The sequence below is a fragment of the Psychrobacter sp. P11G3 genome, assembly GCF_001435845.1.
In the GTDB taxonomy this organism is placed as follows: domain Bacteria; phylum Pseudomonadota; class Gammaproteobacteria; order Pseudomonadales; family Moraxellaceae; genus Psychrobacter.
In genome coordinates this window covers 57,672-115,342 of the sequence record NZ_CM003596.1, presented here as the reverse complement: position 1 = coordinate 115,342, position 57,671 = coordinate 57,672, and the positions used below count along the sequence as shown (strand labels likewise).

At 42.7% G+C, this 57,671-nt stretch carries 53 protein-coding genes, 2 tRNA genes and 1 riboswitch (2 of these 56 cut by a window edge); of the genes, 24 read left to right on the top strand and 31 right to left on the bottom strand.

Going from position 1 to position 57,671, the window contains the following annotated elements; translation table 11 throughout:
* From pstB to pstS, 4 genes are all read right to left on the bottom strand, one after another.
* Positions 1–42, bottom strand: the 5' end (the start) of a protein-coding gene (pstB, locus tag AK824_RS00495; RefSeq protein WP_082624662.1) for a phosphate ABC transporter ATP-binding protein PstB. 795 nt of this gene lie to the left of the window's left edge; the window shows 42 of its 837 coding nt (coding positions 1–42); the start codon lies at positions 40–42; the stop codon falls past the left edge of the window.
* A 160-nt stretch (positions 43–202) separates the two neighbouring features.
* On the bottom strand, positions 203–1,108 hold the full coding sequence (pstA, locus tag AK824_RS00490) for a phosphate ABC transporter permease PstA (protein ID WP_057757811.1): 906 nt from the start codon (positions 1,106–1,108) through the stop codon (positions 203–205).
* 64 nt (positions 1,109–1,172) lie between these two features.
* Positions 1,173–2,123, bottom strand: coding sequence for a phosphate ABC transporter permease subunit PstC (gene pstC, locus AK824_RS00485; protein ID WP_057757808.1), 951 nt, complete (start codon positions 2,121–2,123; stop codon positions 1,173–1,175).
* A 209-nt stretch (positions 2,124–2,332) separates the two neighbouring features.
* Complete coding sequence (pstS, locus tag AK824_RS00480; protein WP_057757805.1) at positions 2,333–3,499, bottom strand: phosphate ABC transporter substrate-binding protein PstS; 1,167 nt, start codon at positions 3,497–3,499, stop codon at positions 2,333–2,335.
* A gap of 293 nt (positions 3,500–3,792) precedes the next feature.
* Positions 3,793–3,937: riboswitch (TPP riboswitch) on the top strand.
* A gap of 314 nt (positions 3,938–4,251) precedes the next feature.
* On the opposite strand from pstS, the gene thiC reads away from it, so the two are divergent.
* Positions 4,252–6,300: a phosphomethylpyrimidine synthase ThiC gene (gene thiC / locus AK824_RS00475; RefSeq protein WP_057762257.1), complete on the top strand. Its 2,049-nt coding sequence runs from the start codon at positions 4,252–4,254 to the stop codon at positions 6,298–6,300.
* A gap of 124 nt (positions 6,301–6,424) precedes the next feature.
* On the opposite strand, the gene AK824_RS00470 is transcribed toward thiC, so the two are convergent.
* Together AK824_RS00470 and AK824_RS00465 are read right to left on the bottom strand one after the other, a co-directional pair.
* Positions 6,425–7,315, bottom strand: coding sequence for a fructose bisphosphate aldolase (locus tag AK824_RS00470; protein ID WP_057757802.1), 891 nt, complete (start codon positions 7,313–7,315; stop codon positions 6,425–6,427).
* Between the two features lie 175 nt (positions 7,316–7,490).
* Positions 7,491–8,339 (bottom strand): hypothetical protein, encoded by an 849-nt coding sequence (locus AK824_RS00465; protein ID WP_057757799.1) that lies wholly within the window; start codon positions 8,337–8,339, stop codon positions 7,491–7,493.
* Between the two features lie 369 nt (positions 8,340–8,708).
* Between AK824_RS00465 and AK824_RS00460 the strand changes: the two genes are divergently transcribed.
* The 3 genes from AK824_RS00460 to AK824_RS00450 all read left to right on the top strand — a co-directional run bounded on the left by AK824_RS00460 (position 8,709) and on the right by AK824_RS00450 (position 12,234).
* Positions 8,709–10,625: an ABC transporter ATP-binding protein gene (locus AK824_RS00460; RefSeq protein WP_057757797.1), complete on the top strand. Its 1,917-nt coding sequence runs from the start codon at positions 8,709–8,711 to the stop codon at positions 10,623–10,625.
* Between the two features lie 80 nt (positions 10,626–10,705).
* Positions 10,706–11,596 (top strand): alpha/beta fold hydrolase, encoded by an 891-nt coding sequence (locus AK824_RS00455; RefSeq protein ID WP_057757793.1) that lies wholly within the window; start codon positions 10,706–10,708, stop codon positions 11,594–11,596.
* Between the two features lie 20 nt (positions 11,597–11,616).
* Entirely contained in the window at positions 11,617–12,234 is a 618-nt protein-coding gene (locus tag AK824_RS00450; RefSeq protein WP_057757790.1) for an alpha-ketoglutarate-dependent dioxygenase AlkB family protein, read from the top strand.
* A gap of 32 nt (positions 12,235–12,266) precedes the next feature.
* Here the strand turns inward: AK824_RS00450 and AK824_RS00445 are convergent, their stop codons facing one another.
* The 4 genes from AK824_RS00445 to AK824_RS00430 all read right to left on the bottom strand — a co-directional run bounded on the left by AK824_RS00445 (position 12,267) and on the right by AK824_RS00430 (position 16,614).
* Positions 12,267–13,124 (bottom strand): EcsC family protein, encoded by an 858-nt coding sequence (locus tag AK824_RS00445; protein WP_057757787.1) that lies wholly within the window; start codon positions 13,122–13,124, stop codon positions 12,267–12,269.
* Positions 13,125–13,319: 195 nt separating this feature from the next.
* Positions 13,320–14,351 carry an NADP-dependent oxidoreductase gene (locus tag AK824_RS00440; RefSeq protein WP_057757785.1) on the bottom strand — a complete coding sequence of 344 codons (1,032 nt, stop codon included), beginning with the start codon at positions 14,349–14,351 and terminating at the stop codon, positions 13,320–13,322.
* A gap of 186 nt (positions 14,352–14,537) precedes the next feature.
* The gene (locus AK824_RS00435; RefSeq protein ID WP_057757782.1) at positions 14,538–15,293 is read right to left on the bottom strand and encodes an endonuclease/exonuclease/phosphatase family protein; all 756 of its coding nucleotides are present in this window, start codon (positions 15,291–15,293) and stop codon (positions 14,538–14,540) included.
* 208 nt (positions 15,294–15,501) lie between these two features.
* The gene (locus tag AK824_RS00430; RefSeq protein ID WP_057757779.1) at positions 15,502–16,614 is read right to left on the bottom strand and encodes an AOC03_06830 family ribosome hibernation factor; all 1,113 of its coding nucleotides are present in this window, start codon (positions 16,612–16,614) and stop codon (positions 15,502–15,504) included.
* Positions 16,615–17,104: 490 nt separating this feature from the next.
* Between AK824_RS00430 and AK824_RS00425 the strand changes: the two genes are divergently transcribed.
* From AK824_RS00425 to AK824_RS00410, 4 genes are all read left to right on the top strand, one after another.
* Positions 17,105–19,315, top strand: coding sequence for a M3 family metallopeptidase (locus AK824_RS00425; RefSeq protein WP_057757776.1), 2,211 nt, complete (start codon positions 17,105–17,107; stop codon positions 19,313–19,315).
* The gene (locus AK824_RS00420; RefSeq protein WP_057757773.1) at positions 19,316–19,573 is read left to right on the top strand and encodes a YheV family putative zinc ribbon protein; all 258 of its coding nucleotides are present in this window, start codon (positions 19,316–19,318) and stop codon (positions 19,571–19,573) included.
* 142 nt (positions 19,574–19,715) lie between these two features.
* Complete coding sequence (locus AK824_RS00415; protein WP_057757770.1) at positions 19,716–20,267, top strand: hypothetical protein; 552 nt, start codon at positions 19,716–19,718, stop codon at positions 20,265–20,267.
* 29 nt (positions 20,268–20,296) lie between these two features.
* Positions 20,297–20,860, top strand: a complete 564-nt coding sequence (locus AK824_RS00410; protein WP_057757768.1) for a hypothetical protein — start codon at positions 20,297–20,299, stop codon at positions 20,858–20,860.
* Between the two features lie 133 nt (positions 20,861–20,993).
* Here AK824_RS00410 and pnp read toward each other — a convergent pair whose 3' ends face one another.
* From pnp to tpiA, 14 genes are all read right to left on the bottom strand, one after another.
* Positions 20,994–23,096: a polyribonucleotide nucleotidyltransferase gene (pnp, locus tag AK824_RS00405; RefSeq protein WP_057757765.1), complete on the bottom strand. Its 2,103-nt coding sequence runs from the start codon at positions 23,094–23,096 to the stop codon at positions 20,994–20,996.
* A 668-nt stretch (positions 23,097–23,764) separates the two neighbouring features.
* Positions 23,765–24,031 (bottom strand): 30S ribosomal protein S15, encoded by a 267-nt coding sequence (gene rpsO / locus AK824_RS00400; RefSeq protein ID WP_045443035.1) that lies wholly within the window; start codon positions 24,029–24,031, stop codon positions 23,765–23,767.
* A 377-nt stretch (positions 24,032–24,408) separates the two neighbouring features.
* Complete coding sequence (locus AK824_RS13615; RefSeq protein ID WP_197411805.1) at positions 24,409–24,585, bottom strand: hypothetical protein; 177 nt, start codon at positions 24,583–24,585, stop codon at positions 24,409–24,411.
* Between the two features lie 113 nt (positions 24,586–24,698).
* Complete coding sequence (locus tag AK824_RS13480; protein WP_156410669.1) at positions 24,699–24,860, bottom strand: hypothetical protein; 162 nt, start codon at positions 24,858–24,860, stop codon at positions 24,699–24,701.
* A 91-nt stretch (positions 24,861–24,951) separates the two neighbouring features.
* Entirely contained in the window at positions 24,952–25,476 is a 525-nt protein-coding gene (locus tag AK824_RS00395) for a type 1 glutamine amidotransferase domain-containing protein (RefSeq protein WP_057757762.1), read from the bottom strand.
* A 384-nt stretch (positions 25,477–25,860) separates the two neighbouring features.
* Positions 25,861–26,952 (bottom strand): tRNA pseudouridine(55) synthase TruB, encoded by a 1,092-nt coding sequence (gene truB / locus AK824_RS00390; protein ID WP_057757759.1) that lies wholly within the window; start codon positions 26,950–26,952, stop codon positions 25,861–25,863.
* Between the two features lie 9 nt (positions 26,953–26,961).
* Positions 26,962–27,351 (bottom strand): ribosome-binding factor A, encoded by a 390-nt coding sequence (locus tag AK824_RS00385; RefSeq protein WP_057757756.1) that lies wholly within the window; start codon positions 27,349–27,351, stop codon positions 26,962–26,964.
* A 201-nt stretch (positions 27,352–27,552) separates the two neighbouring features.
* Positions 27,553–30,279 carry a translation initiation factor IF-2 gene (infB, locus tag AK824_RS00380; protein WP_057757754.1) on the bottom strand — a complete coding sequence of 909 codons (2,727 nt, stop codon included), beginning with the start codon at positions 30,277–30,279 and terminating at the stop codon, positions 27,553–27,555.
* 147 nt (positions 30,280–30,426) lie between these two features.
* Positions 30,427–31,911 (bottom strand): transcription termination factor NusA, encoded by a 1,485-nt coding sequence (gene nusA, locus AK824_RS00375; RefSeq protein ID WP_057757751.1) that lies wholly within the window; start codon positions 31,909–31,911, stop codon positions 30,427–30,429.
* Positions 31,912–32,046: 135 nt separating this feature from the next.
* Positions 32,047–32,547, bottom strand: a complete 501-nt coding sequence (gene rimP, locus AK824_RS00370) for a ribosome maturation factor RimP (RefSeq protein ID WP_057757748.1) — start codon at positions 32,545–32,547, stop codon at positions 32,047–32,049.
* Positions 32,548–33,000: 453 nt separating this feature from the next.
* A tRNA-Met gene (locus tag AK824_RS00365) sits at positions 33,001–33,077 on the bottom strand.
* Between the two features lie 123 nt (positions 33,078–33,200).
* Positions 33,201–33,284, bottom strand: a tRNA-Leu gene (locus AK824_RS00360).
* Between the two features lie 141 nt (positions 33,285–33,425).
* Positions 33,426–33,734, bottom strand: a complete 309-nt coding sequence (secG, locus tag AK824_RS00355) for a preprotein translocase subunit SecG (RefSeq protein WP_021814138.1) — start codon at positions 33,732–33,734, stop codon at positions 33,426–33,428.
* A 214-nt stretch (positions 33,735–33,948) separates the two neighbouring features.
* Complete coding sequence (tpiA, locus tag AK824_RS00350; protein WP_057757747.1) at positions 33,949–34,761, bottom strand: triose-phosphate isomerase; 813 nt, start codon at positions 34,759–34,761, stop codon at positions 33,949–33,951.
* Positions 34,762–35,145: 384 nt separating this feature from the next.
* Between tpiA and pilB the strand changes: the two genes are divergently transcribed.
* The 4 genes from pilB to coaE all read left to right on the top strand — a co-directional run bounded on the left by pilB (position 35,146) and on the right by coaE (position 40,019).
* Positions 35,146–36,855: a type IV-A pilus assembly ATPase PilB gene (pilB, locus tag AK824_RS00345; RefSeq protein ID WP_057757744.1), complete on the top strand. Its 1,710-nt coding sequence runs from the start codon at positions 35,146–35,148 to the stop codon at positions 36,853–36,855.
* 220 nt (positions 36,856–37,075) lie between these two features.
* Positions 37,076–38,299: a type II secretion system F family protein gene (locus AK824_RS00340; RefSeq protein ID WP_057757741.1), complete on the top strand. Its 1,224-nt coding sequence runs from the start codon at positions 37,076–37,078 to the stop codon at positions 38,297–38,299.
* Positions 38,300–38,306: 7 nt separating this feature from the next.
* Positions 38,307–39,206 carry a prepilin peptidase gene (locus AK824_RS00335; RefSeq protein ID WP_057757738.1) on the top strand — a complete coding sequence of 300 codons (900 nt, stop codon included), beginning with the start codon at positions 38,307–38,309 and terminating at the stop codon, positions 39,204–39,206.
* A gap of 126 nt (positions 39,207–39,332) precedes the next feature.
* The gene (gene coaE / locus AK824_RS00330) at positions 39,333–40,019 is read left to right on the top strand and encodes a dephospho-CoA kinase (RefSeq protein ID WP_057757735.1); all 687 of its coding nucleotides are present in this window, start codon (positions 39,333–39,335) and stop codon (positions 40,017–40,019) included.
* Here the strand turns inward: coaE and rlmB are convergent.
* Together rlmB and AK824_RS00320 are read right to left on the bottom strand one after the other, a co-directional pair.
* Positions 39,982–40,752 (bottom strand): 23S rRNA (guanosine(2251)-2'-O)-methyltransferase RlmB, encoded by a 771-nt coding sequence (rlmB, locus tag AK824_RS00325; protein ID WP_057757732.1) that lies wholly within the window; start codon positions 40,750–40,752, stop codon positions 39,982–39,984. The two genes, coaE and rlmB, sit on opposite strands and share 38 nt — an antisense overlap.
* A 221-nt stretch (positions 40,753–40,973) precedes the next feature.
* A complete protein-coding gene (locus AK824_RS00320; RefSeq protein ID WP_057757729.1) occupies positions 40,974–41,309 on the bottom strand; it encodes a pyrimidine/purine nucleoside phosphorylase in 336 nt (111 codons plus the stop codon).
* A gap of 763 nt (positions 41,310–42,072) precedes the next feature.
* Here AK824_RS00320 and recN point away from each other — a divergent pair.
* The 7 genes from recN (at position 42,073) to AK824_RS00285 (ending at position 47,511) form a co-directional block, all read left to right on the top strand.
* The gene (gene recN, locus AK824_RS00315) at positions 42,073–43,752 is read left to right on the top strand and encodes a DNA repair protein RecN (RefSeq protein ID WP_057757726.1); all 1,680 of its coding nucleotides are present in this window, start codon (positions 42,073–42,075) and stop codon (positions 43,750–43,752) included.
* Positions 43,753–43,919: 167 nt separating this feature from the next.
* Complete coding sequence (locus tag AK824_RS00310; RefSeq protein WP_057757724.1) at positions 43,920–44,483, top strand: YqgE/AlgH family protein; 564 nt, start codon at positions 43,920–43,922, stop codon at positions 44,481–44,483.
* Between the two features lie 50 nt (positions 44,484–44,533).
* On the top strand, positions 44,534–45,109 hold the full coding sequence (ruvX, locus tag AK824_RS00305) for a Holliday junction resolvase RuvX (protein ID WP_082624523.1): 576 nt from the start codon (positions 44,534–44,536) through the stop codon (positions 45,107–45,109).
* Positions 45,110–45,195: 86 nt separating this feature from the next.
* A complete protein-coding gene (locus AK824_RS00300) occupies positions 45,196–45,690 on the top strand; it encodes a hypothetical protein (RefSeq protein WP_057757721.1) in 495 nt (164 codons plus the stop codon).
* An 83-nt stretch (positions 45,691–45,773) separates the two neighbouring features.
* Positions 45,774–46,100: a sulfurtransferase TusA gene (gene tusA / locus AK824_RS00295; protein WP_057757718.1), complete on the top strand. Its 327-nt coding sequence runs from the start codon at positions 45,774–45,776 to the stop codon at positions 46,098–46,100.
* Between the two features lie 66 nt (positions 46,101–46,166).
* Positions 46,167–47,105, top strand: coding sequence for a site-specific tyrosine recombinase XerD (gene xerD / locus AK824_RS00290; protein ID WP_057757715.1), 939 nt, complete (start codon positions 46,167–46,169; stop codon positions 47,103–47,105).
* A 76-nt stretch (positions 47,106–47,181) separates the two neighbouring features.
* Entirely contained in the window at positions 47,182–47,511 is a 330-nt protein-coding gene (locus tag AK824_RS00285) for a DUF3817 domain-containing protein (protein ID WP_057757712.1), read from the top strand.
* Positions 47,512–47,574: 63 nt separating this feature from the next.
* Here the strand turns inward: AK824_RS00285 and AK824_RS00280 are convergent, their stop codons facing one another.
* On the bottom strand, positions 47,575–48,018 hold the full coding sequence (locus AK824_RS00280; RefSeq protein ID WP_057757709.1) for a PH domain-containing protein: 444 nt from the start codon (positions 48,016–48,018) through the stop codon (positions 47,575–47,577).
* 241 nt (positions 48,019–48,259) lie between these two features.
* Between AK824_RS00280 and AK824_RS00275 the strand changes: the two genes are divergently transcribed.
* Positions 48,260–48,868 carry a class I SAM-dependent methyltransferase gene (locus AK824_RS00275; protein ID WP_057757706.1) on the top strand — a complete coding sequence of 203 codons (609 nt, stop codon included), beginning with the start codon at positions 48,260–48,262 and terminating at the stop codon, positions 48,866–48,868.
* 111 nt (positions 48,869–48,979) lie between these two features.
* Here the strand turns inward: AK824_RS00275 and lptG are convergent, their stop codons facing one another.
* Both lptG and AK824_RS00265 read right to left on the bottom strand, forming a co-directional pair.
* The gene (gene lptG / locus AK824_RS00270; protein WP_057757703.1) at positions 48,980–50,188 is read right to left on the bottom strand and encodes an LPS export ABC transporter permease LptG; all 1,209 of its coding nucleotides are present in this window, start codon (positions 50,186–50,188) and stop codon (positions 48,980–48,982) included.
* Positions 50,188–51,504: an LPS export ABC transporter permease LptF gene (locus AK824_RS00265; protein ID WP_057757700.1), complete on the bottom strand. Its 1,317-nt coding sequence runs from the start codon at positions 51,502–51,504 to the stop codon at positions 50,188–50,190. The genes lptG and AK824_RS00265 overlap by 1 nt, the downstream gene beginning before the upstream one ends.
* Positions 51,505–51,997: 493 nt before the next feature.
* Between AK824_RS00265 and AK824_RS00260 the strand changes: the two genes are divergently transcribed.
* From AK824_RS00260 to sstT, 4 genes are all read left to right on the top strand, one after another.
* Complete coding sequence (locus tag AK824_RS00260; RefSeq protein WP_057757696.1) at positions 51,998–52,615, top strand: cysteine hydrolase family protein; 618 nt, start codon at positions 51,998–52,000, stop codon at positions 52,613–52,615.
* Positions 52,616–52,840: 225 nt separating this feature from the next.
* A complete protein-coding gene (locus AK824_RS00255) occupies positions 52,841–54,496 on the top strand; it encodes a leucyl aminopeptidase (protein ID WP_057757693.1) in 1,656 nt (551 codons plus the stop codon).
* 7 nt (positions 54,497–54,503) lie between these two features.
* A complete protein-coding gene (locus tag AK824_RS00250) occupies positions 54,504–55,001 on the top strand; it encodes a DNA polymerase III subunit chi (protein ID WP_057757690.1) in 498 nt (165 codons plus the stop codon).
* A gap of 283 nt (positions 55,002–55,284) precedes the next feature.
* Positions 55,285–56,487 carry a serine/threonine transporter SstT gene (gene sstT / locus AK824_RS00245; protein WP_057757687.1) on the top strand — a complete coding sequence of 401 codons (1,203 nt, stop codon included), beginning with the start codon at positions 55,285–55,287 and terminating at the stop codon, positions 56,485–56,487.
* 81 nt (positions 56,488–56,568) lie between these two features.
* Here sstT and AK824_RS00240 read toward each other — a convergent pair whose 3' ends face one another.
* Positions 56,569–56,892, bottom strand: coding sequence for a chaperone modulator CbpM (locus AK824_RS00240; RefSeq protein ID WP_057757684.1), 324 nt, complete (start codon positions 56,890–56,892; stop codon positions 56,569–56,571).
* A 100-nt stretch (positions 56,893–56,992) separates the two neighbouring features.
* On the bottom strand, positions 56,993–57,671 hold the 3' portion of the coding sequence (locus tag AK824_RS00235; protein WP_057757681.1) for a DnaJ C-terminal domain-containing protein. It continues 347 nt past the right edge of the window; 679 of the gene's 1,026 nt are visible here — the last part of the coding sequence; its start codon lies off the right edge, out of view — the gene reads right to left on this strand; its stop codon occupies positions 56,993–56,995.

Sequence of the window (57,671 nt, the reverse complement as noted above, 5' to 3'; positions counted from 1 at the left end):
ATCAGCAGTGTTTGGTTGCTGAGCTTGGGCGCTAGTAGACATGGGTCTATTTAATAGGCTGCCTGTTGCCGTATTAAAGTTGTCAGCAGTCGTGTTTGTACGGACGTTGCTTAGGACATCATTCATAATATTTCAACCTAGCTCAATTAATTTCATATAAGTTTAAGTAAATGCTTAGCGTACTACGGTCTGCTCTCAGCCCTTATTTGGGCTGACCTCTACCACCGATAAATCTTGCCAAAATATTTAATACTAGGACAGATGCGGTGATAAGTAGTGCTGCCGCCCAAGCCAATGTATGCCAGTTGTCGTAAGGACTCATCGCAAACTGGTAAATGGTATTGGGTAAGTTAGCAATAGGCTGACCCATATCTGTACTGAAGTATTGATTGTTAAGTGCTGTAAATAGTAACGGTGCTGTCTCACCAGTGATTCGAGCAAAAGCCAATAACACACCTGTGGTCAGTCCCGCTCGCGCAGCTTTCACAGTGACCTGAGTGACCAGCTTCCATTTAGGAGTACCTAGCGCATAGGCTGCTTCGCGTAGACTATTAGGTACCAAGTTCAGCATGTTTTCTGTCGTACGCACGACCACTGGAATAACAATCAATGCCAATGCCAACGCACCTGCCCAACCAGAGAAACTTTGACCTTTTACCATCAGTGCATAGATAAATAGACCGATGACAATCGATGGCGCTGACAATAGAATATCATTTAAAAAGCGAGTGACCTTGCCCAGCATACTGCCTTTAGAAAACTCAGATAAATAAATACCTGTCATAAGACCAATAGGTGCACCGATAAACAAGCCTGAAAACGCTAACATGACCGAACCAACGATAGCATTGCGCAAACCGCCTGCACTCATTGGTGGCGGCGTATCAGCGGTAAAGATTGGCAACTGCACCATACCTTGGAAGCCTTCAACAAACAAAGTCACCAAAATCCATGACAACCAAAACAAGCCAAAAATCATCGCTGACATGGCAAAGCCTAGACCTAACTTGTTGGTCAAACGACGCTTGTTATAAAGGCTTTGATTGTAGCGAGTAACGCCGTTTGGCTTAGTAGGTAGTGGTGCATTGATCGTATTGTTAGCAGGCATAATATTTATTTCCCATATCTTTTATCGATGTCTATCAAGGTTCAATAAATCAGTAACAGACTTATCAGTTACCTGCTTTGTGATCCATGCGCATGAGCATCAGTTTTGCTAAAGACAGCACAATGAAGGTGATGACAAATAAGATTAAGCCTAGATGTAGTAGAGACGCAAGATGTAGCTCACTAGACGCTTCAGCAAACTCATTGGCCAAGGCCGAGGTAATCGTCACACCAGAAGTAAATAGGCTTGGACTGATATTAAACGCATTACCAATCAAGAAGGTAACTGCCATCGTCTCACCCAATGCACGACCAAGACCCAAAATTACGCCACCAACGACACCAGCTTTGGTATAAGGCAGGATAATCTTGAACATGACTTCCCAAGTCGTCGCGCCCATGCCATATGCTGACTCTTTCAGCAAATCGGGTACAACAGAGAAAACATCACGCATGGTGGCAGCGATGAACGGTATGATCATAATGGCAAGTACTAGGGAGGCGGTAAACATACCCAGTCCCATAGGTGCACCTGCAAACAGCTTACCGATAATAGGCAAAGGGCCGACGTGCTCAATAAACCATGGCTGAATATGATCACCAAAGAACGGCGCAAATACGAACAATCCCCACATGCCATAAATGATAGATGGGATACCAGCCAACAACTCAATGGCGATACCAAGTGGTTTTTTGAGGAACTTAGGGCACATCTCGGTTAAAAATATCGCAATACCGAAACTGACTGGAACCGCGATAATAATAGCGATAAATGACGTGACTAAGGTGCCGTAAATAGGCGCTAATGCACCGTATTCATTGGCAACTGTATCCCAGTTATTGCTGGTATAAAATCCCAAACCAAACTCTTGAATACTCGGCCATGCTCCAACAATTAGAGACACCAAAATGCCCCCTAAAGATAGGAGGACGAGTATGGCAAACGCTTTGGTAGAGTTAACAAATAAAGCGTCGTAACGTTTTTGTTTAGCCAGTTGGGACCTTAAGTCTGTCATAAGTGTCTCAGCATTGAATGGGATGAATCGAAATATTAAAAAAATGTATATCAGGTCTTAACACAGCAAACTTAAATGGTATGAGTAACTATATCTATCGAGATGTATTCATCAAATTTGCTGTGTTAAAACCCCTCAAACAACTACCGGAGAATAGCTATTCGAGAGGATGACTTGTCGGTTGCTAAATAGCATTTAGCAGAAACAAATTACTGAGCTGGCTTGTAGACAGGCTGACCATCGCTACCTTTCACTTCGTTCCACTTCTCTTTGAACAAGGCCACTGCCGTGTCAGAGAATGGTACGTAGTCTAGTTCCATGGCGCTGTCATCACCTTGGGTATAAGCCCAGTCAAAGAAATTCAACACGCCAGCGACTTGCTGAGGGTTTTCTGGTTGCTTATGTACCAAGATAAAGGTCGCAGCAGCGATAGGCCATGCTTGGTCAGTTTCAGAGTTGGTGATGACTTTATAAAAGCCTTCTTGTTGTGACCAATCGATATCACCTGCCGCAGCAAACGTCTCAGCAGATGGCTGTACGATGTTACCAGCTGCGTTTTTCAGCGCAGTATGTGACATCTTATTTTGCTTAGCGTAAGCATACTCAACATAACCGATCGAGTTTTTCATGCGGTTTACGTAGCTTGAGACGCCTTCGTTACCTTTACCGCCTGCACCAGTCGCAGAGGTCGGCCACTTGACAGTTTTATCAACGCCAACAGTGTCTTTCCAGTCTGGTGAAACCTTGGCAAGATAATCAGTAAAGTTAAACGTCGTACCTGAACCATCTGAGCGGAATACCGTTGTGATTGGGGCATCTGGCAAGGTCAAATCTGGGTTCATCGCCTTAATCGCAGGGTCATTCCAGTTACTGATTTTACCCAAATAGATATCAGCCAACGTTGTGCCGTCTAGCTTTAATGCACCAGGCTCAACGCCATCAATGTTGACGATTGGTACAACACCACCGATAACTGTTGGGAACTGAATCAAACCTGCTTCATCTAACTCTTCAGGCGTCATCGGTGCATCAGAAGCACCAAAATCTACTGTTTTTGACTGGATTTGTTTGATACCACCAGATGAGCCAATCGACTGATAGTTGACTTGGCCGCCGGTAGCAGCATTGTAGTCATATGACCATTTCGCATAGATAGGCTGCGGGAATGATGCACCTGCACCTGTAATATTCATAGCGATATTTTCAGCAGATTTAAAATCTGACGTAGCAGAAGATGCTGTCTGAGAGGTTGTTTCAGCTGTTGTCACAGCGCTACTGCTAGTATCAGCAGTTGGCTCCGCCGTATCTGTTGACTTATTACACGCCGTAAGCATTAATGTACAACTGACGGCCACTGCTAATAACGAATAACGCATGTAGGACTCCTGAAGTTTAACAACGGTATAAAAAAGCATTGCTTGTGATATGCGTGTTATCTTGCCAAATCTTTATGACAGTTTAATGACAACTTCTAGAATCCTTCATTCGCTTTACATAATATTTGAATAATTTGTCTACAACCTAGTAATACTAAGCATCCTCATCTATTAACACTCAGAAAAATTATTCACGAAAATATTGAACCGTGTGTTTGACGCAGAATATTTGTATCCAAATACTATTAGCCGTTGGTACAGAATTTTGTTAGTATGAAGGCTGATTTACAACACTGACAGACTCGGGGTGCGGTGTATTTTTGGCTCACTTTATTAAACTTGCTTTATTAAAGTAGTCGCCTTGATACATTCGCTGAGAGATCACCCGCCGAACCTGATGCGGTTAGTACCGACGCAGGGAAGTCTCAAGCACTTTGTTATTTATGGCAAAGGGCGCGTAGAAATACATTTTTATCGTCACTACTGTCTTAATATGCGTGATGCATAGCCAGATAAGAAGAGAGGATATCAAGCTGCGTCCAATATTTGATGACCACCATACGCGACGATACTTTTTGGTCGAAGTTGTGGGTTCAGGATATAAATTTGTCTAGATGATGGATGCCTACCCCCGCAGATACTGGCGGTGTTGATTTTATTCAAAAACCAACACGCTAGGACAGCATATGACTACTGCAGACACCACTTCAATTGCACCGAAAGCCCAAACGCATAACCCAGCCGACAACTCAATGCTTGCTTCAAATGCTGCTGACACGACCAACGTCAAAGCAGATAAGAAAGCAGATGCGCTAAAAACCCCTGCCCACAGGGCCGCAAGCGATGCTCGTTTCGAAGAAGATGCGCGCGACCTACACCGTATTTTACCTGCCTCACGAAAAGTCTATATCGAAGGCTCAAGACCTGACATCCAAGTACCGATGCGTGAAATCAGCTTGGCTGATACGCCTGTTGGTGGCACTGGAGATAAAGATGGTGAGCATAACCCACCGTTTTATGTGTATGACACCTCGGGTGTATATACCGACCCTAATGTCGATATCGACCTAACACGTGGATTGCCAAAATTGCGTGAGAACTGGATCGCAGAACGCAATGATACCGAGCAATTAAGCGGTCTATCCAGCTCATACGGACAAGCGCGTGCCCGCGACATCAGCACTGCTAACCTTAGATTTGCTCATATTGATAAACCGCGTCGCGCCAAAGCAGGACAGAACGTCACGCAAATGTACTATGCACGCCGTGGCATCATCACTCCTGAGATGGAATATATCGCCATACGCGAAACGCAAAAGCAGCATGAACTGACCGATATGCGTCAACACGATGGCGAGAGCTTCGGTGCCAATACGCCTCAAATCATTACCCCTGAATTTGTTCGTGATGAAGTAGCGGCTGGACGCGCTATTATCCCAAACAATATCAACCACCCTGAGTCTGAGCCGATGATCATCGGGCGCAATTTCTTGGTGAAAATTAATGCCAATATCGGTAACTCAGCGTTGGGTTCGTCTATCGATGAAGAAGTGTCTAAAATGACGTGGGCCACGCGTTGGGGTGCGGATACCATCATGGATTTATCAACGGGTAATCATATTCATGAAACCCGTGAATGGCTAATCCGTAACTCTCCTGTGCCGATTGGTACGGTACCGATTTATCAAGCATTAGAAAAGGTCGATGGCGTTGCTGAAGACCTAACATGGGAGATATTCCGTGATACGTTGATCGAGCAAGCAGAGCAAGGCGTCGATTACTTTACTATTCACGCTGGCGTGCTATTACGCTATGTGCCGCTCACCGCAAAACGTCTGACAGGTATCGTCTCACGCGGCGGCTCTATCATGGCGCAGTGGTGTCTTGCCCATCATAAAGAAAGCTTTTTATATACGCATTTTGAAGACATCTGCGAGATTATGAAACAGTACGATGTAGCATTTAGTCTAGGTGATGGCCTACGCCCTGGCTGCTTGCAAGATGCCAATGATGAAGCGCAGTTCGGTGAGCTACGTACGCTTGGTGAATTAACCAAAGTCGCATGGGAGCACGATGTACAGGTGATGATCGAAGGCCCTGGACACGTCGCGATGAACCGCATCAAAGAAAACATGGACTTGCAGCTTGAGCTATGTGCTGACGCGCCTTTCTATACTTTAGGGCCATTAACCACAGATATCGCCCCAGGTTATGACCATATCACTAGCGCCATCGGAGCTGCCATGATTGGTTGGTTTGGTACAGCGATGCTGTGCTATGTCACGCCAAAAGAACACTTGGGTCTACCAAACAAAAAAGACGTCAAAGACGGCATTATTACTTATAAAATCGCTGCACACGCTGCTGACCTTGCTAAAGGTCATCCAGGAGCACAGGCTCGTGATAACGCACTATCTAAAGCACGTTTTGAATTCCGCTGGGATGATCAGTTCAATCTAGCGCTCGATCCTGATACTGCACGCGAATATCATGATGAGACGTTGCCAAAAGACGCACACAAATCGGCACACTTTTGCTCCATGTGTGGCCCTAAGTTTTGTTCAATGAAAATCACTCAAAACGTGCGTGAATATGCAGCAGGGCTGGATAAAGATGCCGCTAACCAAAAAGTAACGCCGCAAACAGGCGACTTAACCGATGCTGGTCACTTAATCAAAGAGGTAGATACAGAGCTCGTTGGACAAGTTGGTGAAGCCACTGCTGAGGAAATTCGCCAAGGCATGGCCGAGATGACTAAGAAATATAACAACGAAGGACGTCAGTTATATAAAGAGGTGTAGGGTTAATAACCTATACTTTTGAAATAAGAAAAGCCCTACTGTTTAAGTATTTGCACACTTATCTAGTAGGGCTTTTTTTGGCTTATTTACTCATGATTTATGTACGAGTTTTTATTTACTACGTTTACATTTTTGATGCTTCATAAATCTCTTCAATTGAGGCGTTGATGGTTTCAGCAAACTCGCTATCGCTTTGTTGCTTACTCAAGCCTTCGGTAAAGGCACGCGAGAAGCTCGCAATCATACCTGGGTTTTGTTTGAGCTTGGCACAAGCATCGCTACGACTATAACCACCAGACAGCGCCACTACTTTGAGCACTTTAGGATGGTCAATCAGCTCCTGATAAAACCCTGCCTCTTCTGGTAACGTCAGCTTGAGCATTACTTGATGTTCGTCATTCAAGCGTTCCAGATTGCGCAAGATATCTGCCTTCAACAGTAGCTCGCACTCATGCTTTTGAGTGCTATCAATATTGACCTCTGGCTCGACGATAGGCATCAGGCCTTTTGAAATAATCTGCTTAGCCACATCAAACTGCTGCTGTACCACAAGCTCGATACCATCGACGTTTGGCTCATAGATGACTGAGCGCATTTTAGTACCGAATACGGGATAGTTTTTTGCTTTATCTAATAATAGATCTAGATTCGGAATCGGCTTCATGACTTGTACACCGCTCATTTGCTCAGCTAGACCTTTATCTACCTTTAAAAATGGTACGATATTTTTATCTTCCCATAGGTAATTAGCCGTCGACTTACCATTGACTTCACGCTCCATGGTGTCTTCAAATAAAATTGCACCAAGTACACGCTCACTATCAAAACAGTCACACGTCATGATACGAGCACGCATTTCATGAACCAGATCAAACATGGCCTCATTATTATCATAGTCGTCGCTGTTGACACCATAAGTCTCTAACGCTTTTGGTGTGCTGCCGCCACTTTGATCAAGAGCAGCAATAAAACCTGAACCATTTTTTATACGCTGTAATTGCTTATCGTATTCCATTGAGCCTGCATCCTATTTTTATTGGTTAAGTTAAATATCATAAACTAAGCTTTTTTATTCCATACAAGCCGTGTTATTTGTAGATAACCTTATCATAGGATGATTTGTATGCCTATATAGGATACGTGACAATATAGCTAAAAAATTATGAAACCAATACTTTGAACAGAGTCCATTACGCCAAAAACAGTACCCCTACACAGCAGACTGCCAATACTAATCCTATTATATTGATACGGTTCAGCTGCTCTTTAAACACACCGACGCCAATCAATGTCGCTACGGCAATAACGCCGACATTCATACCAGTGAAAACAATACTAGGAGAATCATGCAGCACTTGGTGTGCCCGTACATAGGCATAAATATTGCCCATGTTTAATGCGCCGAGCAGCAGACCTGTCATAAGCGCTTGTTTTTGCCAACGTACTCGCGTGACAAGCAAATAGATTAAAAGCAATACACCTGCTACCCCGAAGCTAACCAGTAGAGTTAACGGAAAGGCCGCCCCTTGTTTGGCCACTTGTTTGAACAAAATATCAATAATGCCGTAGCCTGCCCATACCCCGAATAACCACAGTGGCGTATGCTTTGCTTGCCGAGTAACATCGTTATGCTGTGGTCGATAGACAAGCGCACCTAATGCCAGAAAACCTAACGCCAGTCCAAGTATACGTGTACCAGTCAGCACCTCATCGAATAGCAAAAAAGCCGCTACGATGGGGATAATGAGTGATAAGCGCTGAGAGGCGTCGGTTGCTACCATTCCCACCGCTTCAATAGCTCGTCCCAGAATGATAAATACGGCAGGCAATAGTACCCCAAGCGCGATGATGATGCCCCAAGCGCTATCAAGTGCATGTATGGCCCCCACATCAGGTTTTAGTAACACCCAAGTCAGTAAAAAAGCCATAGGATAGCCTGCCACGATGGTCTGACGAATATCTATATTTTTCTGGCGCAATATTTTTAAAAGTACGGAGACGGCGACGCTACATAGCACCGCTATTATTAAATACACCATTCACTGCTACCTTTTGAACTTCAATGTTGAGTTATGACTGTTCGTATATTAATAAAAACCATTAAATAAAATGCCTGCTAATCAGCTGATATTTGCAATGAAATCATGCTTATAAAAGCAATATTTAAACTATAAATAAGTTTGGATATGGAATGTAACAAAATATTTTTTCTACAGCAATCTATTTATTATGGTTATAACTGAAGCTCTCAAAACCTAGCTATTCTTAAGTAAATTACAATTAGCATGCAGGTATGATTAGTAATTTTGCTAAAATAGCACCTAATCCCAATCACAAAAGTAAAGATTCTAGATAACGAGTCCTCTCGTTCATCTTGACGTACTGCTATTGATGTTTTATTACTGCTTATGAATGCTTTATTTCGCTTTTTCGAAAACCGCCTACCCGCCTTTCCAGACACCCCTATGCCATTGCCATCACCTCGCGATGGTATGCTGAAGTTTTTGTGGGCATGTACCAGTGGTCTACGCGGCTGGCTACTAATCTTTATGATTTTGTCCGCTGGTATCGGTATTTACGAGGCCATGCTGTTTGCTTGGATAGGTAACATCGTCGATTGGTTGGGCGTTTATACACCACAAAACTTATGGGTAGAAAAAGGCGATATGCTGCTCATCATGCTCACTGTCATGATAGTTAGCCCACTGTGGATTGCCTTGTCATCGTTTATCCACTTTCAGACCTTGCAAGGCGTGTTTCCTATGCAGATGCGCTGGCGGTTTCATCAGCGTATGCTTGGGCAATCCATGCAGTTTTATCAGGACGAGTTTTCGGGTCGCGTCTCAGCTAAGGTAATGCAGACAGCCCTAGCAGTACGCGATACCGTGATGACTGTCACCGATATGTTTATGTATGTCTCTGTCTACTTTATCACCTCAGGGGTGATTCTGTTTAATTTAGACAGCTTACTACTCATTCCTTTTGTTATTTGGCTGGTCTTGGTTGCCATTACCATTTGGTACTTTATCCCTAAGCTCAAAGAGACAGCGATTGTGCAAGCGGATGCCCGTGCCTTAATGACAGGACGAATTACGGACGCTTATGCCAATATCATGACCGTAAAGCTATTTAGCCATTCGCGTCGTGAGCTTGGCTATGCCAAAAACGCCATGGGGCAATTTCTAGGTACGGTTCATGCGCAGATGCGCTGGGTCAGCTATTTAGAAGTATCGACCCATCTTATCAGCGTGATCTTGGTCAGTAGTACCGCAGGTATTGGATTGTACTTGTGGCAACAAGGCGCAGTTGGTGTTGGTGCCATTGCTGCTGCGACTGCTATGGCGTTGCGTCTAAATGGTTTGACGCGTTGGATTATGTGGCAGACAGCCAGTTTGTTTGAGAGTATTGGTACAGTTCAAGACGGTATGCGTACGTTGTCAGCACCGCAGACAATCATTGATAAACCTGACGCGCCAGCCCTAGCCGTCACGGACGGGCGTATCGTGTTTGACCACGTTGACTTCAGTTATGAGAATGATGAAGAAGACAATGGACAAACTGGCGAGACTGTTGATAGTGCGAACATTGCTAAACGCGCTCCTAACTCATATATCAAACTGTTGGACAACTTCCACTTAGATATTAAGCCGGGTGAAAAGATTGGTTTGGTTGGGCGCTCAGGTGCTGGTAAATCAACACTAGTTAATTTATTGCTACGCTTCTTTGATGTGGATAGCGGTAAGATTCTAATTGATGGTCAAGCTATCGATGCGGTCACGCAAGAATCGTTGCGTCAACAGATTGGTATGGTGACTCAAGATACGTCATTGTTACATCGCACCGTGCGTGAAAACATCGCCTATGGTCGTCCTGATGCTACTGACGAAGAGATTATGATCGCTGCCAAACAAGCTCAGGCATGGGATTTCATCAAAGATCTGTACGATGATAAAGGCAATACAGGACTTGATACCCAAGTGGGTGAACGCGGAGTCAAACTATCTGGCGGTCAACGTCAACGTATCGCTATCTCACGTGTTATGCTAAAAAATGCGCCGATTTTACTTTTGGATGAAGCGACCAGTGCGCTAGATTCTGAGATCGAATATGCTATTACCGAAAGCTTAAATGACATCATGACCGGCAAGACCGTTATTGCTATCGCCCATCGACTGTCTACTATTGCTGCACTAGATAGACTGGTCGTTATGCATCAAGGCCGTATCATTGAGCAAGGTAGTCATGATGAACTGTTAGCATTAAACGGTGTCTACGCTCGACTGTGGCAACGTCAAAGCGGTGGCTTCTTAGGGGAAGACAACTAAAATTTGTTAAGTCAGCTCAATCATAAGAAGACAAACTGCAAGAAATCACTCAAAATAAGTCACAAGGAAGTGTTTATTTTATGGAAGCATTCACAAACCGCATTAATCTTGGCGGAAAACAGGCACGTTACTATGACCTTAGCCAGTTTAATCAGCCGCTAGACTCAAGCTCTACTCCCCGCGCGCCAGCACATTTTTATAGTGGCAATAGTTTTACCGTTGGCACTTATACACCACTATTGAGCAAGCTAACCACTGAGTTTGATATCAGCTCACTTGCTCTGCGTGGCTACTGGTATGATAAGCCGCAAAGTTGTCGTCTGACGCGCGAGCAAGATGCTGATATGCTGATTGAGTTTTTAGAAAAGACCCAAGACAAACCTGTCGTAGGTATTGGTCATTCACAAGGCGCAACGGCTACAGCAATGGCCGCTGCCAAACGTCCAGAGCTTTTTTCGCAGTTGTACCTGATCGAGCCTGTCACATTTACCAAAAACCAAGCTACCTTATATAACCTTTTGCCACGCTCTGTCCTACTGAGCCGCGAGCCTTTCAAAAGCACGTTAACTAAGCAGTCTACTTGGCCAAGCACCCATAGTTATTATGAGAGCCTACGTGCGCAGCGTGCTTATAAACGTATCAGCGATGAACACTTGCAAGTATTTGCTGAGCAAAGTCTGAGCAAAAATACAGATGGTAGCTATACGCTTATGTTTGCACCAGAACAAGAGCTGGCCAATTATTTTGGCGCACCTCATATCGATGCCGCACTCAAAAAACTACGCTGTCCCTACACCTTAATTACAGGCAAGCCTACCCTGTTCATCAATGACAGAGTACGAAAACAATGGCAAAAATTTGTCCCAGATAGCAGTCTTATTTCGCTGTCAGATTATGGGCATCTATTGCCAATGGAAGCGCCTGAACTATGCGCTCAAATTATTAACGAGCACTACCAAAGCAGCAAATAAGGATTTACAACGACTGAATTATGACTGACCTCTTTGCCCCTGCACCCACGGATAACTTACTACCCTATGGTGGTAAAGTGAACGATCTAGGTGTGATTATCGACGATGCCACTGCCCTTTATAACACTCTACGAAATGAGCTACCTTGGCAATCAGACATCGTGACGTTATTTGGTAAGACCCATATAACCACTCGGAAAATTGTCTGGATGGGAGATACAGATGCAGACTATCAGTACTCAGGACACGTGCGACAAACCGTTCCATGGTCAGATATAGTGTTTCACGTGAAACAGAAAATCGAGCAAGCTTTAGTAGAAATCGGTGTCATTGCTAATTTCAATACCTGCCTGCTTAATTACTATCCTTCTGGCGCTGATGGTATGGGCTATCACGCTGATGACGAAAAAGAGCTCGGTCATCAACCAGTTGTCGCCTCCTTATCACTTGGCGCCACACGCAAATTTGTTTTTAAGCATAAAAAAACTCAAGACAAAGTTGAACTTTATCTTGAGTCTGGTCAGCTCGTTGTGATGCATGGTGATACACAAACCTTTTGGAAGCATACGATTACTAAGACAAAGACGGTCGATGCTGGGCGAATCAGTCTAACGTTTCGGCATATGCTTACATCTTGATACTACCGCTGACTTAACGAGTCATCTACTTCTTACGCGAAACGGTCTAAAAAACGCTCACGATAACACTGGTAAGCAGCTTCACACACATTGGCAGTGTAGCTAGCATTAACACCACCTGCGACTACTGCGCCTACCGCTGGAATGATTTGCGCCGCTTTTGTCTTAACGATATTATTGGCTACTTTAGTCGCTGTCTGACGCAGTACACGAGACATGACTTCTTCATTGATCTGATTAAATGCCTGAGTTTCTGGATCTTTAATCATCGCATGAGTGTCATCTAACGCCGCCTTACGCTCTTCAACAGAGGTAGAAGTTGCCACAGCCAACAAAGACATAGCAAATAGCTGCTCGCCTTTATCATTGATATCAAAGCCATAGTACGTTGCATATTCTCCAATCGCACGTAGATTAGCTGTAATAAGTCCAACGACATCCGCAGGGATACCTGCCCAACCTATAACCCCTGTAGTCACCCCTTGCGCACTGGTTAGCGCAACATATTTGCTTTTGAAAAGCTTAACTTGTTTATCTACAACCGCAATGGGTAGACGTTTAATATCAGCTAGTGTTGCAATCGAGGAGCTATCAACATCCGCTATCTCTTGATAGCTATCAATAACGTCTTGAGTGTCCAATGTCCAATTGGCTGCATCACTCAAAGCAGTAATCGTTTCTTCAGTTACTTTTTTTAGAGAATCGCCAAATTGTGGAGCCTCCATTAACGCATCACCGGCTGCTACCACAGGGGTATTAAGCACTGTTAGCGTTTTATCCAAAATCCCTTTATCAGGGTTCTTCCATGCTTCTATTTCTTCACGGACTTTGGTTTCATAAGCAATGTGGTCATCTGTTTTTTCATTGCTGGTCTTATTGTTGGTAGTCATATTATTCCCTTTATTAGTATCGTTCGCTTTCTATCCTATGATAAATAAGCAAAGACTACAGGGACGTTCTGTTGTCCAACATAAAACTTTTGTATGATTTGTTAGGTCATCAGTTAAGTTTACTGGGTTTCAACAGACATCCCTTTACTAATAAATCCTACCAAACACTACCTAATACTTGGGCAATCTTGACATTCACTCAGCTGCTGCTAAGACAATCTTGCCAAAAGCATCGCCTTTTTGTAGCTCATGGTGCGCTGCAACAACTTCTGAGAGTGGATAGGTCTTTTGAATTTTTAAAGTTAGCTTACCATCGGCTACTTCCTGTAAAACGCGCGCCATATCTTGACCACTACGCTGCGCTTTATAGCCTGCTACTACTAAGTCTTTTTGCTGACCGGCTTCTTTGAGCTTATCAACCCAGATAGTTGGCAACACATTTACTCGGGCACCTGATTTGAGTACGCTAAGCGCACGGACACCTGCATCATTACCGACTAAATCAAGCAGCACGTCGGCTTGTAAGTTAGGGAACGCTTCATCTTTTGTATAATCTATCCAACCCGCCAGCTTAGATACGTCTATTAATTCATCAAGCTTGGCGTACTTTTCTGGCGAGCAAATTACCGTTACCTTGATGTTATCTTGCGCCACCTTATTCATGAGCAGTTGGATTAATAAATGACCGACACCGCCTGCTGGTGCATTAATCACCACATGCTCGCCTGTTTTTATATCAGCAAAATCTACAAACTGTAGCGCCGTTTGTCCGATACAAGGTAAAGCACCTGCCTGCTCTAAGCTGACATTATCTGGTACTTTTGCAAGCAACTTGGCATCTACTGCCACATATTGCGAATAGCCGCCACCGGTAAAAGTCAAGGCCGCTACTCTATCTCCCACAGCAAACTCGTCGCTATTACTGCTGACTACTTCGCCTGATACATCAAATCCTAAAATAGCTGGCTGATCATTCTCAAACTTGTCTTTACGGATATTTTCCGCACCCCAGCCTTTACCTTGGCGGGTTTTATAATCGACAGGGTTAATTCCAGCATAGGCAATTTTTACTAGTACTTGGTCGTCCTGTAGCTCAGGGACATCAGCACCATCTTGATATTTCATTACTTCAGGCTCACCGAACTCGCGTATGAGTACGGCGTGCTGAGTCTTAGGTATGTTGTGGTTAGCTTGTTGATTATTATCGGTAGTAGAAGCTGTTGCCATCGTAGAATATCCTTATATTTTGTTTATTAAACTGTACTTGTTATTCATTTTATTGAAACGTTGTGCTGTTAATATCACTTTCAATCGAGAACATGGTTAATCAATAATATGATCAATAAAGACAATTGTTCATATATCGATAGATTGCCAATATAATACATTTAGACGAATTATTATAGTTAGGTATTAAGGCAGCATCAGCTCTGCGCTAATGGGCAGATGATCTGATAGCGATGACCAAGGTTTTCCAGTGTGTACCCAAGCATCCTTCACAAGCAAATTGCGCACATAGATACGATCCAAGCTAAGTACTGGCAGTTTTGCGGGAAAGGTTGGCAACAGCTTGCCATGACAATGCTTGAACGCTTCTATCATGCCTAGATCTGACGCCAGTTTGTCACAAGACATCTTTTTCCAATCGTTAAAATCGCCTGCCAAGATAAGTGGCTGCTCTGGCGCAATCTCATTTCGAACATAGTCACTAATCGCTTGATACTGCTTGATACGATCACGCTCAAATAAATTTAAATGTGCGCACAGCACCACAACTGGCATTTCCCAATCGATAGGCTGTACCTCACAGTGCAAGACACCGCGCTGCTCAAGCTTGTTGACCGTAATATTTACATTGTGTTTGGGGTCTAGCGGAAAGCGGCTCAATACTGCATTGCCGTGGTGGCCGTTTTCGTATTCGGAGTTTTTACCGTAACTGTTTTGCAAATCTAAAAATTCGCCGAACCATTCATGCTGCGATTGATCTGGGTACTCGTTGTATTGCATATTGCGTTTAAGGTTTTGGCCTTGCACTTCTTGCAAACACAGTACGTCTGAACCCACAGACTCTAGCGCCTGAGCAATACCTTGCATCTTCACTTGGCGATTCAGCGGTGACATGCCTTTGTGAATGTTGTAGCTGGTTAAAACAAAAGAGGTGGTAGTCATAGTTTGGTTAGTTGTACGCTCATTATTTATGGAGTAAAGATCAATAGCTCAGCTACGATAGCACCCATAGTGATGGTAATGACAGACATAAAAAGAGCACTGGCTCGTATTGAACCAATGCTCTCATATTACACCTATGTATTATCAATGGCTAATTCATAAATGGCTGACTCATAAATGAACATCGCGTATAGGTGTCATCGTCAGATTAGTATCGAGTTACTAACGCTATTGGTTGATCTTCACCCATGATGTCTTGTGGCATAAATACAGCTTCGCCGCCATTATGAATGACGTGTTCGATGATTTCGCCGATTGCATCGTCTGTGATGCCTTCTGTAGTCGCATCATTGGCAGGACTTAGAGTCTGAGCTTTCTCGTCAATCTTAGCGGATTGTATATAACCACGGCGTACATAAAGCGTCTCGCCAGCCCCTTGGAAAGCACTGCGATACACTTCCTGCAAATCAGTCTGCAACATATTCGCACCGCGAGCTTTATCGATTTCACCCAAAGCAGCATGATGTAATGATGTACGATATTCTTCTACCGCTTCTTGTACACTATCGACAATATGCTGTGCACTACCATCCTCTAGATTGGTGGCATTCGATACTGTAGCGATGATATTATCTGGACGATCACAGACTTCTTTGTAGTAGCCAATATTTTTTGCATCACCAACTATGACTAGAGGCATTTTATGCTCGCCCCAGAGTTCTTGGACGCTTTTATCAACTTGGTTAAAGAATTCTTTTAAGTGACTGCTTTCGTTGTTTGATGAACGATCTGAGCCACCGTCACCTGTTGTGTATAGACCGTTGTTTTCGACAGGGAACTGAATGTTCTCCATATTGTTTTGTGCATCGTCATCTTTATCGAATTCTCTCACAACACGGTCATTAGATGCTTCGATCAAACGAGCATTGTCACGGGTTAAGACCACCGTATAATAATGAACCGCACTTGCCATATCACGAACCAAGTCACGCGTAGCAAACCTATCTGAGATCACAACACGTTCCATTGTATCAATTGGCATACGAATAACTTGCACATCATCTGTACTAGCAAATATAGCTAATGTATCGAGATTATAATTGTGATTGAGCTCACTGATTTTATTTTGAATGTTATCTAGAATGGTAGTCGCTGTACGTTTATCGTATTCTTTCGTCAAACGATCTTCGGCAACTTTCAATTGGTTTTTTAGAGCGATAGGATCTTGCTCATTAGCTGGATGTTCACGATGCGTTTTAACAAAGATACTTACTGCAGGGTTAGCTTTAGTTTCACGTAAACTTTTAAGAGTCGCTTTCATATATTGCTCCTTGTTTTATTATCGTTCATTTTTAACTTTATGTATCTCTTCACTCATATACTGTTATAAGTGTAGAAATTTCTATCCGTGTTTTTCTTGCATCCTGTCGATGCATAATATTTAAATTCCATTATCTTGATGCTAACAGCTATACCCCACTCCCTGTAGGGTTAATTTGCAAGCAAATGATAGCGCTTTGTAAGTAGAGCACTCTATATTGTTAAAGAACTGCCTTAGCGAGCATAACTACATATTCAGATAATTATCTTGAAAAGTAGAATCTAAGTATCAGAATTTCGATATTTACTTCCAAATTGCTAGCACTGTCCTAATTACTTGAATCGTATAAAAGTGCTTAGGTTGTATTTTTACCAAACGAACCCATCTTTTATATAATCTATATATAAAATAAGAACACACTGTATATTTCAATAGTAGCCAGACTTTTCTCATTTTGATTAATAATAATTCATTGATATCGGATACCTATATGACATCTTCTCCTTTAGATTTACGCCTTGTCGATTTTGCCGACACTGCGCCGCGTACGTTACAGAACCAAGTGATTGATGCTATTGACGCTGCCAATGCTTTTTTAGATACCTTAACCGTGATAGAAAGCGACAGTGCTGAAAAAATAAGTGCTGAAAAAATAAGCGGTGAACAAGCTTTGGCAGATGTGATGAGCTTTGATCATATCAATTTGGCATTAGATCGTAGTTGGGGTATTTTGTCGCATCTCAATAGCGTGATGAGCAATGATGAAATTCGTCATGTTCACCATGAACTGCTACCAAAACTATCTGCTTACGGTACGCGAGTTGGACAGCATCAGCCTTTGTTTAATCGCTATCAAGCTATCGTCAATGACACAGATTTCTTTGCTACATTAGAGTCTGCTCGTGCACGTGCAATCGAACTGGCTTTACGTAGCTTTGAATTATCAGGCGTTGCATTACCTCAAGCTGAGCAAGAAAAATTTGCCGCTATCCAAAGTGAGTTATCTACCCTGTCTGCAACCTTTTCGGACAATATCTTGGATGCGACGCAAGCATTTTCCCTGCCTTTAGAAGACTCTCAGTTAAAAGGTTTAACAGAGAGCGGTCTGGCACTATTGGCAGATGCAGGCGAGCAATACAAAGCGCGTGAGCTTGCTAGCGGTGCTCTTAGCCAAGCCGATATAGATGCACTTCCTACTCCTTACTATGTGGCCAGTTTAAATATTCCTGTATATCTAGCGATCATGACTCATGCGGACGATCGTAGCCTACGTGAGACGCTGTATCATGCTTACGTCACACGCGCCTCTGAGTTTGATACGCATACCAATGCAAAAGGCAACTCATTAAATAACGCTGACAATATGAGTCAAATACTCTCATTACGTGAGCAAAAAGCCAAGCTACTTGGTTTTGCAAATTATGCCGAAGTATCGCTATCGACTAAGATGGCAGATAGCGTTTTAGAAGTTGAAACATTCTTACGTGACTTAGCAACGCAAGCAACCCCTGCTGCCAAAGCAGATTTGGCACAGCTACAGAAATACGCAAGCGATTATGGCATTGACGAGTTGCAGCCGTGGGATAGCGCCTACATCGCTGAAAAGGTAAAACAAAGTGAATTCAGCTTATCGCAAGAGGAGATTCGTCCATACTTCCCATTACCCAAAGTGATTAATGGCTTATTCACTATCGTTGAGCGTCTATACGGTATCAAAGTACAAGAGCAAAGTTATAAAGATGCAGAAAGTGACTCAGTCTCTCGCTGGCATGACGATGTGAGTTTTTATCAATTATTTGATGCTGATGATCGCTTGCTCGGTGGCTTCTACTTTGACTTGTTTGCACGTAGTGGTAAGCGTGGCGGTGCATGGATGAGTGGTTTCCAATCTCGCTATAGCTATGAAGAACAAAACCATCAGCAGCTGCCTGTTTGCTTCATGGTTGGTAATTTCACGCCAGCACTTGATGGCAAACCTAGTTTATTGACCCATGATGAAGTATTAACCTTATTCCACGAGTTTGGTCATGGCTTGCATCATTTATTGACTCAAGTCACGGTGGGCGATGTCGCTGGTGTCAATGGCGTTGAATGGGATGCGGTCGAGCTTCCTAGTCAATTTATGGAAAATTGGGCTTGGGACGCTGAAGGCATCGCCCTTATCAGCAGCCACGTTGAGACTGGTGAGCCATTACCTAAAGACAAGCTCGATGCACTATTAGCAGTGAAAAATTTCCAAAGCGGCATGCAAACGCTACGTCAGATTGAGTTTGCTCTATTTGATTTGCTCATTCATGCTCATACGCCAGCACTTAATTATGATGGTATTTTAGAGACGCTCAATACTGTCCGTAATGATATCTCCGTTATGCAAACGCCTGACTATAACCGTTTTGCTAATGGTTTCAGTCATATCTTCGCGGGTGGTTATGCTGCAGGTTATTACTCATATAAATGGGCGGAACTGCTATCAGCTGATGCGTTTAGCAAGTTTGAAGAAGACGGTATTTTCAACCCAGCGACAGGCAAAGCATTCCGTGAGTCCATCTTATCTGTTGGCGGCAGTTTCCCAGCGAAAACCAACTTTGAAAACTTCCGCGGTCGTAGCGCCAGTATCGATGCTTTGCTACGTCATAATGGTTTTACTGATGTTAAAAATATTGATGCGGCAAATACTCAAACGACTCGCGAGGTCATTTAAATGCGTTATCAGTCATCTAGTCCTAAGCGCCGATTTTTAGCAGGGGTACGTTGTCCGAAATGTCAGGAGATGGACGCTGTGGTGCAAGTTAATATCGTGATTCCTGCCCCAGATGAGTATATTGAATGTACTCAGTGCGGACACACAGAGCACCGCCCAGATCCTGATGCCATTAGTGCAAAGAACCATTTAGAAGATCAAATGGCTCGTGATGCGATGGCAACTGGCACCAGCGGTACTGTAAAATTTAAGCCTTAGTTATTTAGTTTTCATATCTAAAAACAGATTAAATCCTTTATTATTTAATGGTCTATTAAGCCTATCTATCAATAGATAGGCTTTTTATTTTGAGTTTGCTATAGTATGTCTACTTATAGTCTTGACATAAATCGATCATAATATGAACCGTAAAAAAATGCGTCCTTTATCTACCAAGTCTTCTAGAGCAACCTCTGCAAAAGCTGGCCGACGAGTTTGGATTACCCTTATTTTTGCGTTGCTACTTATCGCTGTGGCTTACTTTATTTGGGCGAAGCCTCAACCAGATCCTGTCTTACCTATTAGCAAATCACCAACAATGGCTGAGCAAACTGAGGCCGCTAAAGCCGCTTCAAATTCAAAAGACATGACCAATGACGAGCACGATATTATCATTGATGATAGCGAAGACATGAATGAAAGTGTCATTTTAGATGAGAGTGTAAGCACTGAACTACCCAGCCCCGCCGCTATCTTAAACGCGCCTATACCAAAGACTGACAGCCTAGCCAAAGAAGAGATTGATCGTTTAGAAGATGAGCGTAAGCGCTTAGCTGAACAAGAAAAGCTGGCTGCTGAGCAATTAGCCATGAGTAAAAAACTCACCGATATGAAAGCAGAAGAGATCGCCCTACTCGAACAGCAAATAGCACAGCTAGAAGCAGATGGCGCTGGTCAAACAGAGCCACAATAAAAACAGCATTTCTGATAAAGAGGCTTAGGATGGCGAACCTGCAACTTACGCATGCGTCTATATTGAATAGTAGAGCACAACTGCTCATATTACCTGTCAATAACGCTGGCGTTCTATTGGACCCTGTCCTTGCACGAGCCAAAACCTTGTACCCTGATAACTATCATCGCTATCATCGTGCTTGCCGTGATGGTAGCTTAAATATTGGCAGCTGCTTACTACATAAGCGCATGCGTGAGCAAGCAGGTCTGGGTATCAGTAGTAATGGCAATCAGCCAAGCTATATCGCTAACCTTGTGGTATCGAATCACCCATACCATCCTGCGCGTACGCGTTGGTTCACCACTGCCTTGATTGATCTACAACAGCAGATGATGCCGCTCATACGTTATAAAGGCATACGCAGAGTTGCACTATTGGCACGTCCACTTATTTTTGATAATCCACGTGATACTGCAACTCACCAAAGTACTGAAACAAATTCTCTGCCTCTAGATTGGCAGACTGATACATTGCCATTACTGACTACCTATTTACAAGACCTACCAAAGCTACGTATCGATGTGCACGTCCCAAAAAGCATCAGCTTATAAACAGACTATTACTTATAAACTGATTATGAATTGCTCAGTTATCGTTTTTAAAGATAAAAAAAACCGCCTTGAAATACTCTTTATGAGTACTCAAGGCGGTTTTTTTGGGTCAAACTACATCAAATACTGAGCCTTAGTTTTGCTCAACACCTTTCATAGTAAGTTTGATACGACCACGGTTGTCAACGTCTTGTACGAGTACTTTAACGACTTGGCCTTCTTTTAGATAGTCTGATACATTTTCTACGCGCTCTTCTGCGATTTGTGAAATATGCACTAGACCATCGGTGTTTGGTAATACGTTAACAAATGCACCAAAGTCTACGATACGAGCAACCGTACCTTCATAAGTCTTACCAACTTCAACTTCAGCAGTTAATGCTTCTATTTTACCGATAGCGGCTTTGGTAGCTGCTTTATTTTCACCAAAGATACGGATAGTACCTGCATCATCGATATCGATAACCGCGCCAGTTTCTTCCGTTAGCTGACGGATAGTTGCGCCGCCTTTACCGATAACGTCACGAATCTTGTCTGGGTTGATTTCGATAACCGCGTAGTTTGGTGCATGAGCATTGATTTCAGTACGGCTCTCAGGCAATACTTGGTTCATTGCTTCTAGGATATGGATACGACCTGCATGAGCTTGTTTAAGCGCTTGCTCCATGATGTCAGGGGTAATACCTTCGATTTTGATATCCATCTGAAGTGCAGTGATACCGTTTTTAGAACCAGCTACTTTAAAGTCCATATCACCTAGATGATCTTCATCACCCAAGATGTCTGACAATACAGCAAAACGATCACCTTCTTTAACCAGACCCATCGCGATACCAGCAACTGGTGCTTTTAATGGTACACCTGCGTCCATCAATGCCAAGCTTGCGCCACAAACAGATGCCATAGAAGATGAACCATTAGATTCAGTAATCTCTGATACCACACGGATAACATACGGGAAGCGTTCACTATCTGGTAGCATTGCTTGTACACCGCGACGTGCAAGGCGGCCATGACCGATTTCACGACGTTTTGGAATACCTTCACGACCCGTTTCACCAACTGAGAAATGCGGGAAGTTGTAATGTAGCATGAAATGGTCACGAATCGTGCCACCTAACGAATCAATCATATTGACATCACGACTGTTGCCGAGCGTAGTCGTAACCAATGCCTGCGTCTCACCGCGAGTAAACAGTGCTGAACCATGCGTGTATGGCAACACACCAACTTGTACGTCAAGCGCACGAACTGTCTCAGGATCACGACCATCGATACGCGGTTTACCTGACAAGATATTGTCACGAACAGTACGATATTTAAGGTCGTTATAGATTTCTTTAAGCTCAGATACGGTATCAGCATAGCCTTCTGATTCGGCATCACCAGCAAGTGCATCAATAATTGATTGCTTAATTTCGTCAAGTTTAGTGTAACGCGCTTGCTTATCAGTAATGGTATAAGCGTCAGCAACTTGCTCGCCGAACTGCTCTTTCATGCTGCTAGTAAGCGCCTGGTCACGCTCAGGTGCAGAATACTGCTGCTTAGCAGTACCAATTTCTTCAGCCATTGACGCGATATTATCAATAACGATTTGTTGTTGCTGATGGCCATATAGTACCGCACCTAGCATCTGGTCTTCTGATAGCTCTGCTGCTTCAGACTCAACCATCAATACGGCAGATTTCGTACCAGCGACAACCAAGTCTAGATCACTACTCTCAAGCTGCTCAGACGTTGGGTTTAGAACGTATTCACCGTTAATGAAACCAACACGAGCGGCAGCAACAGGACCATTAAATGGCGCATCAGAGATAGCCAATGCTGCTGAAGCACCGATTAGTGCAGCGATATCTGCAGACTGAGTTTTATCTGATGATACAACTGTTGCGGTAATTTGGATTTCGTTTACGTAGCCTTCTGGGAATAGCGGACGAATCGGACGGTCAATCAAGCGTGAAGTTAAGGTTTCAAATTCGCTCGCACGGCCTTCACGTTTGCCATAAGCACCTGGAATTTTACCCGCTGCATACATTTTTTCTTGATAATTAACCGTTAGCGGAAAGAAGTTTTGACCTTCTTTAGCTTCTGATTTTACGACTGCTGCAACTAATACTGTTACGCCGCCCATGTGTACTAAAATAGAGTTTGCTTGACGGGCAATACGGCCTGTCTCGATAACAACCTGCTGGTTGCCATACTGAAATTCACGCTTAATGGTGTTGAACATTGTCATATAATCTTCCTAATGTTGACTGACAAAACTGATATCTGTCATTAAAATTCTGTGTATATGGCTATCAGTTGACATGCTTTCTATTAGAAATCATCGCAACCAATGCCAATAACGTTACTTGGTTATCTCATATATTTGTCTGAGTTAGACATCGTACTATTATGTATATTCGGTCGTGCAATTTTGGCTTTACTATAAATACTATCAAAAAGACGTTAAGTCAAAAGACTTCGATGCTAAAAACCCTACAGGCTATTTTCTGAACTTTCAAATATCAGCTATCTGCGCCGATTACCAAGCCAAATAATAAGTATCTTATCAATAATCGCCATATCTGTAGCAGATGCGCTATCAAACTCACAAGGCATTATTTTACAGTGATTTATAGCCATTGACCAATTAATTGCACAGTAGCGCAATTATCGTCAGAAAATGTCGCATTTGAGGCTTGATTAGTACAGTTTATACCAATATTCCTCTTAGCTATTTTATAGAAGGAATTATAGCTCTTACTATTTGAGCACTGTATCTAAAACGAATAAGCATAAAAAAACGGCGTGAAACTATTCCACACCGTTTTTGGAAAAATCTATTTTATCGATAATAACAAACAAGTTCCAAGCGATTTAGCGAAAAATTCAGCATCCACTCGTACTATTGTCGTTAGATTAACGACGTAGACCTAACTGGCTGATTAGAGTAGTGTAACGACCAAGGTCTTTACCTTTTAAGTAATCAAGCAGTTTACGACGCGTGTTAACCATGCGGATAAGACCGCGACGGCTATGATGGTCAGCTTTGTGTGCTTTAAAGTGGTTCTGCAAATCATTGATACGAGCACTCAACAAAGCTACTTGAACTTCTGGAGAACCAGTGTCATTTTCGCCACGTTGGTATTGAGCGATGATTTGTTCACGATCGGTATTAGTTAGCATAAATATCTCCGGCAATGCTAATAACTCTAAAAACGGACTGCAATTTGCGTCAGTATTAAAGCAATAGAATAATAAATAAAATAACCTGTACGCCATTCAGGACAACCCTGCATTACTAGAGTTGACCTAGTGTACGACAAGCTCAGTTAACAACCATTTAGTATGTTCTAAATCGTACATTGCATTTAGCTATAGCACTACTTAATCAAAGTAATGAGCTACCTACAGTACATCATCAAAACCTAATTTAAATGTGGGGGTAATTATAACAAAAAACTGCTGAACTAGCAGCAGTTTTTCATAATACTTGTAACGCTACCTTTGGTCTCTGGTAACTAGTATTTAATAGATAACTATCTATTAAGATCCTACCTAGGCTAATTATTAGCGTTAGACTCTGTCGCATTGCCGCCTAGTTCATCATCTTCAAGAGGCGCAGCAGTAGTCACTTCCGCTAGACTTTCTGGGGCAGTATGCTCACTTGGATTGATTTCTTCTGCAAGCTTTTCAATCTCTTTTTCCTGCTCGTCCATATTGTTCGGTGAATTACTCATATTAGCTCCTAAATTATTGTTCTGTGGACTAACTGTAGTTGCACTCATCGATCATAAGACGTGCAAACTATAAACGTATCAACGCCACCTATTACAGGTGACATATTAAAAACTTACTTGTCTTCTTTCTCATCTTCTAAGTTAGCTGCGATACGTTCTGCTGCTGCTTCGCTGTTTTCATTATGATTGTCTTCAGTTTGACCTTTAAGCGCTGCTTCTGCTGAATCAGAACGCTGTTGCTCAAGCTTAGTATCGTTTGGGTTAGAATTTGACATAGTATTTCCTTAGTTATGATTATAAATATAAGTTATACGGAGTTGAAATTTAATAGTACTTAATGAACTTGTTTAGTCAGAATTCAAAATTCTAAGATAATGCTTTATCTATAGCATCAACAAAATTGGGTATATCGTCTGGGTTACGCGATGTAATGAGATTACCATCTACTTGTACTGTCTTATCTACATAGTTTGCTCCAGCATTTTCTAAATCTAGTTGCAATGTAGGGTAAGCGGTAAGGGTTTTGCCTTTAGCAATACCTGTATTGATGAGAACCCAAGGAGCATGACAAATCACAGCTAATGGCTTTCCTGCTTTATTGATAGCGTTGATAATTTGATGAGCCTTTTCGTTACCACGAATAGTATCAGCGTTGACAGTACCACCTGGTAACACCAATGCATCATAGTCAGAGACGTTGGCATCTTCTGCAAAGATATCGGCAGTAAAAGTATCACTTTTATCCACATCTTGCTGCATGGCTTGCACTTCTTTTTTATCATTTGTTGTTATGAGAAGTGTCTTGTAACCTTTGTCTTTTAGCTGATTATTGACGTCTTCGTACTCTGCTTGTTCAAAGTGGTTATGCAGTAAAAAAGCGATCGTTTTCATAACTTTCCTTCTTCTTATCTATTAGTTTGTGTGAGCCAGTATATTTTTATAAGTTAGTTTTATTATTATTCAGTAGCACATTTTCCTTTGAACTATTTCATTTTTATTCAAATGCGTCCTTTCTACATTATTTTTTTCTTTTGATTGTCTATTTTTAATTATTTGCTTTATAGCAATTTTTTATTTTTATGATATTTATCCGTTTTATTTTTTAGCTCAGCATTCCTTATCTGATGAATCTAGAGTACAAAAAAAACAGGTTTCACCATAGGCGAAACCTGCAATAAAATGTGACGGTATGTGATTAGTGTAAACTATTAGTAAATCAGGTCAATGTTAAGTGGTAGTTTCTCTATTTAAGTAACATTGATGAAAACGTCACTATTAGCGCTGAATCAATTTCTTAGGTTGTAGACGTCCGTTTAAGCTCACAGACCCCAGACCAAGAAACTCTCCCTGCTCATTAAGCAAACGTATATCAATAGGTATTTCATGCTCTAATGGCTGAGGCGCATCAAGACCAGTATCAGCTTTACCATTGGTACTAGCGTCACCATCAATACCGACAGAACTATCATTAGACAGCTGGTTAGAAACCATATTAGCAACATAATTTTTGAGCTTACCTGTCAGCTCATCAAATACGTTTAGGCGCTGCCCCATATGTACGCGAGCGCATTGCTCCTCTGTCAGCGTCAGTTCAGCATTGATATCAATACAAGCGTCAATGGGCAGTAGCCAAGACTGACGCTCCTCTAAACCATGCTCTTCTAACGATGATAAAGCGATCGCATCATCAATGCTAAAGCTCCCTACTTGTGTACGGCGTAATGCCGTCAAATGTCCTAGCGTACCTAACTGCTTTGCAATATCTTCTGCTAATACACGTACGTAAGTACCTTTCGTACAAGTAACCGTTAGATTAATCTGGGTGTCATCTATCATCTGTAGATTGATTGCTTTAATCGTGATATTTCTAGGCGGCCTATCAACTTCAATGCCCGCGCGGGCATATTCATACAGTTTTTTACCGTCTTTTTTTAGCGCTGAGTACATCGGTGGTATCTGCTGCTGAGCACCCAAAAACTGCTGTGCAATAGTCGCCAATGAGGCTTCATCAAATACTGGTATAGAAGCTTGCGTTACGATTTGGCCATCAGCATCACCAGTATCGGTTTGACTACCTAGCAAGATAGTCGCTTGATAAGATTTATCAGCATCCAGTTGATAATGGCTAAACTTGGTGGCTTCGCCCAAGCAAATAGGCAACAGGCCAGTTGCCATCGGATCAAGCGTTCCTGTATGCCCTGCCTTTTTACTATCGTGTATCGGTGACTTAAATAAATACTTCACTTTTGACACGACTTGCTGCGAGGTCATACCTTTGGGTTTATCCACCAATATGACACCTGAAACTTTTACTTTTTCAGGTACTTTATTGGCTTTTTTATCAACTTGCTTAGACGCTATAGACATAATAATAATTTACTCGTCATTCTTGTTTTGCTCAGTTTTAGTCACGGCCTTACTAATCAAGTCCATCATATAGTTACCACGAGCCGTTACTTCATCGTAATGAAAACGTAAGCGCGGCGTAGTACGTGTCTTTAAGCTATGGCTTAATTCCGTACGCAAAAACCCTGCCGCTTTATTCAATACTTTGATGCTTTCTTCATGGTTGGTCTTGTTCATAGCATCATTGAGCTCAGGCTCCATGATAGTGACATAGACGTCCGCATAACCTAAATCTGGGCTCACTTTGACACTAGAGATCGTGACAAAACCCGTTAGACGAGGGTCATTGACTTCATCGCGAATAAGAACAGCAAGCTCACGCTGAATCTGATCCGACAATCTTTGTAAACGTTGGTTCATGTTGTTACCTTACTTTAATGGGCTTATTTTATTACTGTATAAGTCTGCTAATTAATAGATGTTGCACTGATATATGCTAAAAAAGGCCTAGCAGGATGTACCTGTTAGGCCTAAGTACAGCTGAATATTAGCAAAGTATCTAAATAGCTCAGCGGATTACGCATATTGCATTAATACATACTCTGCTATCGAACAGCAGCTTTAGATAGTACGTGCAAACTCTTGAATTTCAAAGACTTCGATCTTATCGCCAGCTTCAACATCATAGCCACGAACAGCCAAACCACATTCCATACCAGTACGTACTTCATTAACGTCTTCTTTGTAACGACGCAATGATTGCAATTGACCAGTAAAGATAACTTGGTCATCACGCAATACGCGGATAGGTTTGTTGCGATAGATTGTACCTTCGACCACCATACAACCAGCAGCAGCACCGAACTTACTAGAACGGAATACTTCACGAACGTCTGCAACACCAAGGATTTTCTCACGATGTTCAGGAGCAAGCATACCGCTCATTGCTGATTTAACATCATCGATCAAACCATAGATTACGCTATAGTAGCGAATATCCATGTTAGCAGTGTCTGCTTTGCGGCGTGCGGTAGCATCTGCACGAACGTTGAAGCCTAATAGTACTGCTTCACTCGATTCTGCAAGGGTTACATCAGACTCAGAGATAGGACCAACGCCTGAACTGATCACTCTGACTTTTACTTCGTCAGTAGACAATTCGTTTAGGGCGGCTAGTAGTGCCTCAAGTGAACCACGTACGTCTGTTTTTAGTACGATATTCAAGAATGACACATCGCCTTGGCCCATCTGGTCAAACATGCTTTCTAAACGCATGGCATTTTGACGCTCAAGTTGACGCTCACGCTCACGGTTGGTTCTAAAGTCCGCAACTTCACGAGCTTTTTTCTCATCCGTTACCACTAGGAACTCACTACCAGCAGCAGGTGTCTCAGGCAAACCTAAAATCTCTACAGGGATAGAAGGACCAGCTGATTTGATACGTTGGCCATGCTCGTCTGTTAATGCACGAACTTTACCATAGTGCTCACCAGCTAGAACCAAGTCGCCTTGTTTCAATGTACCTTTTTTCACTAGGACACTAACGACAGGACCACGACCTTTTTCAAGTCTTGACTCAATAACCACACCCTGAGCAGCACCGTCTAATGGCGCTTCTAGTTCCATTAGCTCAGCTTGTAAGCTAATGAATTCTAGTAAGTCTTCGATACCTTCGCCTGTTTTGGCTGAGATACGAGCCATTGGTGTATCGCCGCCCCATTCTTCTGAAACAACTTCTTTCGTCGTTAATTCATTAAGAACACGGTCAGGATCAGCACCTGGCTTATCCATTTTGTTGATAGCAACAATGATTGGCGTACCAGCTGCACGTGCATGATCAATTGCTTCTGCTGTTTGTGGCATCATGCCATCGTCAGCTGCAACCACCAATACAACGATATCAGTCGCTTGAGCACCACGTGAACGCATTGCGCTAAACGCTGCGTGACCTGGAGTATCAAGGAAAGTAATAACACCGCGATCAGTTTTTACATGGTAAGCACCGATATGCTGTGTAATGCCGCCCGCTTCACCATTAGCAACTTTCGTTTCACGAATTTTATCTAGTAGTGATGTCTTACCATGATCGACGTGACCCATGATAGTTACTACCGGTGGACGAGTCTGGATGTTACTACTACGCTCATCAACTGCGTACTGTAAGTCATCTTCAACTTTAGTATCACTAACTGGTACTGGGTTGTGACCCATTTCTTCAACAAGCAAGCTTGCGGTTGCTTGATCAATCGTATCTGACTCACGAGCCATTTCACCCATTTTCATAAGTAATTTGGTTACTTCGCGAGCTTTAACCGCCATACGCTGAGCAAGATCGGCAACTGAAATTTGCTCACTAATCTCGACATCATAGACGATTTTTTCGACAGGTTTTTCAAACTTATGCTGTGATGCCTGAGTTGAACGCAAACCGTTTTTGCGGTTTTTGATTTCGCGCTCATCTTGGTTCTTACGACGACGACCACGAGTACCAGTACTGTTCGAACCACGTTTGATTTCGCGACGTTCTTTTTCGAAAGACTCTTCTAGTGCATCACCGACCAGACCTTCAGCCAATGGCTCATCTTTACGTACTTCAGTAACAGGTTCACGATCTGTATATTTACCAGCCATTTTACGCATTTGCTCAAGTGTACGCTTTTGCGCTTCTTCAGCTTGTGTGCGGCGGGTTTCTAATTCGATTTCACGCAGACGCGCTTCTTCTTTCTCACGAGTCTCGCGAGCTTTACGCTCAGCAGCGGTTTCAACTTTAGGCTTGGTTGCAGCAACTTTCTTCTTCGGCTGTTCTTTAGGCTTAACTTCAGCCGTCGCTTTACCGCCTTTTTTGACGACAACTGATGTAGAAATATCATCATTCTTGTCGTCTGATTTTTTGCTAGAGCCCAAGCTTGCACGCATCGCTGCTAGCGTTGCTGCTTGACGCTCTTCCGCTTTCTTCTTAGTAGCGGCGCGTTCTTCAGCTTCTTTTGCTGCACGTTCTTGAGACTCTATTAGAGCCTGCTCACGAGCGGCTAGCTCTTCAGCCATTTTTTCTGGATCAGGCTTTTCAAATACTTTCTTTTTACGCACTTCGACGTTGACGCTCTTAGATTTACCAGAAGAGCCGGTCACACGTGCAGTACTGGTCGTCTTAGATTTAAGACTAATACGACGCTTTTCTTGTTGACCATGACTTTGCTTTAAATACGTCACCAGCTTTTCTTGCTCAAGCTCGGTGACTAGGTCATCCTCTGCGCGAGCAGGCAGGCCAGCATCTACTAATTGCTGCTTTACAGCATCTGTAGTTTTGCCTACCATTTCTGCCAGTTCTTTGACGGTCTTATCTGCCATTTATTATCACCTACTGTCTATTATTTGCTATATGTTCAATTCAGTTGTTGGCTACAAATGATTGGGTTAAGGCTGATACTTATAAATAATATCAGCACTTTATTCTCAATAGCATATCACCAAAAGACAGCGATATGCAGTTACCGCTTATTCATCGAACCAAGATTCCCGAGCTTTCATGATGAGTTTTCCTGCAGTTTCAGAGTCTAATCCTTCGATATCTTCTAGATCGAAGACGGCTTGTTCTGCCAAGTCATCAACAGTAATGATGTCTTTTTGCGCCATTTTATAAGCCCAACTGACTGTCATACCTTCAAGCTCTTGAAGCTCTTGACTTGGCTCTTTCATGTTCTGTTGTTTGACCAGTTCATCAGCGATGACGACTTCTTTAGCACGCTCTTGAATCATATCAATTGCTTCATCGTCTAGACCTTCAATATCATAGAAAGTCTCAACGGGCACATAGGCCACTTCTTCAATACTGGTAAAACCAATATCAACCAATGCCTGTGCTAAATCTTTATCTACTTCTAGGCGCTCATAGAATAATTCAATAAACGCTTTCGATTCGTTTTGTTGACGTTGCTGATACTCTTCTTCAAGCATCATATTAAGCTTATAGCCCGTCAACTCAGACGCTAGACGTACGTTTTGACCTTGTGAGCCAATAGCACGCGCCAACTGATCATTGGTGCTAAAGATAATGTCTGCCGTTTGCGTATCTTCATCTAAAATGATACTGCTTACGTCAGCAGGCTCTAGAGAGCTGATGATGAACTGGGCAGGATCATCTGACCATACCACGACATCAATACGCTCACCGTCTAACTCTTGCTGTACTGCTTGGATACGTGTACCACGCATACCAATACAGGCACCAACTGGATCAATACGATGATCGTTAGTCTTCACGGCTATTTTAGCACGAGTACCTGGCAGACGAGCGACGTTACGAATTTCGATAATTTGTTCTGCAATCTCAGGCACTTCTTTTTGCATCAATGCTGATAGCATTTCAGGATGCGTGCGAGATAACAGTAACTGTGCACCGCGGTTTTCACGGTTTACATGATATAAGATGGCATTAATACGCGATTTTGCACGTAGTTGTTCGCGTGGCAACATCTGATCACGTGACAAGTAACCTTCGGCATTGTCACCCAAATCTATGATATAGCCATCACGAGTCTGTTTTTTGACTTCGCCATACATCATCTCTCCAACACGCGGCTCGAAAGCGTCTGCAACTAGTGCACGCTCAGCTTCACGAATCTTTTGAATGATGACCTGTTTGGCTTGAGTAGCAGCAATACGACCAAATTCGATTGATTCAATTTGCTCTTCTTTAATATCACCAATTGACCATTCTTCCTGATCAAGATCGGTGATAGCAAGCTGACAAGCTGGCATTTCATGGTCTTCATCTGCAACCACTGTCCAGTAACGATAAGTATCGTAATCGCCAGTTGCACGGTCGATTGCTACCCGTACAGCCACTTCTGGCTGCTCGGTATATACTTTCTTTTTAGTCGATACCACCAAAGCGTCTTCAATTGCTTCAAAGATATCTTCAGGATTTAAGCCCTTTTCATTACTGACAGTTTCTACTACCGTTAAGATTTCACGACTCATGCTATACCTGTCCTATCATTTTTTAATTGACTTAAATTTTATAATTTGGTTGCTGCTATTATATAGTTGCTATAAGCCACATAAGCTATTGAAAAATAAAACTGTCTATTTATAAACAGTTACCCTAGTAAAAATCTAGGCATCTTCATAAATCAAATTGGCTTTATCAATATTACTTAGTGCAATCTCAAACTGCTCGCCATCACTTGACGTCAGTTTTAAAGAGTTTTCATCAATACTATCTAAAGTACCTGTGGCTTTACGACGTTTTTGATCGCCTGTACCGATAGCTTGAATCAAACGCAAGCTCACAGTTTGACCAACATACGCATGCATTTGCTCATCTGAGAAAAACGCACGATCAAAACCAGGTGAAGATACTTCTAAGATGTACTCACCAGCGATAGGATCATGAACTTCTAAGATACCGCTTACTTGATGATTTACTGCCGCGCAGTCTTCAATCGTTACTTGTTTATCTTGGGCTTGCTCTTCTGGCAATGCTTCAATATAGATACGTAGTAAAGAGCGACGACCTTGTGGCGCAAACTCGATACCCCATAATGACACATCACAAGCGGCCACGGCAGGGGCAATAATATTAGTCAGTTCTGCAACTTTAGTCGAAAGCTTCATAATCTCTTTGTATTTTCCTATTCACTTATCTATCGTACTTAATAAACCGTATTAAAGATTAACTCTTATCTATATATAACAATCTTATGATGATAAGAATCACGGTCAGTATATAATTTTAAATCACAAAATATATGATACATATTGTGCATTTATATAGGGACGAGCGTAAAAAACATCAAGCTCGGCCAAACAATGCTTTTATTATTTATAAAGCACTACTATCGATAAAAGTATGAGGAATAAAAGATAGTGTTGCTTAAGAAGCATCGTGCCGGTAGCGGCCGATGATGACCAGTGACGAGTAATATCGTACTCTATAGACTTAGAGCTTAGCATAAGTAGGATAGATACCGCGATAACACTGACCTTCAGATACAAAAAAACCCACAAACATAATGGTGGGCTAATCGGTACTGACAAATTTAGTGTACAAAACATCAGTATAAAAAGTGGTAGCGGGGGCTGGATTTGAACCAACGACCTTCGGGTTATGAGCCCGACGAGCTACCAGACTGCTCCACCCCGCATCAATCTAGAACGCATATTATAGGGAGGTTTCTTAGAAGTGTCAATACTTTTTTTAAATTAATTATAAAATAAGTATTATCTGCTAAGAATCCAACCTGACGCTATGCTGCGTCTGTAAAACTTGGTGCGATTGGGGGGACTTGAACCCCCACAGCTTTCGCCACCACCCCCTCAAGATGGCGTGTCTACCATTCCACCACAATCGCATTGTACTGCTCTGTCTCTATCATCCAGTCTATAATTAATGATGCTTAAGGTAGGCATCTATAGAACAGGAGTTGCGAAAACAGGAAAGCATTGTAAATCTAACCTACCAAAATAGCAAGCGCTGCCTACTTAAAAGAGGCTTACTCAGGATTTTGAGTCAATGGACGCGGCGTTTGCGGTGCTGAAACTGGCGCATCTAGACGAAACTGATCTTCTGCTTGCTTACGCGCATGAACAGCAAGCGTCATACTCGTAATAAAAAATATGACCGTTAGTACTGCCGTAGCACGCGTCAAGAAGTTAGCAGTTCCTGCTGCGCCAAATACTGTACCTGATGAACCGGCACCAAAAGAAGCTCCAGCGTCTGCCCCTTTACCATGCTGTATCAGAATCAAGCCGATCATGGCAATGGCCACAATAATATGCAGGGCTAATATAAACGTAAACATGGTGGCCTCTTTTGCCGCGTAATGACGACTGATAACGGAAAATAAAACATAAGGTTAATAGAATGACAATCAACATGATCAAATGCCAAATCGACTATATAAATAAGGCGCATTGTACACGATTGCAAGGGCAGTGTTAAACCTACTTTTACTAACCGATAAAACCATACTGTTTATAAGCTATGATCTTGATATCTGAGCGTTATTTATTCATTTAAGCATTGGCTTGGTTAAAGGCATCGGCAATCGCTAGAAAGCTCTCTGCTTTTAATGAAGCACCGCCTACCAACGCGCCATCAATCATAGCGTCAGCAGCAAAGCTATTGGCATTATCAGCATTGACACTACCGCCATACAGCACGGTAATCGTATCTGCTATATCAGCAAAGCTTGCAACCGTTTGTTTGATGTACTGATGAGTCTTACTCACTTCTGCCACAGTAGGCACTTTACCTGTACCAATCGCCCATACAGGTTCGTAAGCGACGAGCAGCTTTTTAGATAACGATAATGCTAAATCTGGCTGCTGAGTCAGTAAATCCTTAATAACCGAGAGTTGCTCATTGATAACGTCGAGTGTTTGACCATTGTCGTACTGCTCTTGCGTTTCGCCGATACAAAACACCACGCCTAAATTCTGAGAAAACGCATGAGACAATTTGCTTATCAGGCAATCATGAGACTCTTTGTGATATTGGCGACGTTCAGAGTGGCCAAGTAGCGTCCAAGTAGCACCTGCATCTGCTACCTGCTGTGCTGAGCAGTCACCCGTATAGGCTCCTGTACTTGCACTATAGGTACTAACGTCCTGTGCGGCACAGAGTATTGAGCTATCTGCTAGACGCGTACTCACTGTACTTAAATGAACACAACTGGGCGCTACCATTAATTTACAGCGGTTTTTTGATGCCTGCGAGTTGGCTTGTTCTTTAGTATTAACTTTAGTCAATAAGTCGTCTAATAGTGCATTGACAGCACTGTTAGTCGCAGGATTCTGTTTCCAATTGCCAATTACCCAAGCTTGCATACTTATTTACCTTGTCTCATGTATTCATGCCAATTCGGCTAATATGCGCGTCAGTATAACAAATAATTCGTAAGTGCTATAGTAGCGTGCGACCATGAGCAGAATCACTTCTGCAAACTTATCTACAGGCAATACATCAATAGACCGTTATTTTTACGAGCTAGTCGTCTAATGGTATATATAATTTTTTCAAACTAAAGTAAAGTTCTATACTACAGAGTTTATAAAATCAAATATTGTTGCTGGTTCTATATATAGATATACAGGTAGATAAGATAAACAAAGCAAGACAGTTATAGCGAGTTATCAACTAGCAACAACAAGTATATAGCGTGTAATAACAAGCAGTTCTACAGAATATTTTGTATCAAAGGAGAGGTTACAATGTCTATCGCAACCAGTAAGTACGGTGGTCTAGCGCAGCAACTGATTAGCGACGGTGTCGTTAGCGAAGCGAATATGAAGACGGCACAGACTGAGTCGCAACAGCAGCAAATAGGACTAGTACCTTATCTAGTAGACAATAAATTGGCTGATGCTTATTTACTTGCCCAAATGCTATCCCAAGCTTTCGGTGACCCTCTATTCGATCTTGATGCATTAAACGTTGATGTTATTCCAAAAGACTTGGTTGATGAAAAAATCGTTCGCAAGTTTAATGCATTACCACTTTTTAAACGAGGACAACGCCTATTTGTCGCGATGAGTGATCCCACACGCGTTGATGCTATTGATGCGATTGCTTTTAACTCTCGGCTGTCAATAGAAACCATTGTTGTCGAAGAAAATAAGCTCAAAAAGCGTATTGAAAGTGCATACGCAGATACAATGCAAAGCTTTGATAGCTTTTCTAATAGTGATTTAAATGTCGATTTCGATGATGGACAGGAAGAGGAAAACGAGACCAAGCTTGATGATGGTATCGACGAAGCACCTGTTGTAAAGTTCGTTAATAAAATGCTAGTCGATGCTATCCGTATGGGAGCTTCTGATTTACATTTCGAGCCATACGAAAAGTCTTTTAGAGTACGATTTCGCGTCGATGGCGTCATGCAAAAAATGGCCAATCCACCAGTTCAACTTGCGAATAAAATTGCAGCACGCTTGAAAGTCATGTCGCAAATGGATATCTCAGAACGTCGGGTACCGCAAGATGGGCGTATTAAGCTTAAAATTTCTAAAAATAAAGCGATTGATTTCCGGGTCAACTCACTACCAACACTGTTTGGTGAAAAACTTGTTTTACGTATCCTTGATCCATCCTCAGCCATGTTAGGTATTGATGCGTTAGGGTATGAACCAGATCAGCAGGAAATGTTTCTAGAGGCGTTGCACAAACCGCAAGGTATGTTGCTTATCACTGGTCCTACTGGTTCTGGTAAGACCGTATCACTTTACACTGGTATCAATATCTTAAATACTGGCGCAACAAATATTTCAACGGCTGAAGATCCAGTCGAAATTAACCTTGAAGGAATCAACCAAGTCAACGTTAACGCCAAAGTTGGTCTAACGTTTGCCAATGCGCTTAAGTCTTTTTTACGTCAAGATCCTGATATTGTCATGGTCGGTGAGATTCGTGACCTCGAGACTGCTGAGATTGCTATTAAAGCGGCGCAAACAGGTCATATGGTTCTTTCTACTTTGCATACTAACTCGGCACCTGAAACATTAACGCGCCTACGCAATATGGGCGTCGCCTCCTTTAACATTGCCACATCGGTTAACCTAGTCATTGCTCAACGTTTGGCACGACGTCTCTGTAAGAACTGTAAAAAACCTATTAACATCCCGCGTCAGAGCTTATTAGAGATTGGTTTTACCGATACTGATTTAGATAACACTGATAATGTCATTTATGAACCAGTCGGCTGTAATGAATGCCGTGAAGGTTATAAAGGCCGTGTTGGTATTTATGAGGTGATGAAAGTGAGTCCTGATATTTCACGTATTATCATGGAAGATGGTAATGCAATAGATATCAAAGACGCTGCTATTAAAAACGGTTTTCGCGACTTGCGACGTTCTGGGATTTTAAAAGTGTTGCAAGGTGTCACAAGTATTCAGGAAATGATGCGAGTGACTTCTGAATAATAAGTGAAATCATAGAACACGTAATTTATGTCTTAGCATATTGACTTTTAGTTATTATAAGAGTGATAAACTAGCAACGTTCCTTATCGTATATCTTTAAAAATAAAACAGATATCCACTGGTTTTTTACGCTAAAATAAAGTATGCCTGACTGGTATCCTAAGTCTGGTATTCTATTGTAAATTTACAATATATATTGGACAATTTTGAGGGTGGTAACATGGCAAAAGCTAAGACCGATATGTTGTTAGACTTTGTTTACGACGGTGTGAATCGACGCGGACAGAAAGTTAAGGGCGAAACTACTAGTCGTAGCTTAGAGCTGGCGAAGGCAACCCTGCGTAAACAAGGTATCACGGTTAAAGGGATCAAGAAAAAACCAAAGCCACTTTATACTTTCAAAAAAGCTATTAAAGCCATTGATATTGCTATTTTTGCTCGGCAATTAGCAACAATGATGAAAGCAGGTGTACCGTTAACTCAGTCTTTTGAAATTGTCGCCGACTCTCTCGATAATCCGAGTATGAAAGACTTAGTATTGAAAATAAAAGCAGATATTGAAGCAGGTGGTACCTTTGCTTCTTCTTTGCGCAAACATCCTCGCTATTTTGATGATTTATTCTGTTCACTCGTCGAATCTGGCGAACAATCGGGTGCACTTGAGACGATGCTTGAACGAGTCGCTACTTACAAAGAAAAGAGTGAGCTACTAAAAGCAAAAATCAAAAAAGCAATGAAGTATCCTATTGCCGTTATCGTGGTTGCTATCATTGTTACTATGATTCTACTGATAAAAGTAGTACCTGTATTCTCCGATCTATTTGAATCATTTGGCGCAGAGCTACCCGCCTTTACGCAAATGGTTGTTGGTATGTCCGAATGGATGCAGGCATGGTGGTTTATCCTTATTATTGCTATCGGTGGTGCAATTATCGGTTTTTCAGAAGCTAAAAAACGATCTAAAAAATTTCGTGACTTTTTAGACCGTGCTGTCTTAAAAGCTCCCATATTTGGCAACATCGCCTATCAAGCGATTATTGCACGTTTCTCTCGTACACTATCTACAACTTTTGCCGCTGGTGTTCCACTTATCGATGCCCTAGACTCTACTGCCGGTGCGACTAATAATGTTGTATTTTACAATGCAACTCAACAGATCAAAAATGACGTATCTACTGGCCAGCAATTACAGTTTTCTATACGCTCGACCAACTTGTTTCCGAGTCTAGTCATTCAGATGGTTGGTATTGGTGAGGAGTCTGGTAGCTTAGAAGAGATGCTAGATAAAGTCGCTGTCTACTATGAAAATGAAGTTGATAATGCCGTCGATGGTTTGACCAGCTTGATGGAGCCAATGATCATGGCAGTTTTAGGTGTATTAGTTGGTGGCCTAGTCATCGCAATGTACTTGCCAATTTTCCAGATGGGCGCAGTAGTAGGATAATTACTTAATGCAATTTATACAGTTACTACAAGAAAACATCGCCCTAGCTTTATTCGTATTTGGCCTATTAGGTCTTTGCGTTGGCAGTTTTCTAAATGTTGTGATTCATCGCATACCGCTGATGATGGTGTATGGTTGGAGACAAGAGTGTAGCCAGTTCATGTCTGAACAAGCAGATATGCCACGCGAGCATACGCTGCCCATAGCAAATATTGTCGCTACTGACCAACCAATTACTTTAAGTCGACCTGCCTCACGCTGTCCTCATTGCGCACATAAAATTAAGTGGTATGAAAACATTCCTTTAATAAGTTGGCTATTACTACGCGGACGCTGTTCAAGCTGCAAAGCGGCTATCGGTCTACGTTATCCTCTCGTTGAGCTAATAACTGCCCTCCTGTCCGTATTAGTAATATATAAGTTTGGGGTAAGTACTACAGGCTTGTCCGCATTGGTTTTAGTATGGACACTGGTTGCTCTAACAGGTATCGACTTTGACACACAGTTACTACCTGATCGTCTAACTTTTCCTTTGGCAGGCTTAGGGTTGGCGGTAAACTCACAAAGCTGGTTCGTCTCACCAACACAGTCGATATGGGGATTACTACTTGGGTTTTTATCGCTATGGATAGTAGTCAAAGTGTTTTACTTAATAACTAAAAAACATGGAATGGGCCAAGGGGATTTTAAACTATTGGCGGTATTAGGTGCTTGGCTTGGGCCTATAATGTTACCCTTAATCATCCTACTATCGTCTTTACTTGGCTCTATCGTTGGATTGATCTTGATGAAAAAACAGGGTGAAAGCCGACCTTTTGCTTTTGGGCCTTATATCGCTATAGCAGGTATCGTTGCCTTATTATACGGCTCAGATATCGTCAGCTGGTATCTCGGTATGTATGTCTAATAGCTGACAGCGTACACTAGATTATTGTAGGAAATTTCCGGCAGTGACTCATAATTAAAGCCTTAAAAGGCCGGTTATGAGTTTAAAGCTGCATTCATTGTTCTATCTGTTAGATAAGCTATTATTATGTCAAAAAACACATCTCACTCTTATTCACACCAACCACAAACCACGCAACCAAAAAACAAGACGCTCGTCATTGGTTTAACGGGCGGGATCGGTAGTGGCAAATCTGCCGCTAGTGCTTGGTTTGCTGAGCAAGGGATCGATATTATCGATGCAGACGTGATCGCCCATGAGACTGTCGCTAAAGGTAGCGTCACTCTGCAGAAAATCCAGAAAAAATTTGGTGATTGGATACTGACGGATGATGGTGTTATGGATAGGGCTGCTGTACGTACACACGTATTTGCAAATCCTGAAGCGCTGATTGAGCTTGAGGCTATTACTCATCCAGCGATACGTGAGACAGCAAAAGCACAGCTAGATGCTAGTACTTCACCGTATATAATCTTGTCTGCGCCCCTACTTATAGAGGCGGCAGAAGCAGGACTGGCCAATTTATGTCAACGTATTTTGGTCATGGATGCGACCGAAGACACGCAGCTTGCGCGTGCCAGTCAGCGTGATGATCAAAGCATACAAAAGATTAAGGCCATTATGACCAATCAGCTAAGTCGTGAAGAGCGTAATCGTCATGCAGACAATGTCATACTCAATGAGAGCGACCTTGCCTCTCTATATCTACAACTAGAACCTTTACATCAAGAGTATCTTACGCTTGCCCAGCAGCTAAAGTTCGCTGGCGATTAACCTCGTACAACGCCATGCCAGTAGCAACACTCACGTTTAGGCTCTGTAGATTACCATGCTCGTTTCCTGACATTGGAATATAAACCAACTCATCACAGCTCTCCATTGTCAGGCGACGCATACCCTCTCCTTCTGAACCCATAATGATAGCGGTCTTGCCAGTTAGGTCAGCGGCATGTATTGGCTTAGCCTCTTCACTAAGTGCCGTACCAAATACGAAAACGCCTGCATTTTTGATTTGCGACAACGTGCGTGCCAAGTTCGTAACGCTGATGATTGGCATCATCTCTGCCGCACCGACCGATACTTTAGCCACTGTTGGCGTTAGACTTGCCGCATGGTGTTTTGGACAAACCACTGCATCCACACCCATCGCCACGGCGGTACGCAGGCAAGCACCAAAATTATGTGCATCTGTGATTTGATCCAGTACCAATAACAAGCATTGCTCACGACCAATAATAGTATCAAGCAAACCTTCATCAGCGAAGCCTAACGGACGAGCATTGAGCACCACGCCTTGATGCTGCGGACTGCCACATAATTGCGTTAGCTTGTCTTTTTGGGTTGGTTGAATGCTAATGCCGTTTGCTTCCGCTTCAGCCATGATAGCTTGTACATGACTGTCACTCTCACGCCCTTGCTGCACAAACAAGCTAAGACCATCAAGAGGACGATGTTCAAGTAACGCATCAATTGCATGAATGCCGTAAAAATAAATGGGTTTTGCCATAATAGGCCTACTAAATATAAAGTGGATATCGCACTAGGCGACGGGATAAAAGAGGATAACGTCGGCTTTAAATGTCATAGCTCATTGATGATGAGAGAACAGTAAACCAAACGTCAAAAAAGAAATAAACAATACCAATCCGATATTGTTTATTTTCTCGAAACACTAATGTGTGATAGAACAAGCGCTAGAATGAAAGCTCAAGCGCCCTATTAATAATATCAGCCTTCTAGATGACAGACATATTGAACAATCTCTTCAGTACGTAGGTTAAAACCGCTATTGCCTTCAACGACAAATGATTGACCTGCACGGTAGTAGCTGAATTCATCATCACCATTAATTTTCACTTCACACTCACCACTAGTGATTTCGATACGCTCAGAGGTATTAGTGCTAAAGTGATAATGCTCAACCAAGTTGTCACAAGGTAAGATCACACCTAGCGTTTTATGACGACCATCCTCAAACATAATGGTATGGCTTGAGCAGCGACCATCATAAGATACTGTCGCTTGGGCATTAACTGTTACGTTAGTAAACTGCGCCGCTGTCATAGTGGCTTCCTTATCAAATAATTATGGCAAAACTAAAAAATAAGTAACGGGTTAAAGTACTGACAGAGTGGCACTGGACTTCAAATACGCGACCAGTAGGCAAACACACCTGTTTAGATACTTTATCCCTCTATAGTAGATATCTGCGCGCTAAAGGTAGCCACAGGTTCTATGAAAACGCTTTTGACTAATGATTGAGTGGCATGTTTTTACCACTATACGCCTACAATTTTACAAAATCATGACTCGTTATTAGGTTGCATCGCGCATCAAACTCATAAGAAGAGTTTATCATTATGTGAGATTATGCTACCACATTATATCTATAAAGTTTGTTAAAGCGACTAGGAAAATTCTATTCGATGGCAAGTATCTACCCGTTCGTTTAATATTCATTTGGTATTTTTCTAGGCAGATGCTAGACCATTATTTTAGGTATATTTTTATCATTATCAGTCAAAATACTTCTTCGCATAATATGCTTATCTTTGAATATCCAATGACCCTAATGATTAATATTATAGATATTATGTTGATGATTTATTGTCAGTTTTTAATAGTTTTATGGTAATCTCCCAATAATAAATTCTGTTATACCTCGTCTTAAAGTTTGTATTTACGCACATTTAACACCATACTATTTGCCTACAATATTTATCTAATTAGCAAGTTTAAATAGATATTTTCACTTCTTTATTTACCCTATTTATAGATGGCTTCCTAAGATTTATATGATGTCCATTGTCTGTCCTGAGAGGCGTTGATGCTAGTATCGTTAACTTTACATCAGTTTGCGTTGATTGCTCAGCATGAGCTGAGCGTGGCTGAAGGTTTTAATGTCATCACTGGTGAAACAGGTGCTGGCAAGTCGTTATTGCTAGATGCACTATCACTGTGTGTCGGTGAGCGAGCAGACAGTGCGATGGTCAGGCATGGCGCCGCGCATGCAGATATCTACGCTCAATTTGATGTAGAAAATAACAGCGTTGTCGCTGAGTGGTTTACCAAAAATGAGCGACCGCTAGAAGAGCCTGAAGTACTTATTCGACGTCAACTGAGTAATACTGGCCGCTCAAAAGCATGGCTAAATGGTTCACCGGTTAGCTTAGCGGAGCTAAAGAGTTTAGGCACTTTACTGGTCAATATACATAGCCAACATGCTCAGCAAGCATTGCTCAAGCCTCAATTTGTGGTGCAATGGCTTGATGAAATGGCACAGATAACACCGCTAGCCATCCAAACTGCCAGTAGCTATCAAACCTATCAGCAACTAAAACGTCGCGTGGATGATATCGCAAGTCGCGAAGCCCAGCGTCAAGATCGTATTCAGTTGTTGCAGAGTCAATTAGCAGATATTGCGCCGTTATTGGCTGTGGATTACGCAGAAGTTGAATCTGAACACGAAGAGCTCTCCAATATTGAAGCCTTAATGCAAGAGGCCAGTCATGGTCTGCATTTGCTCGACAATGATACCGATGAGCCAGACGTCATGACCTTGCTCGGACAAGCAATTAAACTCTGTGACAATCAAGTAAGCGTCAGTCAAACGTTTGAACAAGCTTCTGAACAGCTCCATCTAGCACAGCAGCAAATCACTGAGGTGACTGCTCTGCTATCAGATTATGCCGAACAGCAGCTACCTGATCCTGAACGCTTGCAAACATTAGACAATTTAATCAGCTTAGGACATCGTTTGTCACGTAAGCATAGCTTGCCAGCGAGTGATTTAATTGATGAAGCAAAAGGTTGGGAAGCGCAATTAGAGCAGCTAGAGAACGAGCCAAGTAGTGATGCAATGGCAGCGCAAATTGAGCAGGCTTGGCAAGACTATCTCGCTCTGGCGACACAGTTAAATAAAGATCGTACGAAAGCTGCCCCGATAATTAGTAAGCAACTCATCAAACAACTACAACCGCTTGCGCTACCCAATGCTCGCTGTGAATTTGTTTTTACTAAGAAAGCCGAACCTAGTCAGTACAATGCCCAAGGTTGTTTTGATATTGACTTATTATTCAGCGCCAATGTCGGTATGCCAATGCAGCCCCTACACAAAATCGCCTCAGGTGGTGAACTGTCACGTATGGCGCTCGTGATGCAAGTCTTACAAGCGACCAATGCTGATAACAATGCCGCCAAGCCTATGCTGGTATTTGATGAGGTCGATGTCGGTATCAGTGGCGGTACTGCGCAAGTGGTTGGCGAACTGCTACGCTCGCTTGGCCAAACACAGCAATTGCTAGCCATCACGCACCAAGCACAAGTCGCAGCACAAGCGCATCAACATATCTTGGTACAAAAGCATCATCAAGAACAGACCGAAAGCGAGCTACTCATACTGACCAACAGTGCGCAAGTAGACGAGTTGGCACGTATGTCTGGCGGTGTCATTATCACTGATGTCACACGCGATCATGCCCGCAGCTTATTATCCGATGTTAAATAACGCTCTATCTGACCTATCTAACGTTAAATAATCATTCGTTTTCATCAAAACGGATGGTTATTTGAATCTATATGATCGTCAGCAGCAATTAGTACGAATCTTGCTTTTCTATTGATTATCACCATATAGTGGTCTTTCACCCTTATTATTAGGTTGCGTTTGTTTCTATGTCTAAAACCAATTTGACCCATCATTTTTTGATTGCAGCACCAGAGCTGTCAGACCCAAGGTTTGAGAAGGCACTTATATATATTTGCCGTCATGACAAGCATGGGGCGCTAGGTCTGATGGTTAATCGTCCGCTTGAGCAATCTCGCGTAGGTAAGCTGCTAGAAGATTTAGATATTGAAGTGACCAATCCACAGGTGATGGAAGATGTGGCATTAGAGGGCGGCCCTATGTATCCGGAGGTTGGCTTTGTGCTGCATACTGGTCAGCCAGAATGGGCGTCTTCTTTTGCTATTTCAGAGAACGTTTGCATCACAACTAGCCAAGATATTCTAAAGCGTATTGCCGCAGGTCAAGGCGTCGGTCACTATCAGCTGTGCCTAGGTCATGCCAGCTGGGGCAAAAAACAGCTAGACCAAGAGCTGAGTAATGGTGATTGGTTAGTTTGCCCTGCTGATCTGAACTTATTATTTGATACACCGTTTGAAGAACGCTGGCAAATTGCAGCCGACAAAATCGGAGTCAACTTTGACTACCTTAGTAGTGACATAGGTCATGCATAATATCATACGCTCTACGAATTTAGATAAAGACATAAAGGACACCCATTACTATGGTAGATAGCACTTTTACGGCTAATAGCACAGACGCTATAGATAATGACATTGATATTAATACTCTTGATAACGATAGCAATATCACTGCTGAAACTATTGAGCCAGGAGTAAAGCCGCATCTTATCTTGGCGCTAGACTACGGTGTCAAAAAGATGGGCATGGCGCTCGGTAATACCATCACACAGACGGCTCGTGCCTTTGACATTTTGGCAATGAATAACGGGCAGCCAGATTGGGACAATCTAATTGGTATCATCAAAGTCTGGGGCGTGGCGCAAGTCGTGGTTGGTCTACCGCTTAATATGGATGGCACTAGCTCTATGCTTTCAAAACGAGCACACAAATTCGCTCGTCGTCTGGCCCATAGAGTGATGGAGCAACATTTGCCAGTGACCGTATCAATGTGTGATGAGCGGCTAACTTCAATCGAAGCAAGAGAAATAGCATGGGACAATGGTTGGATCAAAAACGAACGCGACCCAATCGATGATATCTCCGCTTGTATCCTAATGTCGACCTATTTTGCTGATCCTAATAGCAGTATCGCTATCGATGCAATCAAAGCAGAATAAAGCAGCCAAATAGGTAAAAGACACGTGTGCGGCTATAATGTCACTTCGATACATCGTACCTCTCAACGGATAAATGACTGATTACTATGACCATTGTCTCAGACCAACCCTCGCAACATAAGTCACAGCATGGTTTTGCTCCGCTTGCTATTGCCCGTATTAAAGGCGCACAGCGTGCCAACCAAATAGCGATTTATCTCATTTATGCGGCTATTTTTGCATTTGTGGTCTTTGGCACGATTGCTAGTATCAAAGCTTTTCATGACAACCAGCTGCTTTATCAATTATTTTATAATTTACCCTACGCCCTAGTAGCCCTCACGATACCTATTACCATTTATGATGCATTGGTCGTTTATCGTTATCGCTTAAATCAACCGTCGATGATTGCCATGAGTATTGGCGTATCAACCATTATATTGGTTGGTGGATTAATTTTTGCTGATACTGCATGGTTAGGACTATCTTGTTGGTTGGGTGTGGCATTCTTATTTAAAGTAAGTTTTAAGCGGTTTTTTAACTTTTTAGAAGTAGCTGATGTACCTGAAGCTGATGAAGAGGCTGAAAGTACTAAAGCGTAGACGATCTACACAGTACGCCGCGATAAGCACTTAAGCAAACTATTTACCCTCAAATTCACTTATTTAGCTTTACGATAATGACTATGACCACTTCGATACCAGATACGCCTATCCACCATCACTTAGATACTCAAGGGCTAATCTGTCCTGAGCCCGTCATGATGCTACATCGCGTCATTCGCAAAGCAGATGGCGGTGAAGTGATTGAGATATTAGCGACAGATCCGGCTACCACGCGCGATATTCCAAATTTCTGTCGTCACCTAGGGCATGAGCTAATAGGCCAAGAAACATTGGCTGAAAACGTGAGCTTAGACGATGATCCTGATGAAATCACCATCGATAGCGATGACGATACGCCTGCAAGCGCGACGCTATATCGCTATCTGGTTAAGAAAAGAATGGCATGATAGGTTTGACGTTATATTAATGACTGTCTGTTATCGCTCACTTAACCCCTACCTGAGTATCGTCCTATGAGCCGTGATCGTGCCGTGCAACAGCGTCAACCTAAAGCATTGGCGGTCGATGATGAGCCAGCTTATATGACTGAGTTTCGTCAAGCCATGCTGGCGCGCGGTCTAGCGACGCGTACTCGTAATGCGTACGTCCGCGACCTACGCTCTTGTGAGCTGACCAATTCTATCGCCCTGACACGTTGGCAGCCTGATGATGTGCTGCACTGTCTGTCCCTGCTTGCTCAAGAGGGCAAAACCCCACGTACCCAAGCACGCATGCTCTCAAGCTTGCGCCAGTTTTATCTATGGATGATTGCCAGTAATCTGCGTGAAGATAATCCTTGTGAGCGTATCAAAAGCCCAAAGCTCGGACGTCCGCTGCCAAAAGACTTAGCCGAGGCTGACGTCGATAATCTACTTGCTGCACCTGATACCAGTACGGCACTTGGACTGCGTGATAAAGCCATGCTAGAAGTTTTATATGCCTGCGGTCTACGGGTGAGTGAGTTGATTAACCTCTCATTAGAGCAAGTGAATCTAAACTCAGGCTGGCTACAAATCACGGGGAAAGGGAATAAAACGCGACTGGTGCCCCTCGGCGAATATGCAGCGGATGCATTGGAAGATTATCTTTCTCATGGACGTGGCGATTTGATTGCGCATTTAAAATCAGGCAATTGCCAAGCGGTATTTTTGACGGCGCAAGGTGGCTATATGACGCGGCAGAACTTTTGGTATCTACTTAAGAAGTACGCCAAAGTTGCCAGTATCGATAAAGAGCTCTCACCGCATACCCTGCGCCATGCGTTTGCCACGCATTTGCTCAATCATGGTGCAGACTTGCGTAGTGTGCAGTTGTTGCTAGGGCATAGCGATTTATCAACCACGCAAATCTATACTCATGTGGCAACGGCGAGATTGCAGAAATTACATGCCGAGCATCACCCACGTGGGTAGCCTTGCCATATTTCTATATGGCCATATGGGCAGCATTAAAATCTAATATTACTGATGATTGTAAAAGGAATATATCGTGTCGCAAGCTCAACCATCTGCCTTAACGAAGCGTCAAAACACTGCACTCCGAAACCTCACGATCATGGGTTATTTAGAAGGTACTTCCTTTCTATTGTTACTTGGTGTCGCGATGCCACTCAAATATATGTTCGATATTCCAGAAGCGGTGAGCTATGTCGGTCCAGTGCATGGGGTATTATTCGTCGCTTATGTCGTAGTGCTGATCATCACCGCGGGTAGGATAAAACTGCCGCTTTGGGCACTACCTGCTGGCGTGCTTGGCTCATTTTTGCCATTTGGGCCATTTATATTTGATCATTTATTAAAGAAGAGTTTGAGGAAGTAATTTCAAGAGAAATTCACTATCAAGAACGATGTGTAGCTGAATCCAGCTAACGATAATGCCTTTCTATTCGCCTGCTGTATCTAGCACTATTCTAGGATTACGTGCCCGTATCTCGCGATAAAAACGTGGCTTGTCTTTTGGTGAAATTAGTATTTCTTCATCGTTATATAATATTTTAATCCTATCCAATGATAGAGCTGGCGCAGAACTCATACTTCGAGTTGGCATAATATAGGTGATATTTGTAAGCTCAATTTTTTGAACAGAGAACCCACTATCTACTTGTAGCTGGTCATTCGTTAATGTGTACTCAGTACCGAAAAAAGGGATGAGCATTAGTGCTGCAAAAGGTATGAGAATAACCGTCATTAATATAGTTTGTATGAGGGATTTGTGAGCACCTCGCTTCCACTGCCATAATGGAACAGACACAGTAAATAAGCTCAAACCCCAGAGTAGCATTGCGAGCCAAAAGTCTATTTTGGATACGAATATAATGTCTGGCATAAATAATACTTAGAGACTATCAGGTTAAATTTGATTCTATCTTAAGCGATACCTCTTATCTAATGTCTCTAGCATTTTTTCTTAAAAATTCTTGCGATATAGCAAAATGCAGTTCTAGAAATAGATAGCTGCAAACCCGCCCTTTTCTCGTTACAATACCCTTATTAAAGTGCGTCATGATATACATGTTGCCTAACTGGGCTGCGCACTACCTTTTACCTATCTATTATCCGAGAACCTCATGAGCCATAGACCACCTGCTGACCTATTAAAAAATGCCGAACACTGGCGCGAAGATATCAATTTTCGCCAAGAAGTGCTGGGTAAGCCGTTTGATTTTGCGACCACGTGGGGCATTTTTTCACCGCAAAAACTCGATGACGGTAGCTTGATGCTGCTTGATTATGTGAATTTTGAGCAAGATGATGATTCGATCGACTTGGGCTGTGGTTATGGTGTACTTGGTATGACGGCAGCACGTGAATGTCCGAATGGTCAGCATACGCTGATTGATAAAGACTTTATGGCGGTAGAATACGCACGTCGTAACTGTGAGAAAAATGGTCTAAACAATGTCGATGTGCATTTATCAAATGGCTTTAATCATGTGGCAAAAGACAAAGACTTTAGCCTTGTGATGTCCAACTTGCCAGCCAAAGTAGGCAAAGAGCAGCATTATTTATACTTCCTCGATGCCTATGCGCGCATGCGTAAAGGTGGCCGTTTTTATGTCGTGACCATCAATGGCCTACGCCAATTTGTGAAGCGCTCGTTTACCGAAGTGTTTGGCAATAGCGACAAAATCAAGCAAGGTAAAACCTATACGATTACGATGGCGACCAAAGACTAGTTTTAACTTCTGATCGATTTTCAGTCATTTAAACTAAAATTGAAATTGACATAAAAAAGCACGCTAAATTAGATTTAGCGTGCTTTTTATTTTGTATGATTAACTGTCATCTTACATCTGGCGTTTTATCAAATATCCGCCTAATAGTGCACTGCCGATAATTGGTAATAGCACCATGAGCATTGGTGAAAAGCCTGTCGCTAGCGATACAAATCCGACTAAGTCCTGAATGTAGCTAAATAGTAGACCAAACAACAACGCTACGACGATACGCAAGCCTAAGCTGTGCGTCCGTAGCGAGCCAAAGACAAACGAGCAAGCGACAATCACCAGCGACAATATCGATAATGGCGATAGTAGCTTTTGCCAAAATGCCACTTCATGATCTAAAGAACGGTTGCCCTGTTGGCGCATAAACGTACGGTGCTCATACAGCTGCGTCAATGACAAATCCTCTGCCTTACGCGTTAACAGATATACAGACTCTGGGGCAAAGGGTAAGCTTAACGTATCTGATGGTGAAACGGCTTGGCTACTCTCAAAGCCCTGATTAATAGAGAGCTTAACCATATCATTTAGCTGCCACTCGTAGCGATACTGCTCACTTGGCTTTTCACTATTTACATCAATTGGTTCACGGCCAGTATACTTTCCACCTTCCGCATGGACAGCAGTTTGCAAATTACCGTTGTTGTCCAAATGCCAGCGTTTCACCTCGCCAATATTACCCGCGACATCAGCATAATCAATATATAAAACGTCGCTACCATCAGGTGTAGCACTGCCATCTTCTGCGGTTTCGAATCGTGGCTGTATCGTCCAGTAGCCGCGTACTGATGTGACCAGTGAGGTGCTGTCTTCATCATTAATCTGTTTTGCCAACTGATTAAAAGACGGTAAAACGAACTGGTTGATAGCTAATGCCAACAGTACAAATATCAAAGCGGGCTGTAATACCCAACCGACGATACGATAAATACTGACCCCAGCCGCGCGCATGACGACCAGCTCGCTTTTATTCGCCAGCAAACCTAACCCTATGACAGCACCCAATAGCGCACCCGTTGGAATAAATTGCTCTAAAAAGTAAGGCGAACGATAAAAGATATATTTGAGCGCCTCGCCCATGGTGTAGTTATCATCTAACGAATCAAGCTCTGATAAGTAAGAAAAAATCAGCTGTAATGCCCATAAGCCAATGACGGCAGCGATAATAGCTAATAGAGCGTTGAGTTTGACATAACGACTGAGGACTTTTAGATTGGCAGGTTTTTTGGCCAATGGAACAGACTTGTCTGACTTAGCAAATAAAGAGCGCATTAAGACTGCCCTCCTTGTGAGCTGTTGTTCTGATTATCTATGTCGCTAACTGAACTAGTTGCGGCAACGGATAGCCTGTTTTCTTGTTTGCGAAAGCGCAATCGATGTTGCACACGGCTACCCCAATTCATATAAAGCGCCAATGCCATAAATCCTACAATCAGCCATGCATACGCCCATACGCTGATGCTGTCTTTGCTCACCGCGTTTTTGAGCGAGATGATACCTAATGCACAGCTGACAAATAATAAGATAGAAGGAAACAATCGCAACCAACGTCCTTGACGCGGACGGACTTGCGCCAGTGGCACGGCCAACATAGGCGCGATAATCATCAGCCATGGTAGCGCCAAACGATAGCCAAGCTCACCTTGTGCAGCACGCATTGCACTATTCGTACCTGATGGTGAGCTACTCGTGGCGGCCTGCCACAATGTTCCAATCTTTTGCGTTTCGATATTGTCTTCGGTGATAACTTCCTGTGAAGACTCAGTCAAGGTGATGCGATAACGATCAAAAGCGACTTGATTATACTTCAGACTGCCTGCGCCGACTTCGTAACGACGTCCTTGGAACAAATCCAACTGGGTCACGCCGCTATTGCCGGTATCCACTTGCTCAGCACGCTTAGCCAGCGTAATAGTGTCTTTGCTAATGTCCTTTGCACCGCTATTTATAATATTTTTTGGTATGTCTGAGATGCCAATTTGTTCGGCTGTTTCACTGTCAATCGTGTTATTCATATCAGTAGCAGTGGCATTAGCATTGACACTTTCAGCAGCACTACCTTTTTTCGTAGGTTCAGATTGGATCAAGATCACATCTTGCAGTTTTTTCTTATCATCGCTGAGACTACCCACGTATAAATGATAATTACCGCTACTGATAAACTCGTTCGGACGAATCAAATCAAACGCACTGGTCAATGCTTGCTGTTGCCAGACAGCCTCAGATGAGCGTACGCCCCAAGGCTTGCCGACGATAGATAGTGCCGCTTCACCAAGGAACAATGCCAATATTAATGGTGTCATTAACCGAGCAAGCCTACCGCGAGACACGCCACTAGCATTGATCACTGCCATTTCTTGATCGACATATAAGCGGCCAAATACGAGCATCAAAGCGATAAAGAATGCTAACGGTAAAATGAGCTCTAAAAAATACGGTAGGTTATACCCAATGATCGTAAACAGTAGGCTGACGTCCAAACGACCTTCAGCAGCGATGCCAAAATAGCGTATCAAACGACCGCCGAGCATCATCACTACCAAAAACCCCAACACTAAGGCAGTGGTCGAGGCAACTTGTTGTGTCATGTAGCGGCGTAATATCACAATGGGTACTCTTAAACGGTTGGTATGCGCGCGATTGATGATGAGCTTATTGACTATTTAGATCATACGACGACATATCGCCAGCATGATATGAGTCATTTACATACTCAAATAACGGTAAACGTTACTAAGAGACTGGTTAGTCATACTCAATAAACACAAGCGACAGATATAACCGCTAATGCTAGCATGTTTTGCTCAAAAATGGCTGTGAAATGTGTTTGAAAACATTACCTACACCTTGCTGAGAGCGCATTATTGACAGTAAGTAACAAATATAGCAAATATTGGATAAATAATTGATAAAACCTCAAATTACATTGAATTGATAGTATTTATAGTGCTAAGTTTTTGCTTTATTTATTTTAGAAAGGTTTGTTTGTCATTCGTATCATCGAACATTTATCTCTGTTATTAATTGCTAGACTGACTGATAGAAAAATATACTTATATCGTCAAACGGAGAATAATACTAATGAATAAAACAACCTCTACACCCTCTACCCTACTTGAGCTCGCTGGCGGCACATTCGATGCGCTTGACTGGTCAAATTGCGGGCTTGTTCTTATCGACTATCAAAACGAATACGTCGATGGCGCTATGCCATTAGGGGACGCTGGGGCAAAAGCTATCACCAATGCACGTCTACTACTCGATAAAGCGCGTCAGCAAGATTTACCTATCTTTCACATTACCCATCATGGTGCCGAGAATGGCAATGTCTTTGATCCTTTATCAGCTAACGTTGAGATCGTCGAACATTTGCAGCCGCAAGATGGCGAAACAGTAATTGCCAAGAAGCATCCGAATGCCTTTTATGATACGCAATTACAATCACTGATTTCAGCAGCAGGAAAAAAGCAGATTATCTTTGCGGGTTTTATGAGTCATATGTGTGTCAGCTCAAGCGTCCGCGCCGCATTTGACCTAGGTTTCGATAGTTTTGTCTGCCATGATGCTTGTGCCACTCGCGACCTACCTAGCGCTACTAGAGAGCCGATAAGCGCTGAAATCATGCATGATACTGCCATGGCCGCACTACAAGACAGATTTGCCGCGATGGTAACGACCGATGAATTGATCAATGGCTAATATGTTGGCATCATCGAAAAATGATAATGTAACCGCTAAACCATAGCGTAAGTTAGTACAGCATAATAATTCAAACGTATTACCTAAGGCTTGCTAACTGCGCACGATTATCGCAATATGCTACACTACTGTGATTGCTCAACAGACCAAATAATCTAATAATCTGACAGGTATAAGCAGTCATCCAAATCCTGCAATTTTCATAACTCTAATAAGGATAACTATATGAATATCAAATTATCTCAGCATTTACCAAAGACCCATACACAAAAAATCCTGAAAAAAGAAGCCAAAAGTAAAGACGATGCTTGTCTGGTTGTATTGGTCGATGACAAGAAAAACATTCTTGCTGAATCTATGCTAAGCGAATATACAGCTCGTATTGAGCAGCTGATTGAAGTATCACATTTCAAGGGCACTACCTGTGAGACTGTTGCTGATTATGCGCTGGCAGGTGATAAGAAAACCACTAAGCAAAACCCTGTACAACTGCTGTTGGTCGGTGTAGGTAACACTGATAAGTTCAACAATACAGTACTGCAAAAAATCGCCAATACCATCTATAGCAGCACACAAAAGCGTGTGTCTTCTATCACTGTTGCCTTGGGTGATGCACTAGAAGAAAACAATTTTGGTCAATTTGCCCTTAATCTGTTGGCAGCAAGCTACCGCTTTGACAAGTATAAGTCTGAGCAAGCAAATCCTGTATTGACTGATGTTTATCTATTAGCGGATGAGTCACTACAGCCTGCACTTGCCTTCGCTCAGTCAGTATTTGCTGGTCAGAGCCTTACTCGTGATGTAGCCAATGAGCCTGGCAATATCTGCTTCCCAGCTTACATGGCTGAACAAGCTCAAGAGCTTGCGAAAACTTACCCTGACCTATTGACCGTGAAGGTACTAGGTGAGGACGAGATGTCAGCGCTAGGTATGCATTGCTTCTTGGCCGTTGCACAAGGCTCTACCAAAGAAGGTAAGCTGGTACTCATGGAGTACCGTGGTAAATCAGAATTTAGTTCAAATGTAGGCACTACTGAGCAAACCACTACTAACGCAAAAGTAAGTGGTCTAAAGGCATTAGCCGATAAACTACCAACCAAAAAGTCAGCTAAAAATGCAAGCAAAAATAGCAATGACAATGCACAAGCGACCAATGACGACGCACCTATCGTATTAGTCGGTAAAGGTGTAACCTTTGACTCAGGCGGTATCTCAATCAAGCCAGGTGCGGCAATGGATGAGATGAAGTTTGACATGGGTGGTTCGGCATCAGTACTTGGTACAATCAAAGCGTTGTGCGAAGCTCGTCTACCAATCAACGTCGTTGGTGCGCTAGCCTGTGCTGAAAACATGCCATCAGGCGATGCAACGCGTCCAGGCGATATCGTTAAAGCGATGAATGGTAAATCAGTCGAAATCTTGAACACTGATGCTGAAGGTCGTTTAGTACTAGCAGATACCTTGTGCTACGTGCAGCGTTATCAGCCAAAAGCCATCATCGATGTTGCCACTTTGACTGGTGCTTGTGTGGTTGCACTAGGCCATGTGCGTTCAGCCGTATTTAGTAATGATGAAGATGTCCTGTTTGATTTAGAAAATGCTAGCAACCTATCAGGTGACCTAATTTGGCATATGCCTTTAGATGATGAGTATCAAGCTCAGATTGATTCACCAATCGCCGATATGCAAAACATCGGTGGTAAAGGTGCTGGTGCCGTAACTGCCGCCTGCTTCTTATCGCGTTTCGTTGAAGAAGGGCAAGCATGGGCGCATTTAGACATCGCTGGTACTGCATGGAATTCAGGCAAAGATAAAGCAGCCACTGGCCGTCCTGTACCATTGTTTATGCAATATTTAAAAAACAGCGCAGAGATGGCTTAATCCATTTATGAAAATTAGTTTTTATGTATTAAGTGAAAGTAAGGCCCAAGATTTCTTGGGCTTTATTTGTCAGCTGACTCAGACGGCGCTTAACAAAAGCGCTCAGTCTTTGCTGATTTTAATTGAAGATGAGACATTACTAGCAAATCTAGATACGGCACTTTGGGCACAAGAGTCCACGAGTTTTATACCGCATCAATGTCTTTCTGATAATGACAATAAAAGTACCGATGATAGGGGTACTGATGATAGCAACATCAACATTGCTACTTCTGAAGTATCAGCCCCTGTACTGCTAGGCAATCATATGCCAGCTGATTTTAATGGTATCGTGCTCAATACGACGACACGTCCCGTCAACGATTTTATGGCTGCTACTAATAATTCAAAACCCTCTCGAGTCCTTGAGCTGATCCGACCTGATGCTACAAGTACACAAGAAGGTCGCAATAAATATAAAGCCTACCAGCAATTAGGTTACGATCTGACCCACTTTAAGGTGTAGCTCTGCCGTTTATTTTCCCCTTATCTTTTACAACGGAATACCCTTCCTACCTTATATATCGCTGCTTTTATTCTCTCCTTGATGAGGTATTCTGAGTAGCTAGCCCTTGCCTATAAGTGCTGCATTCTTTTTATACTAGTTGTATAACTCTACTATCCCTCTGTTTGCACGCAACAGCTACTGCTATGAGCGGTATGCGAATATGTCAAAAAATGCTACCATCCTTCGATAAATTTTCTGTTGTGACAATTCACTTACTTTTAACGGACTTGAGGGTGTACAGATGCGTTCATTGATTGCGATGTATCAGCGTATAGGGCTGGTACCGCTTATTATTATTGGCTTGGTATTAGGGGTATTGATTGGTTGGCTAGCGCCAAGTATCGGCACCGCCATAGGGTTGCTTGGTACACTCTTTGTTGGCGCACTAAAAGCAGTCGCTCCCATCCTAGTATTTATTCTGGTTATGGCCGCCATTAGTCAACATCGCAGTGGCAATGAAGTTTACGTAAAGCCTGTGCTTATCATGTACATGTTTGGCACTTTTTTGGCAGCACTAACAGCAGTCGGTGCCAGCTTTTTATTCCCGACAGAGCTGGTCTTGATAAACGCCGATATCGCACAAGTACCACCTGCTGACCTAAAAGAAGTCTTGACGAACTTGCTCATGAACTTGGTCGCTAACCCTATCAATGCAATCGCTGAAGCCAACTACATTGGTATCTTAGCATGGGCAATTATTATCGGTTTTGCATTGCGCCAAGCCAGTGATACGGCGCGCAATGTCGTTGGCGATTTCGCTGATGCCATCTCACAAGTGGTTAAATGGATTATTGCTTTAGCCCCATTTGGTATTTTAGGCCTAGTCGCTAGCACGGTTGCTGAGACAGGCTTTGCTTCTTTAGCAGGCTATGCACGTATCTTGATGGTATTGATCAGCTGCATGTTATTCATTGCGTTGGTCGCCAATCCGCTTATCGTCCTTATTAAAACGGGTAAAAATCCTTATCCACTCGTGTTCAGATGTCTGCGCGAATCAGGAATTACTGCCTTCTTTACACGCAGTTCAGCAGCCAATATTCCAGTCAACATGAACCTTGCCCGTAAGCTTGGATTGCATGAAGACACTTATTCGGTGACCATTCCACTAGGTGCCACCATTAACATGGCGGGTGCTGCGATTACCATTAACGTCTTAACGCTTGCTGCTGCTCATACGTTGGGTATCGAAGTGACGTTTGCATCAGCGCTGCTACTCAGTTTGGTTGCTACGATTAGTGCTTGCGGTGCTTCTGGTGTTGCTGGTGGTTCACTACTATTGATTCCACTCGCTGCTAGCTTATTTAGCATTCCAAATGATATCGCGATGCAAGTGGTTGCGATTGGCTTTATCATCGGTGTGATTCAGGATTCAGCTGAGACTGCCTTGAACTCTTCAACTGATGTGTTGTTTACAGCAGCGGCGGATCCGACGTATTCGCGTTAATTTCTGCTGAAATGTTTTCTATAGACATAAAAAAAGGGCCTTTAAAGGGCCCTTTTTTTACGTGTTATTTTGATTATTTGATTACTTTAGAGTGTTTATATCGACTTCAACCACTGGTGCTTGCTGCTCTATCTGACGTTTGAGTTGGCGTAGCTGCTCAACCTCATCTAACAGCTCAAGTATCAAACCAATTGCTGGTACGCTGGCTTCAAAATCACGACTCAGTCGTGATGCACGGCGCACTGTCGTCAGCTGATAACCAGTAAATTTTTCATGCTCTGGTACATCATATTCAATGATATTTTCTTCGATTAATTCGATGACCCATTGGCGCTCTTGGCCACAGGCAGAGACCAGTTCATCTAAGCTCATGATGATGTCTGTAAATTCAGTCGAGTGGTTCATAGCTATTATCCTCGTTTTCTCTTTATTTCATCGGTATCGTATTCATCTCTGCTATTCGTTTATTACTTCGGTAATAAATGACAGTTATTCATAATCTCGTCTAACGACTAATATTGGTATCAGCAAAGGCTTGTTTTAGCTGCTCATAAGCCTGTATCGACGCATCGTTACTGACATCAGGATTGACAATATTTAAAGTTAAATACAAGTCGCCTGCTTGCTTGGCAGGGATACCTTTTCCTTTGAGACGTAAATTGCTACCGGACTTACTGTTCTTAGGAATGGTCACACCAAGCGTACCCGCTGGTGTACTGACATTGATTTTTTCACCCAACGCCGCTTCCCACGGTGCAATATTCACGGTTTGATAAACGTCTGCGCCTTCTATACGAATATTGGCATCATGACGAATTTTAACCTTCAAAAACAAATCGCCATTTTTGCCATTACTGCTACCAGCAGCGCCTTGCCCTGCTAAACGAATTTGCTTACCGTCAGTGATGCCTTTAGGGATTTTTATCTTAAGGGTTTTATTATCGTAGTCGACATTACCATTGGGCTGACGAACAGGGACGTTTAGCTTAATGCTGTAGTCGTCGCCACTATAGACTGAAGATAAATCAACGGTAATCTCGGCATGCTGATCCTGACCTTTGCTATCTTGCGTCCCAAAGCCACCACCAAATTGATCGAAACCGCTGCTTTGAGAGCGACTGCCTGTTTGCCCACCAGCTGACCCACGTGCGCCGCGACCAAATGCTGAAAAAATGTCATCGAAG

What these genes read in the sequence shown, in the direction of transcription:
- AK824_RS00240 (WP_057757684.1), bottom strand. Translation starts at nt 56,892, where the DNA reads ATGAACCACTCGACTGAATTTACAGACATCATCATGAGCTTAGATGAA.
- thiC (WP_057762257.1), top strand. Translation starts at nt 4,252, where the DNA reads ATGCTTGCTTCAAATGCTGCTGACACGACCAACGTCAAAGCAGATAAG.
- secG (WP_021814138.1), bottom strand. Translation starts at nt 33,734, where the DNA reads ATGTTTACGTTTATATTAGCCCTGCATATTATTGTGGCCATTGCCATG.
- rpsO (WP_045443035.1), bottom strand. Translation starts at nt 24,031, where the DNA reads ATGCTAACTAATACCGATCGTGAACAAATCATCGCTCAATACCAACGT.
- AK824_RS00385 (WP_057757756.1), bottom strand. Translation starts at nt 27,351, where the DNA reads ATGAACCAACGTTTACAAAGATTGTCGGATCAGATTCAGCGTGAGCTT.
- truB (WP_057757759.1), bottom strand. Translation starts at nt 26,952, where the DNA reads ATGTCTATAGCGTCTAAGCAAGTTGATAAAAAAGCCAATAAAGTACCT.
- AK824_RS00450 (WP_057757790.1), top strand. Translation starts at nt 11,617, where the DNA reads ATGACTGACCTCTTTGCCCCTGCACCCACGGATAACTTACTACCCTAT.
- AK824_RS00470 (WP_057757802.1), bottom strand. Translation starts at nt 7,315, where the DNA reads ATGGAATACGATAAGCAATTACAGCGTATAAAAAATGGTTCAGGTTTT.
- AK824_RS00320 (WP_057757729.1), bottom strand. Translation starts at nt 41,309, where the DNA reads ATGACAGCGGCGCAGTTTACTAACGTAACAGTTAATGCCCAAGCGACA.
- AK824_RS00415 (WP_057757770.1), top strand. Translation starts at nt 19,716, where the DNA reads ATGAACCGTAAAAAAATGCGTCCTTTATCTACCAAGTCTTCTAGAGCA.
- AK824_RS00260 (WP_057757696.1), top strand. Translation starts at nt 51,998, where the DNA reads ATGAATAAAACAACCTCTACACCCTCTACCCTACTTGAGCTCGCTGGC.
- AK824_RS00335 (WP_057757738.1), top strand. Translation starts at nt 38,307, where the DNA reads ATGCAATTTATACAGTTACTACAAGAAAACATCGCCCTAGCTTTATTC.
- AK824_RS00340 (WP_057757741.1), top strand. Translation starts at nt 37,076, where the DNA reads ATGGCAAAAGCTAAGACCGATATGTTGTTAGACTTTGTTTACGACGGT.
- AK824_RS13615 (WP_197411805.1), bottom strand. Translation starts at nt 24,585, where the DNA reads ATGAGTAATTCACCGAACAATATGGACGAGCAGGAAAAAGAGATTGAA.
- AK824_RS00455 (WP_057757793.1), top strand. Translation starts at nt 10,706, where the DNA reads ATGGAAGCATTCACAAACCGCATTAATCTTGGCGGAAAACAGGCACGT.
- AK824_RS00265 (WP_057757700.1), bottom strand. Translation starts at nt 51,504, where the DNA reads ATGACACAACAAGTTGCCTCGACCACTGCCTTAGTGTTGGGGTTTTTG.
- AK824_RS13480 (WP_156410669.1), bottom strand. Translation starts at nt 24,860, where the DNA reads ATGTCAAATTCTAACCCAAACGATACTAAGCTTGAGCAACAGCGTTCT.
- lptG (WP_057757703.1), bottom strand. Translation starts at nt 50,188, where the DNA reads ATGCGCTCTTTATTTGCTAAGTCAGACAAGTCTGTTCCATTGGCCAAA.
- AK824_RS00435 (WP_057757782.1), bottom strand. Translation starts at nt 15,293, where the DNA reads ATGACTACCACCTCTTTTGTTTTAACCAGCTACAACATTCACAAAGGC.
- pstC (WP_057757808.1), bottom strand. Translation starts at nt 2,123, where the DNA reads ATGACAGACTTAAGGTCCCAACTGGCTAAACAAAAACGTTACGACGCT.
- AK824_RS00250 (WP_057757690.1), top strand. Translation starts at nt 54,504, where the DNA reads ATGAAAATTAGTTTTTATGTATTAAGTGAAAGTAAGGCCCAAGATTTC.
- pilB (WP_057757744.1), top strand. Translation starts at nt 35,146, where the DNA reads ATGTCTATCGCAACCAGTAAGTACGGTGGTCTAGCGCAGCAACTGATT.
- xerD (WP_057757715.1), top strand. Translation starts at nt 46,167, where the DNA reads ATGAGCCGTGATCGTGCCGTGCAACAGCGTCAACCTAAAGCATTGGCG.
- AK824_RS00280 (WP_057757709.1), bottom strand. Translation starts at nt 48,018, where the DNA reads ATGCCAGACATTATATTCGTATCCAAAATAGACTTTTGGCTCGCAATG.
- coaE (WP_057757735.1), top strand. Translation starts at nt 39,333, where the DNA reads ATGTCAAAAAACACATCTCACTCTTATTCACACCAACCACAAACCACG.
- AK824_RS00460 (WP_057757797.1), top strand. Translation starts at nt 8,709, where the DNA reads ATGAATGCTTTATTTCGCTTTTTCGAAAACCGCCTACCCGCCTTTCCA.
- AK824_RS00445 (WP_057757787.1), bottom strand. Translation starts at nt 13,124, where the DNA reads ATGACTACCAACAATAAGACCAGCAATGAAAAAACAGATGACCACATT.
- sstT (WP_057757687.1), top strand. Translation starts at nt 55,285, where the DNA reads ATGCGTTCATTGATTGCGATGTATCAGCGTATAGGGCTGGTACCGCTT.
- AK824_RS00310 (WP_057757724.1), top strand. Translation starts at nt 43,920, where the DNA reads ATGTCTAAAACCAATTTGACCCATCATTTTTTGATTGCAGCACCAGAG.
- ruvX (WP_082624523.1), top strand. Translation starts at nt 44,534, where the DNA reads ATGGTAGATAGCACTTTTACGGCTAATAGCACAGACGCTATAGATAAT.
- AK824_RS00275 (WP_057757706.1), top strand. Translation starts at nt 48,260, where the DNA reads ATGAGCCATAGACCACCTGCTGACCTATTAAAAAATGCCGAACACTGG.
- infB (WP_057757754.1), bottom strand. Translation starts at nt 30,279, where the DNA reads ATGGCAGATAAGACCGTCAAAGAACTGGCAGAAATGGTAGGCAAAACT.
- recN (WP_057757726.1), top strand. Translation starts at nt 42,073, where the DNA reads ATGCTAGTATCGTTAACTTTACATCAGTTTGCGTTGATTGCTCAGCAT.
- AK824_RS00430 (WP_057757779.1), bottom strand. Translation starts at nt 16,614, where the DNA reads ATGAAAGCGACTCTTAAAAGTTTACGTGAAACTAAAGCTAACCCTGCA.
- AK824_RS00300 (WP_057757721.1), top strand. Translation starts at nt 45,196, where the DNA reads ATGACCATTGTCTCAGACCAACCCTCGCAACATAAGTCACAGCATGGT.
- rimP (WP_057757748.1), bottom strand. Translation starts at nt 32,547, where the DNA reads ATGAAGCTTTCGACTAAAGTTGCAGAACTGACTAATATTATTGCCCCT.
- tpiA (WP_057757747.1), bottom strand. Translation starts at nt 34,761, where the DNA reads ATGCAAGCTTGGGTAATTGGCAATTGGAAACAGAATCCTGCGACTAAC.
- AK824_RS00440 (WP_057757785.1), bottom strand. Translation starts at nt 14,351, where the DNA reads ATGGCAACAGCTTCTACTACCGATAATAATCAACAAGCTAACCACAAC.
- nusA (WP_057757751.1), bottom strand. Translation starts at nt 31,911, where the DNA reads ATGAGTCGTGAAATCTTAACGGTAGTAGAAACTGTCAGTAATGAAAAG.
- pstS (WP_057757805.1), bottom strand. Translation starts at nt 3,499, where the DNA reads ATGCGTTATTCGTTATTAGCAGTGGCCGTCAGTTGTACATTAATGCTT.
- AK824_RS00410 (WP_057757768.1), top strand. Translation starts at nt 20,297, where the DNA reads ATGGCGAACCTGCAACTTACGCATGCGTCTATATTGAATAGTAGAGCA.
- AK824_RS00255 (WP_057757693.1), top strand. Translation starts at nt 52,841, where the DNA reads ATGAATATCAAATTATCTCAGCATTTACCAAAGACCCATACACAAAAA.
- AK824_RS00425 (WP_057757776.1), top strand. Translation starts at nt 17,105, where the DNA reads ATGACATCTTCTCCTTTAGATTTACGCCTTGTCGATTTTGCCGACACT.
- tusA (WP_057757718.1), top strand. Translation starts at nt 45,774, where the DNA reads ATGACCACTTCGATACCAGATACGCCTATCCACCATCACTTAGATACT.
- rlmB (WP_057757732.1), bottom strand. Translation starts at nt 40,752, where the DNA reads ATGGCAAAACCCATTTATTTTTACGGCATTCATGCAATTGATGCGTTA.
- AK824_RS00420 (WP_057757773.1), top strand. Translation starts at nt 19,316, where the DNA reads ATGCGTTATCAGTCATCTAGTCCTAAGCGCCGATTTTTAGCAGGGGTA.
- AK824_RS00465 (WP_057757799.1), bottom strand. Translation starts at nt 8,339, where the DNA reads ATGGTGTATTTAATAATAGCGGTGCTATGTAGCGTCGCCGTCTCCGTA.
- AK824_RS00395 (WP_057757762.1), bottom strand. Translation starts at nt 25,476, where the DNA reads ATGAAAACGATCGCTTTTTTACTGCATAACCACTTTGAACAAGCAGAG.
- pnp (WP_057757765.1), bottom strand. Translation starts at nt 23,096, where the DNA reads ATGACAATGTTCAACACCATTAAGCGTGAATTTCAGTATGGCAACCAG.
- pstA (WP_057757811.1), bottom strand. Translation starts at nt 1,108, where the DNA reads ATGCCTGCTAACAATACGATCAATGCACCACTACCTACTAAGCCAAAC.